The sequence below is a fragment of the Methylobacterium sp. D53M genome (assembly GCF_053345625.1).
Genome location: NZ_JBKFAL010000036.1, coordinates 1 through 41,083 on the forward strand (window position 1 = coordinate 1; position 41,083 = coordinate 41,083).

The 41,083-nt window shown below is 64.5% G+C and carries 51 protein-coding genes and 2 pseudogenes; 26 read left to right on the forward strand and 27 right to left on the reverse strand.

The genetic code is table 11. The annotated features are described in order from the left end of the window. The 7 genes and pseudogenes from ACLBYG_RS28685 to ACLBYG_RS28715 form a co-directional block, all read right to left on the reverse strand. A pseudogene (locus ACLBYG_RS28685) lies at positions 1-919 on the reverse strand (hypothetical protein); the annotation flags it as partial. After that, positions 919-2,451, reverse strand: coding sequence for a hypothetical protein (locus ACLBYG_RS28690; protein ID WP_447683713.1), 1,533 nt, complete (start codon positions 2,449-2,451; stop codon positions 919-921). The pseudogene ACLBYG_RS28685 and the gene ACLBYG_RS28690, both read right to left, overlap by 1 nt. 478 nt (positions 2,452-2,929) lie before the next feature. Beyond that, positions 2,930-3,217: a hypothetical protein gene (locus ACLBYG_RS28695; protein WP_447683714.1), complete on the reverse strand. Its 288-nt coding sequence runs from the start codon at positions 3,215-3,217 to the stop codon at positions 2,930-2,932. Between the two features lie 11 nt (positions 3,218-3,228). Next, positions 3,229-5,064, reverse strand: a complete 1,836-nt coding sequence (locus ACLBYG_RS28700; RefSeq protein ID WP_447683715.1) for a tail fiber domain-containing protein — start codon at positions 5,062-5,064, stop codon at positions 3,229-3,231. A 13-nt stretch (positions 5,065-5,077) separates the two neighbouring features. Continuing rightward, entirely contained in the window at positions 5,078-5,338 is a 261-nt protein-coding gene (locus ACLBYG_RS28705; RefSeq protein WP_447683716.1) for a hypothetical protein, read from the reverse strand. A gap of 471 nt (positions 5,339-5,809) precedes the next feature. After that, positions 5,810-6,013, reverse strand: a complete 204-nt coding sequence (locus ACLBYG_RS28710; RefSeq protein WP_447683717.1) for a hypothetical protein — start codon at positions 6,011-6,013, stop codon at positions 5,810-5,812. 71 nt (positions 6,014-6,084) lie between these two features. Beyond that, on the reverse strand, positions 6,085-6,621 hold the full coding sequence (locus ACLBYG_RS28715; protein WP_447683718.1) for a TraY domain-containing protein: 537 nt from the start codon (positions 6,619-6,621) through the stop codon (positions 6,085-6,087). 209 nt (positions 6,622-6,830) lie between these two features. On the opposite strand from ACLBYG_RS28715, the gene ACLBYG_RS28720 reads away from it, so the two are divergent. The 7 genes from ACLBYG_RS28720 (at position 6,831) to ACLBYG_RS28750 (ending at position 12,979) form a co-directional block, all read left to right on the forward strand. Further along, a complete protein-coding gene (locus ACLBYG_RS28720) occupies positions 6,831-6,998 on the forward strand; it encodes a helix-turn-helix domain-containing protein (protein ID WP_447683719.1) in 168 nt (55 codons plus the stop codon). A gap of 277 nt (positions 6,999-7,275) precedes the next feature. Then, on the forward strand, positions 7,276-7,704 hold the full coding sequence (locus ACLBYG_RS28725; RefSeq protein ID WP_447683720.1) for a hypothetical protein: 429 nt from the start codon (positions 7,276-7,278) through the stop codon (positions 7,702-7,704). Then, positions 7,701-8,156 (forward strand): hypothetical protein, encoded by a 456-nt coding sequence (locus ACLBYG_RS28730; RefSeq protein ID WP_447683721.1) that lies wholly within the window; start codon positions 7,701-7,703, stop codon positions 8,154-8,156. The genes ACLBYG_RS28725 and ACLBYG_RS28730 overlap by 4 nt, the downstream gene beginning before the upstream one ends. Beyond that, positions 8,153-8,584 carry a hypothetical protein gene (locus ACLBYG_RS28735; protein WP_447683722.1) on the forward strand — a complete coding sequence of 144 codons (432 nt, stop codon included), beginning with the start codon at positions 8,153-8,155 and terminating at the stop codon, positions 8,582-8,584. Before ACLBYG_RS28730 ends, ACLBYG_RS28735 begins: the two co-directional genes overlap by 4 nt. Beyond that, the gene (locus tag ACLBYG_RS28740) at positions 8,581-11,823 is read left to right on the forward strand and encodes a DNA-primase RepB domain-containing protein (RefSeq protein WP_447683723.1); all 3,243 of its coding nucleotides are present in this window, start codon (positions 8,581-8,583) and stop codon (positions 11,821-11,823) included. The genes ACLBYG_RS28735 and ACLBYG_RS28740 overlap by 4 nt, the downstream gene beginning before the upstream one ends. A 249-nt stretch (positions 11,824-12,072) precedes the next feature. Further along, entirely contained in the window at positions 12,073-12,372 is a 300-nt protein-coding gene (locus ACLBYG_RS28745) for a trypco2 family protein (protein WP_447683724.1), read from the forward strand. A 289-nt stretch (positions 12,373-12,661) separates the two neighbouring features. Then, on the forward strand, positions 12,662-12,979 hold the full coding sequence (locus tag ACLBYG_RS28750; protein WP_447683725.1) for a retropepsin-like aspartic protease: 318 nt from the start codon (positions 12,662-12,664) through the stop codon (positions 12,977-12,979). A 64-nt stretch (positions 12,980-13,043) separates the two neighbouring features. Here the strand turns inward: ACLBYG_RS28750 and ACLBYG_RS28755 are convergent, their stop codons facing one another. The 12 genes and pseudogenes from ACLBYG_RS28755 to ACLBYG_RS28810 all read right to left on the reverse strand — a co-directional run bounded on the left by ACLBYG_RS28755 (position 13,044) and on the right by ACLBYG_RS28810 (position 22,208). Then, a complete protein-coding gene (locus tag ACLBYG_RS28755; protein ID WP_447683763.1) occupies positions 13,044-13,169 on the reverse strand; it encodes a hypothetical protein in 126 nt (41 codons plus the stop codon). A gap of 69 nt (positions 13,170-13,238) precedes the next feature. After that, positions 13,239-13,445 (reverse strand): annotated as a pseudogene (locus tag ACLBYG_RS28760) (HGGxSTG domain-containing protein); the annotation flags it as partial. Continuing rightward, positions 13,405-13,968: a hypothetical protein gene (locus ACLBYG_RS28765; protein WP_447683726.1), complete on the reverse strand. Its 564-nt coding sequence runs from the start codon at positions 13,966-13,968 to the stop codon at positions 13,405-13,407. The gene ACLBYG_RS28765 and the pseudogene ACLBYG_RS28760, both read right to left, overlap by 41 nt. 133 nt (positions 13,969-14,101) lie before the next feature. Then, on the reverse strand, positions 14,102-14,809 hold the full coding sequence (locus ACLBYG_RS28770) for a DUF4393 domain-containing protein (protein WP_447683727.1): 708 nt from the start codon (positions 14,807-14,809) through the stop codon (positions 14,102-14,104). Then, positions 14,806-15,942 (reverse strand): site-specific integrase, encoded by a 1,137-nt coding sequence (locus ACLBYG_RS28775; protein WP_447683728.1) that lies wholly within the window; start codon positions 15,940-15,942, stop codon positions 14,806-14,808. The genes ACLBYG_RS28770 and ACLBYG_RS28775 overlap by 4 nt, the downstream gene beginning before the upstream one ends. After that, positions 15,929-16,267: a hypothetical protein gene (locus tag ACLBYG_RS28780; RefSeq protein WP_447683729.1), complete on the reverse strand. Its 339-nt coding sequence runs from the start codon at positions 16,265-16,267 to the stop codon at positions 15,929-15,931. The genes ACLBYG_RS28775 and ACLBYG_RS28780 overlap by 14 nt, the downstream gene beginning before the upstream one ends. After that, positions 16,264-16,521: a hypothetical protein gene (locus tag ACLBYG_RS28785; protein WP_447683730.1), complete on the reverse strand. Its 258-nt coding sequence runs from the start codon at positions 16,519-16,521 to the stop codon at positions 16,264-16,266. The genes ACLBYG_RS28780 and ACLBYG_RS28785 overlap by 4 nt, the downstream gene beginning before the upstream one ends. A gap of 664 nt (positions 16,522-17,185) precedes the next feature. After that, complete coding sequence (locus ACLBYG_RS28790) at positions 17,186-19,408, reverse strand: TonB-dependent siderophore receptor (RefSeq protein ID WP_447683731.1); 2,223 nt, start codon at positions 19,406-19,408, stop codon at positions 17,186-17,188. Between the two features lie 258 nt (positions 19,409-19,666). Then, entirely contained in the window at positions 19,667-20,038 is a 372-nt protein-coding gene (locus ACLBYG_RS28795; RefSeq protein WP_447683732.1) for a hypothetical protein, read from the reverse strand. Next, entirely contained in the window at positions 20,035-20,682 is a 648-nt protein-coding gene (locus ACLBYG_RS28800) for a nucleotide-binding protein (RefSeq protein ID WP_447683733.1), read from the reverse strand. Before ACLBYG_RS28800 ends, ACLBYG_RS28795 begins: the two co-directional genes overlap by 4 nt. 418 nt (positions 20,683-21,100) lie before the next feature. Next, entirely contained in the window at positions 21,101-21,799 is a 699-nt protein-coding gene (locus ACLBYG_RS28805) for an invasion associated locus B family protein (protein ID WP_447683734.1), read from the reverse strand. A 178-nt stretch (positions 21,800-21,977) separates the two neighbouring features. Beyond that, on the reverse strand, positions 21,978-22,208 hold the full coding sequence (locus ACLBYG_RS28810; protein WP_447683735.1) for a DUF6894 family protein: 231 nt from the start codon (positions 22,206-22,208) through the stop codon (positions 21,978-21,980). Between the two features lie 159 nt (positions 22,209-22,367). Here ACLBYG_RS28810 and ACLBYG_RS28815 point away from each other — a divergent pair, with 159 nt between their 5' ends. Further along, positions 22,368-22,607 carry a hypothetical protein gene (locus tag ACLBYG_RS28815; protein WP_447683736.1) on the forward strand — a complete coding sequence of 80 codons (240 nt, stop codon included), beginning with the start codon at positions 22,368-22,370 and terminating at the stop codon, positions 22,605-22,607. Between the two features lie 58 nt (positions 22,608-22,665). Here the strand turns inward: ACLBYG_RS28815 and ACLBYG_RS28820 are convergent, their stop codons facing one another. Next, positions 22,666-23,052 (reverse strand): hypothetical protein, encoded by a 387-nt coding sequence (locus ACLBYG_RS28820; protein WP_447683737.1) that lies wholly within the window; start codon positions 23,050-23,052, stop codon positions 22,666-22,668. 510 nt (positions 23,053-23,562) lie between these two features. Here ACLBYG_RS28820 and ACLBYG_RS28825 point away from each other — a divergent pair. After that, positions 23,563-23,907, forward strand: a complete 345-nt coding sequence (locus tag ACLBYG_RS28825; RefSeq protein ID WP_447683738.1) for a response regulator — start codon at positions 23,563-23,565, stop codon at positions 23,905-23,907. Positions 23,908-23,975: 68 nt separating this feature from the next. On the opposite strand, the gene ACLBYG_RS28830 is transcribed toward ACLBYG_RS28825, so the two are convergent. Further along, positions 23,976-24,302: a hypothetical protein gene (locus tag ACLBYG_RS28830; RefSeq protein WP_447683739.1), complete on the reverse strand. Its 327-nt coding sequence runs from the start codon at positions 24,300-24,302 to the stop codon at positions 23,976-23,978. A 157-nt stretch (positions 24,303-24,459) separates the two neighbouring features. Continuing rightward, positions 24,460-24,777: a hypothetical protein gene (locus ACLBYG_RS28835; RefSeq protein WP_447683740.1), complete on the reverse strand. Its 318-nt coding sequence runs from the start codon at positions 24,775-24,777 to the stop codon at positions 24,460-24,462. Positions 24,778-25,260: 483 nt separating this feature from the next. On the opposite strand from ACLBYG_RS28835, the gene ACLBYG_RS28840 reads away from it, so the two are divergent. The 3 genes from ACLBYG_RS28840 (at position 25,261) to ACLBYG_RS28850 (ending at position 27,252) form a co-directional block, all read left to right on the forward strand. Continuing rightward, positions 25,261-25,518: a hypothetical protein gene (locus ACLBYG_RS28840; RefSeq protein WP_447683741.1), complete on the forward strand. Its 258-nt coding sequence runs from the start codon at positions 25,261-25,263 to the stop codon at positions 25,516-25,518. Positions 25,519-26,356: 838 nt separating this feature from the next. Then, positions 26,357-26,560, forward strand: coding sequence for a hypothetical protein (locus ACLBYG_RS28845; RefSeq protein ID WP_447683742.1), 204 nt, complete (start codon positions 26,357-26,359; stop codon positions 26,558-26,560). A gap of 299 nt (positions 26,561-26,859) precedes the next feature. After that, positions 26,860-27,252: a Panacea domain-containing protein gene (locus tag ACLBYG_RS28850; RefSeq protein ID WP_447683743.1), complete on the forward strand. Its 393-nt coding sequence runs from the start codon at positions 26,860-26,862 to the stop codon at positions 27,250-27,252. Between the two features lie 359 nt (positions 27,253-27,611). Here the strand turns inward: ACLBYG_RS28850 and ACLBYG_RS28855 are convergent, their stop codons facing one another. The 3 genes from ACLBYG_RS28855 to ACLBYG_RS28865 form a co-directional block, all read right to left on the reverse strand. Beyond that, complete coding sequence (locus tag ACLBYG_RS28855) at positions 27,612-27,974, reverse strand: excisionase (protein WP_447683744.1); 363 nt, start codon at positions 27,972-27,974, stop codon at positions 27,612-27,614. A gap of 147 nt (positions 27,975-28,121) precedes the next feature. Beyond that, a complete protein-coding gene (locus ACLBYG_RS28860; protein ID WP_447683745.1) occupies positions 28,122-28,511 on the reverse strand; it encodes a hypothetical protein in 390 nt (129 codons plus the stop codon). Beyond that, positions 28,508-28,759, reverse strand: coding sequence for a helix-turn-helix domain-containing protein (locus ACLBYG_RS28865; protein WP_447683746.1), 252 nt, complete (start codon positions 28,757-28,759; stop codon positions 28,508-28,510). The genes ACLBYG_RS28860 and ACLBYG_RS28865 overlap by 4 nt, the downstream gene beginning before the upstream one ends. Before the next feature lie 113 nt (positions 28,760-28,872). Between ACLBYG_RS28865 and ACLBYG_RS28870 the strand changes: the two genes are divergently transcribed. The 8 genes from ACLBYG_RS28870 to ACLBYG_RS28905 all read left to right on the forward strand — a co-directional run bounded on the left by ACLBYG_RS28870 (position 28,873) and on the right by ACLBYG_RS28905 (position 34,421). After that, a complete protein-coding gene (locus ACLBYG_RS28870; RefSeq protein ID WP_447683747.1) occupies positions 28,873-29,163 on the forward strand; it encodes a hypothetical protein in 291 nt (96 codons plus the stop codon). A gap of 10 nt (positions 29,164-29,173) precedes the next feature. Continuing rightward, on the forward strand, positions 29,174-29,599 hold the full coding sequence (locus ACLBYG_RS28875) for a hypothetical protein (RefSeq protein ID WP_447683748.1): 426 nt from the start codon (positions 29,174-29,176) through the stop codon (positions 29,597-29,599). After that, positions 29,596-30,030, forward strand: a complete 435-nt coding sequence (locus ACLBYG_RS28880; protein ID WP_447683749.1) for a penicillin-binding protein — start codon at positions 29,596-29,598, stop codon at positions 30,028-30,030. The genes ACLBYG_RS28875 and ACLBYG_RS28880 overlap by 4 nt, the downstream gene beginning before the upstream one ends. Before the next feature lie 83 nt (positions 30,031-30,113). Beyond that, a complete protein-coding gene (locus ACLBYG_RS28885) occupies positions 30,114-30,398 on the forward strand; it encodes a hypothetical protein (RefSeq protein WP_447683750.1) in 285 nt (94 codons plus the stop codon). A 57-nt stretch (positions 30,399-30,455) separates the two neighbouring features. Then, positions 30,456-31,634: a hypothetical protein gene (locus ACLBYG_RS28890; protein WP_447683751.1), complete on the forward strand. Its 1,179-nt coding sequence runs from the start codon at positions 30,456-30,458 to the stop codon at positions 31,632-31,634. Between the two features lie 84 nt (positions 31,635-31,718). Further along, positions 31,719-32,126, forward strand: coding sequence for a hypothetical protein (locus tag ACLBYG_RS28895; RefSeq protein ID WP_447683752.1), 408 nt, complete (start codon positions 31,719-31,721; stop codon positions 32,124-32,126). A 158-nt stretch (positions 32,127-32,284) separates the two neighbouring features. After that, positions 32,285-33,526: a Hint domain-containing protein gene (locus ACLBYG_RS28900; protein WP_447683753.1), complete on the forward strand. Its 1,242-nt coding sequence runs from the start codon at positions 32,285-32,287 to the stop codon at positions 33,524-33,526. 547 nt (positions 33,527-34,073) lie between these two features. After that, positions 34,074-34,421, forward strand: coding sequence for a hypothetical protein (locus ACLBYG_RS28905; protein ID WP_447683754.1), 348 nt, complete (start codon positions 34,074-34,076; stop codon positions 34,419-34,421). 531 nt (positions 34,422-34,952) lie between these two features. Here ACLBYG_RS28905 and ACLBYG_RS28910 read toward each other — a convergent pair. Further along, positions 34,953-35,300: an HU family DNA-binding protein gene (locus tag ACLBYG_RS28910; protein WP_447683755.1), complete on the reverse strand. Its 348-nt coding sequence runs from the start codon at positions 35,298-35,300 to the stop codon at positions 34,953-34,955. 427 nt (positions 35,301-35,727) lie between these two features. On the opposite strand from ACLBYG_RS28910, the gene ACLBYG_RS28915 reads away from it, so the two are divergent. From ACLBYG_RS28915 to ACLBYG_RS28925, 3 genes are all read left to right on the forward strand, one after another. Next, the gene (locus ACLBYG_RS28915; protein WP_447683756.1) at positions 35,728-36,291 is read left to right on the forward strand and encodes a MucR family transcriptional regulator; all 564 of its coding nucleotides are present in this window, start codon (positions 35,728-35,730) and stop codon (positions 36,289-36,291) included. 233 nt (positions 36,292-36,524) lie between these two features. Next, positions 36,525-36,755, forward strand: coding sequence for a DUF6894 family protein (locus ACLBYG_RS28920; protein ID WP_447683757.1), 231 nt, complete (start codon positions 36,525-36,527; stop codon positions 36,753-36,755). A gap of 61 nt (positions 36,756-36,816) precedes the next feature. Beyond that, entirely contained in the window at positions 36,817-37,068 is a 252-nt protein-coding gene (locus ACLBYG_RS28925) for a hypothetical protein (protein ID WP_447683758.1), read from the forward strand. A 125-nt stretch (positions 37,069-37,193) separates the two neighbouring features. On the opposite strand, the gene ACLBYG_RS28930 is transcribed toward ACLBYG_RS28925, so the two are convergent. Further along, on the reverse strand, positions 37,194-37,472 hold the full coding sequence (locus ACLBYG_RS28930) for a hypothetical protein (RefSeq protein WP_447683759.1): 279 nt from the start codon (positions 37,470-37,472) through the stop codon (positions 37,194-37,196). A 236-nt stretch (positions 37,473-37,708) separates the two neighbouring features. Here ACLBYG_RS28930 and ACLBYG_RS28935 point away from each other — a divergent pair, with 236 nt between their 5' ends. From ACLBYG_RS28935 to ACLBYG_RS28945, 3 genes are all read left to right on the forward strand, one after another. Further along, complete coding sequence (locus tag ACLBYG_RS28935) at positions 37,709-38,029, forward strand: hypothetical protein (protein ID WP_447683760.1); 321 nt, start codon at positions 37,709-37,711, stop codon at positions 38,027-38,029. Between the two features lie 329 nt (positions 38,030-38,358). After that, entirely contained in the window at positions 38,359-39,120 is a 762-nt protein-coding gene (locus ACLBYG_RS28940; RefSeq protein ID WP_447683761.1) for a hypothetical protein, read from the forward strand. Positions 39,121-39,192: 72 nt separating this feature from the next. Further along, a complete protein-coding gene (locus ACLBYG_RS28945) occupies positions 39,193-39,945 on the forward strand; it encodes a sigma-70 family RNA polymerase sigma factor (RefSeq protein WP_447683762.1) in 753 nt (250 codons plus the stop codon). The last annotated feature ends 1,138 nt before the right edge of the window (positions 39,946-41,083 follow it).

Sequence of the window (41,083 nt, forward strand, 5' to 3'; positions counted from 1 at the left end):
TCGCGGTCTGCGGGCTGACGGCCGGGCCGAACGCCCCGTTGATGTCGGTGGCGAGCCGGTCTGTCATGCCGGCGGCACGCGACACGATCGGTGCCGTCACGGCCTCCCGGGTCTCCGGCCGGACCGCGAGGCCCTGCGCCTGTCCCTGGAACGAGGGCGAGGCGTCGAGCAACATGGCGTCGGATCCAAGTTCACCCATGCGGGAGCGGATCTGCGGGACGCCGCCCGAGTTGGCCGCATCCTCCGCCAGGACGCGCGTCGCGGCCGGGCCGAAACCGCTCGAAGGCCCCATGCGGGAGCCGATCATCTCGTAGAAATTTCGGATCCCGGCGCCGAGAGCCGAGCCAGCGGAAGGGGCTGCACCACCGAACGCGCCACCGATCGCAGCCCCCTTCCCGATTTCGCGCAAATCCCCACTGCTGCGCACGGCGGCATCAGATCCACCTAGAGCCAGCCCAGACGCTAGAGATGCAGCCGAACGCGCCGCAAGGCCTCCCGTCCCTGCCCCGAATGCAGCGGGAGCCGCCGCGATAAGGGGCGCGGTCCCGGCGATGCCGCCTGCAATCTCGCCGGCGGTGTTGGCGTAGGGGTGTGCGGCCTTCACGTCGGCACTGTACCGCTGCGCCTTCGCCACTTCGGTCCCGTAATCCGTACCGCCCTGGTAGGACCGCAGGGCCGCGTCGGCGCGATCGATGCCGCCGAGGATGTACGGGCCCGCCACCGGGATCCCGTCGACAAAGCCGCGAGCGGCGGCGTTCATGGCGCCCGCCTCGCGTCCCGTGTCGATGCCGATCTGCGAGGCTTTGTAGGCTGCGAATTCGGCCGGATCGAAGCCGCCCGACGCTGGTGCGGCCGGCGCCCCGGCAGCCTGCTTGAACGCCTCGAACTCGGCCGGATCGAAGGTGATGCCGCCCGCCATTACAGGCCCTCCTTGCGCATCTGCGCGAAGGCGTCCGCCTTCGACATGCCGCTGTTCATCAGCGCCTGGAAGCGGGCCGCGGCACCGCCGCCGGGCTGGCTCTGCTGCCCGATCTTCGGAGGGGTCGGCGCATCCGGCAGGTAGACCGACCGGCCGGGGTCGACCCCGTAGGACGTGGCGAGGTTACGATAGCGGTCGGCCACGCCCTCGGCGGTCTTGCGGGCGGTGCCGTACAGCTCGGACGCTTGGTTGAGGAAATCGCGCCGCTGGGTGTCTGTCAGGAATTCGCCGTTCAGGGCCTTGTTGTAGGCGTTCGTCACTCGCTCAGGGATGCCGGCCGCGTTCTTGGCCGTCGCATACTCGCCCTCGCGGACCACGGAGCCGGGATCCAGCATCTTCATGTAGCCGAAGATCAGCGAGATGTCGGAGGCCGGGGAGACCGAGCCCGGGTTCTCCTGCCGCTGCTTCGTGGCAGCGATCAGCCGGCCGTAGCCGTCATGCACGTCCGCGAAGCTGCCGAGCTGCTTGGAGAACTCGCCCCGTAGCTTCGTCTCCGTGTCGTAGCCATCGGGCTTGGCCGCCGGCACCGTCAGGAGCGGCCGGAGGGAGCCGCGCTCGTAGACGGTCTGTCCCGGACGCCCCTGGATCAGCGGCGGCCCGTCGTTGAACGTGACCTTTCCGTTCGGGTCGGCCCAGGCAGCCCGCGTGTCGTTGTCGGGGATACCGACCTTGCGGCGGGCCTCGATGTCGAGGAGCGGGGTCTGCTCCTTGTCGGTGGCGACGGCCTTCGCGTTCCGCTCCTTCACCGCCGGGTCGGCCTCGCCGCCGGGGATGAACTCCAGGCTCTGGCCGTCGGCCGCAAGGCGATAGCCGCTCGGCGGCCCGGAGCTCGGACCGAGCTTCTGCCAGGTAGACGGATCCTGGTCGGGGCGCCCGAGGAACACGTTGCCGCCGACCGTGAACTGCTGCGGGTCCTTGTTGATCTGCGCCAGGAGCGACGGGTTGAGCGTGCCGGCCTCGACGGCAGCCGGGGATAGGCCCTTGCTCCGTAGGAAGGCGCGCGTGGCCTGCTGGCCCTGGATCTCCTGCTGCAGCTTGTACTGCTCGAGGAGCGACTTCACCGATCCCGTCTGACTCTGCTGATAGCCCTGCAGGCCTGCTGCGATGCCCGGCCCGAAGCCGCGGTTCGACATGAGGCCGATCCCGACGTTCAGCAGCAGGTTGCCGACAGCCGGATTGTTCAGGCCCTGGGCGAACCGCTCGAGGAAGCTCCCGCTCTGCGAGGCACCGCTCGCTGTAGGGATCTGTCCGCCGCCAGCCGTCGGGCCACCCATGCCAGGCGCCTGCAGCATCTTCGGCGAGCCCGAGACCGGCTGACCTGTCAGAGGGTCGAAGCTGTTGACCGGCTGCAGGTTGCTCGATGCCGGATTGCCGGTGTCGGCCGCCGTCACCCCTGGCGCCGGAGCGACGTTCGAGCTGCCGGTCGGCCGGCGCGGGGACGACAGGGAGCCCGTCGCCGCCGGCGCGGACATCAGATCGGCATCCGACGGCCGAGAGGACGGCAGCGGCACGTTGCGCGAGCCGTAAGGGTCGGCCGACCCGGTGAACCCGCTGGCACCGCCGCCGAACCCAGAGCGGTCATAGAGCAGCCGGTCGAGGAGAGAGCCTCCGCCGAGCGCTGCCGCGTCCGCAGGGCCAGCCTGTGCGCGTTCGAGTGTCTGTGTCTGGTCCTCGTTCATGGCGATGGACGGCTGCCGCTTGTCGACCGAGCCGACGCCGTGGCCGGACGTGTCGTCGCCAGCGCCGCGGATCGGAAGCGGCTGCGGCGGGGACGGGTTGAACCCCGTCGTCCTGGTTGGCGCGGCAACCTGCGGGTCGAACCCCTGCGGAGACATCCGCAACTGCTCGAGGAGGCTTCCCAGATCGAAGCCGCCCAGGTCGCCGAGAAAGGAAGGACCGCCGCTCATCCGCGTGCCCCTGTATTCGAGAGAAGGGTGAGGGCGCCGAGCATCAGGCCGAGCCCGCGGTGGAGATCAGGACGCCGTAGCGGCCGGCGAGGTCGGTCGCCTTCGCGTCGAGCTGCCCGAGGGCGCTGAACAGGCCGCAGAGGTCCTGCACCGAGCCGCCGGTTTCGAGGTTACAGGCAGCCAGGCCGGCGACGCCCTGGATGCCGCGGAACAGGGTCGCCAATTCGGTCCGACAGGCGAGCGTCTGCATCTCGAGCTCGGACAGCCCCGACAGGTCGGTAGGGGCATCCTGTGCGGCTTCGTGGGCTTCGGGCGCGTCGAGGTGTTCCATCGGTCTGTCCGTCAGGCTGCGGCGCGGCGCTTGCCGCGGGTCGGGGTCTGCGAGGAGCCGGTACGGACAGGCGGAAGCTCCGACGGCATCACCGCGCGCAGGGCGTCGCCCACGAGGCCGTCACCGGCGGTACTCCCGGGGAGCATCATGGCGAGGGCGCTACCGAGCCCTGCGGGCAGATCCGACGGCACTCCGGACTGGTCCGACATGACGATGGTCATGCGGGGCGGCTCGGCCGGGGGCGCAGCGGGCGACGACCCACCCAACTGGCTGCCCCTGCCCTTCCGCTTGCCCTTGGCGGCGAGCCGGGCTGCCTCGGCAGTCGCCTTGCCGTAGTCGACGCCCATGAGATCGCCGAGGCCGATGGGGCCGACGGCATCCGGGTTCTTCTCAGCCACCTCGTGAGCCAGAAGGCCGATCTGCACCCGCGGATCGCCCTTGTAGCGGTAGGCGTAGACTGGCTGGCCGTCCTTCAGCTCGCCGACCGGATGGATGTCCTCTTTCAGGCGCTCATCCGAGCCGAGGAGGCCCATAGCCAGCGAGCCCCCGAGGGTAGCGCCACCGCCAGTGCCTAACCCGAGGAGCGACGTGCCCAGGCCGAGGATGGACTGCAGGCCGCTCGGCCCGCTGGTGCGCGTCTGCTGCGTACCCCGCGAGACGGTCTGACCGCCCATCGAACCGATGGCGGTCGGGAAGGACGCATATTCCGAGAGGGCCTGCCACGGCGTCTGCTGGGTTTCCTGAAACCTCTGCATGTCGGCGTTGATGAGGTTCTGCGCCTGGCTCTGCTGGAGCCCGCCGACCTGCAGGAGGTTCGAGGCGGGGGCGTACCTGAGCGCATCGACACCCGGCAGGGCGCCGGCCGCCGCCAAGCCCGCATTCGTCCCCTGCTGCCCCGCCCCGATGAAGCCGTTGGCCTTCGTCACCCCCAGGTTGCTGTTGAACTGATCGCCGCCGAGCACCTGACCAAGAACACCGGCAAGGGCGGACTGCTGCGCCTGTCCGAGACCGGCACCGGCAAGCCGCTGCTGGTTGTTCGTGCTTTCGACGCTGCCGATCTGGCCGAGGACGTTGGACCCGAGGCCGAGCCGCCCCTGCATCGCCGCGTCCATCTGGGAATTGGCCGACGCCTGATTGGCTCGCTCCTGATTGTACTGCGAGGCGTAGAGCTGGCTCTGCGTGTCGTTCACCGCCTTGTTGGCCGCGCCGGCAAAGGCGCCGGAACCGTACCGACCGGATGCGGCGAACGCCTCCTTCTGCGCCTGGAGGGCGTTGTGCGAGGAGGTGTCTACGAGGTTCTGGAAGATCTTGTTCTGGGTCGGGTCGAGGTAGTCCCCGCGTGCCACCCCAGCGAGGTTCTGCTCGGCGTAGCTCGGCGTCTGCGTCTGCGCGAACAGACCCTGCAACTGCGGGATCGTCGTGAGGTCGCGAGCCCCCGACATGAAGGCATTGGCGGTCTGATTGATCGGGTTCGAGGCCGAGCCGATCCGATCCGCGAGGGCTGACAGCCTCGCTGTGCTCGCCTCGGGGACGGCGGCCAGCATGTTGAGGCCCTGCTGGGTCGTGGGCGAGATCCCGCCCGACGCCATCAGGTTCTGGAGGTAACTGACACCCTGCGCTCCGGCGTTGTCGGACGCAGCTTGATCGATGGTACCCTGGATGCCGTTCTGCTGCGCATCGGACAGGCCGGCGACCCGGTTCCCCCCGTAGATGCCATTGCCGATCCCAGCGTCATAGAGCGTGCCGGCATCCGTCAGGGCCTTCATGAGGCCGGGCTGCGCCGGGTTCCACGGAGACTGCTCCGTGGTCTGGATCGAGTTCTGCGTTGAGGTCTGTCCGCCACCCATGGGCCGGGTCCTTTCAGGCGGCCCCGGCCGGGTGCTCGTCGCCGTACAAGGCGAGGGCGAGCGGCCCGACAGGCGCAAGCTGGGCGTCGAGGCGCCCGATCAGGGGGAAGATGTCGGCCGATGGGGCGCTAGCCTCGATAGCGGCGATGGCCTCGCCCATGGTCGCGTGAGCCGCCTGCAGGCCGGTCAGCAGCACGTCCCAGGTCTCAGCCGAGGAGAGAGTGCGCGCGGCCGGAGCATCCTGACGGGGCTTGAGGGTGCGGACCTCGCCCATCACGCGGGCCTCGCAATGGCGACGCTCGGCCGACCGTCGGCGGCAACAGCCAGCGAGCGCGCTACATCGGCGGTGCCAACCGAACCGATGGAGCTAAAAGTGAGCGGGAAGCCGCCAAGCATCGAAGAGTCGACGGGCGAAGCGCTCCGTGCCGTGAATGCGGCTATCGATAGAGCTGCACGCCGCGACGCCCGCGATCTGGCAGACGCGCTGGACCGCGAACGTGCGCTGCGCATGGTACTGGAGGCCGTCATGACGAGCCTCCGACCAAAGGGACTTCGGCGGCGCCGGTTTCGCGAGCAAATCGCCAAACTGGAGCGAGGCAGCTTTGGAGACGCGCCTCCGGAATACCTGCGCGACGCGCTTCTACGAGAAGCTGAGCGAGTGCTTCGTGCAGAGCGCTGACGCCGCCGGTTACGAAGTCAGGGTTTGGGTCGCCACCGTCCTGTGGCCGCATGTCGTGCGCGCACATCATGCGGCCATTGGCAAAACCACCGCCGGCGCAGCGGGGGTGGGCGAACGAGGCGGGCCGTCTGTTCTGACGATGGAGCCCAGCGCGCGGCGCACCCACTCAGAGGCAGAAGCGCCTTCGCGCTCGGCCGCAGCGTCGATCGCGCGGCGCAGGTCCGCGTCGGTACGGACCGTGATCGTGTCAGAATAGACGAGCGGGCGCATGAACTGCCTCCATGGCGTTATAATACTATAACGCGCGAAGGCATAACGAGTAAGACGTCGACTAGTAGCTTCTAGTTGCTCCCGTCTCCCGGATTTCGTTGCGTATCTTTAGGGGCGAGAGGCGAAGATTTTTTTTCTGATCGAGAGCGTTTTTCACTGAAGGCTTTGATTGCCGACTCTCGCAGTCCTGCCGTCCTAGTTGGGATCGAGAGTCCGAGATCGCGTAGGATCCCTTCAGCGATCAGGTCGCCTCGCTGCAAGAGCGCCATGTGCTCCTCGTCAGACCGCCCAGCTGGCTGATCTGGGGGGAGTGCATCCATACCGAGCAAGTTCCGGCTCAGACGTTCAAGGCTTTGTTTTATGCACCAGAGCGTTTCATAATCATCAACCCATCTTTTTCCGGATGCGAGCTGATTGAATTTAAAAGACGCAGCGAATGCTCGCATGACATTATGTGAGCTTAGATCTTCTCCAATAAATGCATCCAAAAGCTGATCAGTCTGAAAGCTTTTTTCCAGCCGAAGCTCAACCTCCTGCGCGAGGGATCGCCCGCTCTCACCTGCAGCTTCTTCAAGCGCCTGCCGAAGACCGATCGTCGTCCGCGCCATAAGCGGAACCCGCTTCCCCTCACCGTCTGGTGTCGCTCGCTTCGGCATAGCGTGCCGTCTCTCCAATGAATGAGCGATACGCCTATCATTCACTGGGTTGACAGACAAGCGAGGTCTGTCCGATAACCTCTGAGCGCATGATCCGCGCATCGCTCAGAGGTGTCGGGATGAATGAAGCTCTACGAAAGGCGCTGGCAGAGGAGCGCGGCGTGGACGTTCCCGACCTCGCGATCGCTCTCGGTGTGTCGAAGCACCTGCTCTATCGGGCGATCAAAGCTGGAGAGATCCGTGCGTCCCGCATCGGTCAGCGCGTGACGGTGCCTCCGCACGTCGCCCGCGAACTGCTCTGCCTGCCGGCGACCCACGTCGCAGCCTGACCCCGCAATCGGCGGGGCGCTCCCCCGCTGGCCGGATCCATCCGCGCCGAGGCGGCCGGCGCACAAACAGGACCCCAGAAATGAGAAACCCCGCGCATCGCGGGGCGACGGCAGGGCTCTCGAATGCAGCTGTGGCGGCTTGCGAAGAGAGATCTACGGCGCTTCGCCCCCTTCGGCAAGACCTGTTTCTTGCCAGACGCTTCGGCCTTCCGCCGGCTACGGCCGCGGTGATTGCCGAGCTGGCGTTCCCGGCCCGCGACGACTGGAGGGTGCGGGCATGACCGCGCTCCTTCCCCTCGACCTCACCAGCCGTGTCGCCAAGCTGCTCCCGCGGCTCGCCAGCGACCAGAACGGGGAGGTGGCAGCTACGGCTGCCGCCATCTCCCGAACCCTGAAGGCCGCGGGCCACGACTTGCACGACCTTGCGGCACATATCGCCGCCGAGCCGCGCACCATCGTGGTCTATCGCGAGCGACCAGCCGAGCCTCAGCACCCACCAAGCTGGAGCTCCGCCTACGGGGCCGCCAGCCCGCGCGGCCGCGACCGGGAACAGGTCGCTCGCTGCCGGGAGTCTAAGCGCCTCTCGACCTGGGAAATCGGGTTCCTTGCCTCCCTCGCCCAGCAGCTTGCGAACGGCCGAAACTTGACCCCGCGGCAGCGCGAGACCCTGAACGGCATCAGCGCCAAGGTCGGAGGCGCCGCATGACCACGGACATCGCTGGCGACATCACGCGCGCCCGGATCGACCGCTATCTTGCGACGGCGCCGGCTCACCTGCGCCCCATCCTCCTGGCCGTACGCGACCAGGGATGCGCCTGGGCGAACATCCCGCAAAAAGCCGGGCGGTTCGAGGTGCCGACGGGCAAGCCGCTCATCAGCATCATTGGCGACGACCTAGACGTCGCCATGGGCCCGGCCGGCTTCCACCTGAAGAGCGTCCGCCGCCTTCTCGCAGCATCCCGGTTCATCTCGATCGTCGCGGCCGAGCCGCAGGTGCTGGCCTACGCCACGCCTGCCCTCGGTGCGGCGGGCCTCGGCGTGAACGGCACGATCATCGAGACCCGGCCCGAGTTCGAGCTGCAGTGGCACGCCCTGGCGATGGCCGAGGCCCCCAAGGCGCAGATGATCCTCGTCTCCGTGAAGGAGACCGCGCAGTGACGAAGCCCATCACCCGCCAGCAGCGGCGCGCGATGGCGCGCCACATCGCTGACAACGAGACGACGGTGGAGGCCGATCGCCGGTTCTTCGAGCGCCGCCCTGATCGGACCTACCGCGTCCGGCGCATGAGCCGCGCCGAGCTGGGGCAGTGGGAGACCGCCTGCGACGACCGTCTCGAAATCACAGGCGAGTTTTCGGTCTTCACGGTGGTCAAGAACTACGCTCCCGGCGTCCGGATGCGGATCTTCGTTCCCGGGCCGCCCGACGAGGACGGCAATGAGGCGTCCGACGAGCTCGGCCGCTTCCTGTGGGCGCGCTACTCCGATGCGCGCCCGTGGTTCGCCGAGCGCGAAGCCCGCTTTGAAGCTGCCCTGCGCATGCCAGGCGGACCGCTCGCCGGGGACGGCCGAGGGGCCGACGCCGCGTGAATGCGCATGCGCCCCTGACCGCCGACCCGGTCGTGATCCGCGCCTTCGCAGAGCGGCTACACACCCACGTGGCGCACGCCTTCGAGGGCGTGCACCAGCCCGGAATGATGCAGCTCGTCAGCATCCATCCCGCCCGCGCGGACACGCTGGCCTTCCCGTTCGAAATCGGGGAGGTCAACTACATGGTCGAGGAGGCCGTGCGGCAGTCGAACGCCGGGTTCAACGTCTACGTGGAAGCCCGGACTGTCCGGAAGAACGCGGGCCGCGGGACGATCGCCGACACCGTGGGGGTGTTCGCGCTCGTCAACGATGCCGACCACGACAAGGGCAAGGGCAGCGAGCTCGACATCCAGCCGTCCTTCGTCATCGAGACCAGCCCTGGCAATTTTCACCACTGGCTGCTGTTCGATCGCCCCGTTGCGGCCGAACACGCCCGGTCCCTCGGCCAGGCGATCAAGGCCAAGGTGAAGACGGATGCGGTGACGGGCGTCATCACCCAGCCGTACCGGATCCCAGGCACCCCGAACTACCCCGACAAGCGCAAGCTCGCCCGTGGGCGAGTCGTGACGCAGACCGGCATCGTCAGCCTCGACGGGCGGACTTGGTCGCTGGACGAGCTGCGCGCCGCATTCCCCGAAGTGAAGAGGAAGGCCGCCGCCAGTAGCACCGGCGGGACTGGCCCGAGCGGCCGGACGAGCGACACCGTCGAGGCGATCTGCGCCGAGACCGACGCTCCCGACCGGTCCGAGCGCTTCTTCGAGGCGATCCAGGCCGGCTTCGCTGACGGCCTGACCCCCGGCGACATCGAGGACGTGATGCGCCGGCACCCCGAAGGGTGCGCCGGCAAGTACCTCGAACCCTACGACCGCCTGCGCCGCGAGATTGACCGCGCCTGGGAGAAAGTTGCGGAAAAAGCCGAGGCGATCCGGAAGGCCGCTGAAAGCGCGACCTATGAGGATGTCTCAGGCACGGTGCTGGAGGCCCGTGCAGCGGTCGAGGCGGCCGTGCTGCGGTTCCTCGACGCCGCCACGGCCTACCGCCTGTCTGAGGAGGAGGATGTCGAGCCGCCGGTGCATGCCCTCGCGGTGACGACCGGCGTGGGCAAGACCTGGGCGACTGCTAGGGCCATTGCACGGCACGTCCTCGGCCGCCGCGGGACTGTCCGGACGCCGAAGGCGATCCTGTACGCGGTCCCAACCCACCGGCTCGGCGTCGAGATCGAGCGCCTGTTCGCTGCTCACGGCCTTGAGGCCCGCGTGTTCCGTGGCCGGCAGGCGCCCGACCCGAGCTGGCCCGGGCAGACCATGTGCGGCGACATCGAAGCCGTGGAGATCGCTAGCAACCTTGGCGAGCCGATCGAGAGCAGCTGCTGCAAGCTCAAGGAAGGGGTCGTCACCGTCCACCAGTGCCAGTTCTATAACTCCTGCTCGTACCAGGCCCAGAAGGAAAGCCGGCCGGACGTCTGGATCGTCGCCCACCAGATGCTCTACCGGGCGCAATCGGCATTCGGGGACGTCGAGCTCGTCGTGATCGACGAGGGGTTCTGGCAATCCGGGCTGCGCATCCCGAAGCGCGGCCTCACCCTCAACGAGATCCAGGCGCCCCTGCCCCTGGGCAAGGCCCGCGACGACTTCCTGCAGAACGACATCGAGGTCAACCGCGCGCTGCTGGCGAAGGGGCTGCATCGCCAGGACCAGCGCGGCGACGCTGGCGGGGTACGCCGGGAGGACCTGCTAGCGGCGGGCCTGAACGGCGAGATCTGCACGGCCGCCATCGCGGCGGAATGGCGGCTGAAGGAGAAGACAGCGATCTTCCCAGGCATGCCCCGGGCGGACCGTCGGCGCGCGGCTCAGGCTGCCGTCCATGCCAAGCACGTCCGCGCCTACGTGGCGATCTGGAGCGCTGCCCGTGGCCTTCTCTACGACGAGGGGACCGAGGTCTCGGGCCGGCTCTACACCGAGCACCGGGACGGAGACGAGGAAGGCCGGGTCGTGGTCGTGAAGGCCCGCAGCCTGAAGGGCATCGCCAAGTCCTGGCAGGTGCCGACGCTGCTCCTCGACGCGACCCTGCCCAGCCCCGACATCCTCCGGGCCTTCTTCCCGCAGGTCGAGATCCCGCCCCCGGTCGATGCCGCCATGCCCCACGTCCAGGTGCGCCAAGTGCTGGCCGCACCGGTGGCGGCCCGCAAGCTCCGGCTGGAGGAAGGCGAGACCGAGAACCGGAACCTGCGGGCGATCCGCCGCGAGGTTCTACGCCGGTTCGTGGGACTCGGACGCGCCCCGCTCCTCGTCATCGCCCAGAAGGCGGCAGCGGACTGGCTGCGCGGCTCCAGCCTGCCCGAAGGCGTCGCAGTCGAGCATTTCAACAACGTGGCGGGCCTCGACCAGTACAAGGCTGTGCGCGGGCTGATGGTGATCGGCCGGACCATCCCGTCGCCAGCGGCCGTCGAGGCGCTGGCCGGGGCGATCTCGGGAAAAGAGCCGGCCCTGATCGAGAAGGGCGGTTGGTACGAGAAGGCCGTGCGCGGCATTCGCACCCGCGCCGGCCGCCCTGTCGGCATGGAGACGGATGCGCACCCCGACCCCATCGCCGAAGCCTGCCGCTGGCAGATCTGCGAGGGCGAGCTCGTCCAGGCGATCGGCCGCGCCCGTGGGGTCAACCGCACACCGGAGACGCCCCTGCAGATCGACGTGCTGGCCAACGTCTGTCTGCCCCTGACGGTCGACGAGGTGGTGCAGTGGTCCCCGCCAGGAGAGGAGGTCGAGATGCTGACCGACGGTGTGGTGCTCGACAGCGGAGACGACATGGCGGCGGCTTGGCCCGCCGTCTGGAGCACCGGACAAGCCGCCAGAAACTGGGCCCACCGCCGCGCGACCACAGAAGGTCACAGCGTTGCGAACCCCTATAAGAACTCTTCTTCTATAGGGATCCGCAACGCTGTGACGTTCCGCTACCAGCGGCCGGGCCCCCGCCAGAAGTGGCGCACCGGCGCCTATGACCCCGCAGTAGTGCCGGACATCCGGGGCTGGTTGACCAGCCGTCTCGGGGAGTTGGCCGGCTTCAATCTTGTTGAGACTGCCGCGCAGACCGACGCGGCGGCGCAGGCGGCCCGGCCGGAAGCCCGTCGCCCGTCAGCACCGCAGCCTGGCCGCCATGCGCCCCGCCCGCGTCCCGGCTTCTGGCCTCGCGGCCTGCACTTCCGGGCACCTCTGTCGCCAGTCGCCCGCGCCTTCTTCTGAGCGGCCTGCAGTAACGCCATCACGACGAGATCAGAGTTCTGGACGGCTGGAATGCAGGCCCTAGTTGATGGCACCCGAGATCGGGTCCACCGGAATGGGATTAGGCGTGCTAGGCGCGTGGCCTGGGAGGGGGCGATACTCACGATCTGTGGCTGCTACAGCGAAGCGGCGACTTATCGAATGATCTGCGGTCGGCGCCGCTTTCAGCGGGCAAAAGCTGAAACTTAACAGTTTGTCAGAGGGCATACTATGAGTGACAAAATCCCATTGGCCAACATACTTGATCAAATCGCGTCTGAATTGATTGCCGCAGACGCTCGCGCAAAATCGCGTGGGCAGGCGGTGATGAGTTTCGAGGAATGCGAAGTCGAATTTGACGTAGCCATCGAGCATCACGGGGAGGCGGGTTTAAAAGTTTATGTTGTCAATATAGGTGCTGGCGCAAAACAAACAGATACCAATAAAATCAAAATCAAATTCAAAGCTCTGCCCGGTCACGCGACTCAAGCTGGGCAAGTAACTGAAGGACCTGCTCCAGATATTAAATAAATTAAATAAGGGTTGTTCATATGTCAGTACATCCGGGCTCCGAATGGATAGATGTTAATTGGAATGCCTTAATGCAAAGCTATGTAAAATGGGTAGCTGCAAGTAAGGATGGCTTCGTCACTGAGGCCGCTAGCTATCCAGAATTGATGTATAAGCTCGATAATCTTAGAGTTGAGCTTTCTAAAGTCGCCATAGCTTGTATAGATCCTAACGTGATCCAATGACTACTATATCATTTCCCATTGGACTTTCATTTGTAGGCAATCGGCCGTATGCCGATGTGAAAATAATGAATAACAACGTTAGCTCGCCGACGTATAAATGCTTGGTCGACACGGGCGCTGATTATCTTCAGTTACCAGCCCATGCCGCAGCAAGTATAGGAATTAATTTGAACGGGCGTCCACTCTTGACGGTATCAACTGCCGCTGGGTCGACTGCTATGATATTGTATTCTGGTGTCGATGTTCAAGTGGAAGGTGCTTTAATCCCAAATCATGATGTTCTGTTTGATACAACTAATACAATGAAATGTCTGTGCGGTAGAACTGCGCTGCTTACAGCATTTAAGATTGGCTTTGATAAAAAGAACTGGTACCATACTTAGTGCCATCGTTTGTATCATATATGTCGATGAAATTGACAAGATTACTTCAGCATTGTGCTGATTATCAATCATAAATTCCTATCCGCCGGAGCATCGCCCGGCGCAGCGCTTCGATCTCCCGCAACTCGGCATTCGTTGCTTTCACCATGTCGCGGAGGTGGACGAAAGCCGCTCGCATCTCCTGCTTCATAGTGATGTGCGCCGCTGAGCGCCGGCCATGGGTCAGGGGCGCCTTCCTGGCTCGCTCCCGTCCTTCCGGTGTCCGGGCGCCCGTGCTGGCTCCGCCGTGCTTGTGGCAGCGCCCGTTCGGCATGGCCGGGCTCTGACAGCAACCGCCCGCCCGGGTCTTGGCCCCGCATCGCGCCGCCTCTCGCGCCCTGATTAAAGCGGCCCGCCAGTCGGGTTCATGGGGTGCTTCGTCGAAATCAGGAGGCACCCCGTCCCCCTCTCTTCCGCCGCGGAGCACCCCCTCCCCCGACCTGCTGCTGCCCGCCGATCACGGCCTGGCCGCCGTCGCCGACGTAGTTGTGCTGCACCACGACCGTCTGCTGCCCGCCTGCGCGAACCCGCTGCAAGGTCTGCATCCCAGCCTGGAAGGACCCATTCAGTCGCGCCACGGCACCCGCCATCCGGGCCGCCTCGACGCACGCCGCCTGCTTGGCCGTGCCCAGCGTCCGGTCCGCGATGTCGAGCTGCTGGCCCATGACAGCCGCGGCCTTCATCGCCAGGACGTGGGTGGTGGCCATCTGGTGGGCGAGCATCCGCTCCAGGGCATCGCCGGCCTGGATCGTGTCGGCTGTGTCCAAGGCCAGTTCGAGGGCCCCGGCATTCTTGGCGAGGTCGAGCCGGTCACGGCTGGCGTCGGCCGCTACGGCGTCGGGGTTCACCAGCGTGTCGAGGATCGCCGGCAGGGTCTTGGTGGCGAAGTCCTCCGCCGGGACGAGTTCACCGCCGACAGCCCGCACCGGGGCCTCAACCGAAGCTCGCACAGTCGCTTCCTGCCGGTCCGCGAACCCTGACGGGCCGCCGCGCTCCTCTGCCCTCACCCGGGAGACCCCGAGGAGCGTATCGCCGGCCCGTGCCCGCTGCTGCTTCATCATCCGTGCTCCTAAATCAGCATCTTCAATTCTGATAACAAGCCTTCATCAAGTGCGCCCCCATCGTCTGAATACTGATAGTGAGCGTAATCACATGCAATTTGGGGTCAGTTTGATCGCTATGTGTATGGCAATGGCATAAATTCAAACTTTGAAGGTGATTGAGGTATAGGGAGTACTTCTCGCGGTTATCCAGTAAATCTGAAAATTCTCCAAGGTCTTTAGGCATTGCCTCATCCGAAACTACGTCATTGCCTGGTATTTCCAGCCATTCTATTTTTAACTCAGACTGATGCACTCGTTTCAAAATGCGCGCTTCGACTGGCGAAAGCGATTTGACTATCTGTATAAACGCCGGATGAGCTTCTTCCGCGCGCTCATTATCCATAGCTCTCGCTAATAGTCCTTCAAACATCTCAGTTATCGGCGTATCGTCTACGTGGTAACGGATGCCCTCCAAGATCGGGCCCAACACTTCTGGAGCAGGCAACATCAGCCGTTCTGGCGGTACTTGCGACTTGGCCCGCTCAAGCCTCTCGCGAAACTTATCTTGCTGGATCGCAAGCCATTGGATCGGGAAGCCGAGAAGGCGAACGCATTTCACCACATCTTCAAGCGTCGCGCCGACCTGCCGCGCGGCTGGCGATCCGACGTCTTCATAGGCTTGTTTGACCGGCACCTGCTTGCCGATCTCGGTTGCGATCGCAACTGCCATATCGTGTTCGGTAGTCATAGGAACCCGCTCCCCGAATGGCCTTTGAACGCATTGGCCCGTCGGATGTAGCCGACGACCGTCCGCGGGTCCCGGTGGCCACTTTGGTCCATAATCCGTGCGAGATCCGCCCCGCGTTCGGCCGCAGTGGTGATGTAGCCGGCCCGGAGCGAGTGCGCTCCGAACGTCGAGGCGTCGAGGCCGGCAGCCGCGCAGTACCGCTTGATGATGTCGGCCACGGCCTGTGTCGTGAGGCGAGGCGCTTTTGAGGTCCCCGGATTGGGGGAGCGCAACGGCTTTACGTCAGACTGACGTAAAGGTGCGGAATAGTCCGCACCTTCTACGGGGTGCTGATCTTGCACCCCATCCTCAAAGGGGTGGGTATTCGACACCCCCTCGTTGCCCCCCTGCGCAGATTTGCGCACCCTCCCCGACCGAGACACTGGCCGGAACACCGGGCCCGACGTGATCCCGGCCGCGTCCAGCCATTCGCGCACCAGGGCGACCGGGCGGATGAACCTGCCGTGCGGGATGGCCTTCTCGAACCCCCTACCCTCTTGGTCGACCTTGGACCGGCGGACCATGACGCGAAGGCCTTCGGGATCCTCGCGCAGGTCCTCAACGTCGAGAGCCACCAACTCGGACCGGCGAAAGGCTCCGGCGAAGCCGAGGGCGAGCAATGCCCGATCGCGCTTGCCCGTCAGCGTGTCGGGTGTCCGCATCAGGAGCGCAGCCAGGATCTCGGCGGTTGCTGCAGCCTTCTGTGTCGGGGCGACGCCGACCTTGCGCCGGGCACCCTTCATGGCGGCGTGCACACCTTCGTCGTCGGTCGGGTCCGGCGACTTGGCGAGCTTGTGGCCGTACCGGATCGCGGCCAGCCGTCGGCCGAGCGTAGAGGCCGCCCGCCCCTCCTCGGCCTCGTGGACGATAAAGGCAACCACGGTCTCCGGGCTCGCCGGCATCGACCGAAACCCGAACCGCTGGCACCACGTCTCGAACACCCGCACGTCCGACCGGTAGGCCCGCACGGTGGCGTCGGCCTTCGAGGCCCGCTGGTAGGCCCGGACGAGCGCCTGTGTCTCGGCCGGCAGATTTCCCCCCGATCCGGGGAGAACCTGGCTGACGGGCGCATTATCAGACTTAGATCTCGGCATCGCAGCCCTGGCCGGCGCCAAGGGCGTCCGCGATCATGCCGCCAAGTACGCTATCCGCCCAGTCGTTCGGTAGCCGCATGTAGTGGCTCGGCCGGCGGATCATGCCGCAGGAGAACCGGCCCGCTTCCCACTCGAGGGCGAGGCACGGCCCCTCCTCCGGATGATTGGGGATGAACTCGCGGGCGACGCCACAGGGCTCCATGGCGCAGCAGAGCCCGCAGCCGTTGCACGGACTGCCGTGGGCGGGCTTGATCGGCAGCCGAGCGCCGGCCGTGCCGTCTATGAGGGCGATGGCGCCAGAGCTGTCGTGCACATCACCACTCACGGCTCGCTCTCCGGTTCAGCGAAGGCGTCGGCTTCCGTGCGCCCCATCTGCACGGCCAGCTCGTCCCGCCAGCCGAACGGCAGGACGTGCCCCCGCATCCTGGCCCGCGCTTCGACCGCGACGAGCACGCGCTGCCAGTGCTCGGGCGAGAGCTGACACGGCGCGCACATCAGGCCGAGATTGCGGACGGCGCTCGACGCAGCATCGCGGAGCGGCGCGAACAGGTCGGCGGGCGAAGATAGCCAAGGCTTCATTTCATCCCGCCCCTTCCATCCCTCTCGCGCGTAACTTTCGGGAACGACCGTTATCGCAAGTTACACCAAAGCGGCGGCCAAGACAATGAGTGGGTGCGTCAGTCCGCAGCTACGTGCTTACGTCAGTACGTATGTAGGGGCGCACTTAGGTGCGGATGTAAGGGGGTCTTTCAGATGAACGAGTTGGGTTGGCCGCTCGATGCCGATTGCCCTCGGACATCCGGAGGGGTTGCCCCCGGCGGTATGGTCGGCCCTGTTTAGGGCCGCTTATCCTCATCTCAGCCGTTCAACCGATCTCGGCATCGAAGGCGGTGTCTGATCCGCCATCACAGACAGGATCCTCCCGGCGGACGTGAGATCAAGACTGTAACCGTCGCCCGCAATGATCCCGTCTTGGTCATCGAGAAGGACCAATCCGCCACGGTTCAAAACATAAGGCTGATGCCAGCGCGATTTCGACAGTTTCAGGCCCAAGCGCCTTGCCTGTCTACGGAGTTGAGCAAGTCTGCGGGTGTCCCGGTAGGTCGGAGCCAAATCAATTTCGTGCAAAACGACCTCGTACGCCCAGTCGTTTCGACCGTAGCCTACCATACGATAAGCTACGGTCGTCATGTCTGTGTGAAAGTATGGTGCACGAACACTCAGCCGCCAGGGATAAGACCTCTCACCACCGGTAAATCAGGCTGCCAATAACCCTCGCCGGCTGATTGAAATTGCAGAAGCCGAACGAGCACGTCGTGTAATTCCGATCGAATATATTGTAGGCGTTGATCTGTGCGCGGAAGCCCTTGTACTTCGGGTCGAGCGCAGCGAAGTCGTAGGCGACCAGTGCGTCGTAGAGCGTGACGGCGGTGTTGCGAACCGTGTTCTGGTCGTCAGCGAAGCTGGAGCCGATGAAGCGGATGCCGCCGCCAATCTGCAGGCCGCGCAGCGGCGAGGACGGCGGGAATGCGTAGGTCAGGAACGACGCGTAGGTGTCGCTGGGAATGCCGGACACGCGGTTCCCGGCGAGCGACTGGCCGGTGGCCGAGACCGAGTTCACGAACCGGATGTCGACGTGTGTGTAGGCGATCGTCAGGTTCGTGCCTGGCGCAAGGTTGGCCGTGGCCTCGGCCTCGAAGCCTGTCGAGCGCACGGCGCCGCCAGCGGTCTGAAATGCAAGGTTGCCAGCGTCAGGGATAAGGATGTTCGACTGGTCGATGTCGAAGCCGGCGAATGCTGTCTGGATGTTGGTGCCGGGGATCAGGTACTTAACTCCGGCTTCGAGCTGGTCGCCCGTGGCAGGCTTGAACGCTTGCCCGTTCCGGTCGAGGCCGACCTGCGGCGTGAAGGTTGTGGCGTAGCTGGCGTAGGGTATCAGCCCGGGCGCCAGTTCGTAGCCCAGGCCGACGCGACCGGTGAAGGCGCTGTTATCCTGACGCGAAACCGCACTGTCGGGCGTGGCATAGCTGTTCTGAAAGACCCAATCGTGCCGCCCGTTGAGCGTCAGGATGAAGTTGCCGAACTTGGCCTGATCCTGCAGATAGACGCCGATCTGATCCTGGCTCTGCCGCGATGCGGGCGCTAGGGCCGGCGTCGCGATGAACTGCTGGCCATAGTTTCGCGTGACGAGGTTGAGGTCCGGAGCCAGCCCGAACCCGAAGCGCGCGCTCAGGCTATACCGGGCGTAGTCGACACCGCCGACCACGGTGTGCGCGACCGGGCCGGTCGCAAAGCGCGCCTCCAGCTGATTATCCAGCGTCTGCTGCACGAGGCCCTCGCGGATGTAGCCGGTATCGCGTGTGCCTATGGTGCGTGCTTCATTGATGTTGTTGATGTCGACGTACTTGGCGCTCAGGAACAGCCCGTAGTGTCGGAAGTTCTGGCGAAACACGAGGTCCGGTGTGATGAAGTGCTCGAAGGCGTAGCCGACCCGGTATTGCGTTTGGTCCAGGCCGATGAAGCGCGGGTCACCCTGGTAGAAGTTGGACACCCGGAAGCCCGGGTCATTGTAGAAGAACGTGGCCGCTGGCGTCTTGGTGACCTGATACTCGCTCAGGAACGTGAATGTGGTGTCCGCTGACGGCTTCCAGGTGAAGGCGGGTGCGAGGTAGAGCTGATCATCGGTGGTGCCGAGGCCGATGAAGGTTCCCGCCTCGCGGCGCACGCCGGTCAGGCGGTAGGCCATGGTGCCGCCCGAACCCTCGATCGGGCCGCCAACGTCGAAGTTGCCTTGGAAGCGATCGAAGTTGCCCGCCTGGAACTGGACCTCGCCGAACGGCACGAAGACGGGGCGCTTGGTCGTGATATCGAGGATGCCGCCGGGTGAGCCGAGTCCGTAGAGGCCTGCGGCAGGGCCGCGCAGGATGGTGAGCGCCTCTGCGCCGTAAGGCTCGCTCTTCGGATACGCGAAGCCGGTGCCGATCACGCGCAGCCCGTCGCGATAGATGCCCTGGTTGGTCAGCACATCGAAGCCGCGGATGAAGATCTGATCGAAGCGGGGATCAAAGCCGGACCGGGCGGATACGGCACCGGGGACGTAGTTGATCGCGTCCGTGAGGGTCTGAACGTTGCGGTCGTTGAGCTGCTCGCGGGTGACGACCGAAACCGACTGGGGCACCTCGATCAGCGGGGTGTTGGTCTTCGTTGCGGTCGTAGCGACCCGAGCCGTGTAGCCGGTGATGCCAGACGGGCCGCCGCCGCCTCCACTGGTGGCCGCCGTATTCCCGTCGCCGCCGCTTAGATTGTATCCGCCAGAACCGGCGGAGGGCGCGGGAGCAGAGTTGCCCGGCGAGGCCGCCTCGACCGAGATCTCGTTGAGCCGGACGGATCCATCCTGGGCTGTTGCGGGACCGGCGACAGCAGTGGTGGCAAGAAGGATGGAGAGGAGCGAGGAGCGATAGGACATAGATCACGCTGACGAGCGCCTTCGGCGCAATGCCTACGTGTTCCCCGTTCATGGATCGTTGAGCAAGCCGAAAACGTGTTATTTATCACACGCTTACAACAGTTCAAAACTGAAGAGCTTCTAAGCTGGGATGGCCGAGCAGGCCTTGTTCGTGCGGAGTGACCCGCATTCAAGGCCGAAGGAGTGGAGCGCCCTCGACACGCCGGGATGCGTTCACGAACTGGGTCTGCTGACCGGTGAAAATGGGCGTCGCTTGAGTCAGCCTCCCTCTTTGTCCAAGTGTTCCATCAGCGCCACCTCGATCACGTCCTGATGGCTCGCCCCTCGGTCGAACGCGAACCGGCGCAGGCGCTGGTACTGGCTTTCCGAAAGCCGAAGGGTCAGCGACTTGGTCCGAGGCTCGGCCGCAGTAGCTGTGCGCTTCACCGTCGAAGGCTGCGCAGATGGCTGGTTCTCTGCCGATGCCGAGGTCGGCGCCGGTGCTGACTGCTCAACCGCAGGGATTGGAATAGGCGTATCAGCCGGAGCCGGCGTCGACGCCCCGCCTCCCCGCTGTGGGATATCCGACGGCCGAGGCGCCCCCTTGGTTTGGATAAGATCGCCGAGGTCTGGTGTCTGCTTCGCGCTCATGCCTGCCGCTCTGCCTTGCTGGCTTCCTTACGTAGCTGCGTAAGCACGTAGTCAAGCACTTCCTTAATTTCCCTTGCGGCGGTCGTTTCAGGTTCGATTTCGGTGACGGCCTTGCCGGAGATGGCAGCGGTCGGGAAATCCTGGCGGTCGTGGACCACGGTCGGGGCCAGCTTCCCATGCTTGGCCAGCGCCATCACGGCCTGCATCTGAAGCCGCGTCCGGGGCTTGGCCTGGGTCAGGACGAACACGAACGGGCATCCGGCTTCCTCGATCAGGGCGAGGGTGTCGCCGACCGCATCGAGGTCGTCGGGGGAGGGGCGCACCGGCACGATGGCGAGGCTGGCGTGTGCGAGTAGCGTCCGCAGTTCGGGCCGAACGGACGGCGGTGTATCGACGAACAGGTACTCGATGCCCGCGGCTTCCAGGCGCTCGACGCCCGCGGCAAAATCGGAAAGTTCAAGCTTCACCAGCGGTGGCTGCGCGTCCTCGCGACGGTTCCACCAGCTCGTGAGGGAGCCTTGCGGATCCGTGTCGAGGATGACCGTCGACCCGTGCATTTGGTGGGTAGCCACTGCGAGATTGCGCAGCAGCGACGTCTTGCCAGCCCCGCCTTTCTGGCTCGCAACCAAGATGACGTGCATCATTGCCTCATTACGTGCTTACGTAAGGACGTAGGTCCGTCCGTCCGCAGCTCCTTAGTCAAGCTTCACGAGGTTGGTTAAGCTCGGGTGAGCGGATCATCAACCCCATACCGTGGACGCGGTCAGGGTGTGCGCAGGCCCGGCCGAGCTGTCATAGTACGGCCGCCCGGCCAGTCCGCCAGCGGCAGCGCATGCTCAAGACAATTCGTTTCTCTCGCGCCATTGCAGCTCGCGCGTGACCTGATCGCGAACTTCCGGACGCAACGAAGAGCTGGCGAGCTTGCGCTGGAGGCTTTCCGCGGTGTGTCCGGCGAAGGGTCTATCGGACGCTCGAAGCCGGTCGATCAGAGCAGTGAAGGAGCTTGCCGGCATCCGACGTGTCTGCCGCGCCTATCATTCAAGCTTGGCCTAGCGCTGCCTTTCAGCCGCTCAGAGCCATAGCTCGGTCGAACGCCTGAGAGAAGCCTACCAAGGGCACCGTAATGCTGGCGGGTTCGCCCGCATCGATCCCCGTCGCTCCAGTCGTCTTCCGGCCGGTCACCGTAAGGGTTTTTGCGCTCCGCATCGCATCAGTGGCCAGCGTTGGAAGGCTGATCGATACGAGGCAGCCTTCCCCGGTGCAACTGGAGTAGGGCGCCCCCTTGCCGAGCGCCTGGTCGTCGAGCTTGAACGTGATGCCGGGCTCGATTGCCAACCCGAACGGCATCACAACCACACCCTGTGCCTGCCCATCCTGAGGCGATTTCAGTTCGATGCCGAACTTACGTCGTCCCGTTCTCGAGTCGCCTTGCGATTGCGCGACGACACAGGCGGTCTTATCGGCCGGGCGGACGCACGTCATCGTCCAGTCGCCGTAGCTTTCGCTGACACTGGTTGCCCCGACCGGCCAGAGCGAAGTGGAGGCGGCCGCCGCCGTTGGCGTCCGAGGCGATGCCGCGGCGGGTGTTGCTTTGGTATGAGACGGCTTCGGTTTGGGTTTGGGCTTCGCCCGCACCTTCTCCTCAGCCACAGGTGCCTCTGCGCCGGACTCGGTATCCTGAGCGCGAACCGTTCCGGTGTAGACCGCGAGCATCAGGGCTGCGGCGAGAACGGATCGGGCAGACAGGTGGGTCGTCGGCATAAGATTGGCCTCTGGTGCCGGGTCAGAGGACAGCGCCTACCGGTGGGCCGAAAGCGGAGCAATTGCCAGTTGTGCCCTAGGCACGGAGCCAGGGGAGCCCTCAGCGTCGGACGGGGCAGGGGTGGCACGGTGGCTACCTGCTATGTCCAAAGAGATCCCCAGCGTGCGAGCCGAGGGCCTACTGATCTGTGATGTAGAAGCTGGCTCGCGCCTGCATGACAAGGCGGCCGCGCTCGTCGAAGGCCTTAGCCGTGAACTCATTGACCCCGGTCATCTCGCCCTCGTCGCGGAGGATCGCCGTCAACGTTTGGCGAAGGAGATCTCGCAGGGCGCCAAGGTCTGGCACCTCGACCCCCTCTTCATCCATCACCTCGATATGGTCGTCCGTGCTGATGAAGTAGCGTGACAATCACGCCTCCGAACTCAGAGCCCCCTTTGCCGCAAACCCAAGCCGGCAGAGAGGGTTCGGTGGGTGACACAATGGGGATTGCGGCTAACCTTCCGCCAGTGGCAGATGCTTCGCCGCCCTCCCTGACGTCCGAGCCGGCACCCGATACACTGGCTGGCGATGTACAAGCTCCCACCTGGCAGCCTCTACCGGCTCCGCACGCTCGCTCAGACTGGAGCCCGCTTCTATCAGGTGAGCGGCTACATGCGCCGCATGGAGGTGCTTGGGCTAGTCATCGCCACCGGGCGGACGGATCCGGATACGAAGAACGTCGAGTACCGCATCACCGATGCCGGCCGAGCCGAGCTTGAGGAGCGTCACGGTCTATCGTCGTCCGGCTTGTCCGACGGCGAGGCGTGAGGGAACCCTGGGCCTAATCGCCTGTGTCGAGGTCGCCGGGGGCTCCGCAACGCTCGCGTCAGCGAGCCTTCCTGGCGAACTCCCATACCGGGATGCCCCATTGCTGTCCGACCTTGTTCCGGTAGCCGGTCAGCCGCTCGAACAGGATCCGCTGCACCTCAACGCCCTTCGCCGGCTCGCTCACCACCATCAGGACCCCGCAGTAGTCCACGCGGAGGGTGCCGTGCTCCGGATGTACCGCGAACAGCTCCGGCGCCGTCCAGCCGTGCCGGTGGGCCTCGGCTCCGAACTTCTCGCAGAAGGCGATGGCGTTCGTCCGGAGCGCCGCCCATCGAGCTGGGAGGAGATACCTGCAGGGGGAGGCGTGCTCTGACAGATCCTCGAGCGCGCTGCGCCATAGGGCGGCGGCATCGGGGAGCATGGTGGGTGCGAAACTAGAAGCCATCCCACGGGCTACGGCAGGCGTGGCCGTTGGACCATGCGGCCAGAAGCGGGGTTGCCCATCATGGGTTGGGACGGATCAGGCGCGCTCCTTGCCCTCGGATCGCTCCGCTTCCTGACGCGCTACACTGAGGACCCGGCGACGCCCCTGCGTGTCCGGTATCGCTGACCAAAGGCGCACGAGAGTGAGCAGGTCACCTGCCTCGCCTTCCGCGGGCGCCCCGAGGAACGCCTCAACCGGAACGTTGAGTTCACGGGCGAGCTGTTCCAGTGTCGCGAGAGTCCGAGAGGAGCGATCGTGAATGTTCATGCATGGTAACGTTATGAACCATAAGTGAAATACTGATTGCATGCGAGGTTGGAAATTGGCAACGCCCTCCGCTACTGGCCAACCGTGAGCTTACGTTGCTAAAGGCCGCCATAGCGGCAACCTGGAAGAAAATTTGCGGCAAAGCTGAAACGCGGTCTGACAATTCGCATTTGTCGATCTATGTCAGGATTGCGCCCCCTCGCCGTGCTCGCCGACGATGACGAATTCACTCGTCTCGTCACCGCCGACATGTTGACGGCGATGGGCTTCGAGGTGCTGGAGGCCGACCATGCCCAGGGTGCTCTCCAGCACTTGGAGGCGCACGCAGATGTCGCCCTCCTCTACACCGACGTGAACATGCCCGGTGTGATGGATGGCTGTGATCTTGCCCATGCTGCTGGCAAGCGCTGGCCTGAGACAAAGATAATCGTCTGCTCAGGTTGCAGTCGCGAGGAAGCAGCGCTCTTGCCGAACGCTGCCCATTTCATTGCGAAACCGTGCGGAGAAAGGCTGGTGCGTAGGGCGCTGCAAGCTCTGCGATTACATTGAGAGGAGGTCCCTAGCCAAGCGCGACTATTCGTTCGGCGCGGCAAGAACCGCCTCCTGAATGCAGGTCTTTACGGCCGCTGGTCTGCAATATGTCGTTCAACGAAAGCGCCGCCGAAAATGGCGAGCATGCCTTGCACCTCCAAGACCCGGATGCGCTGGCCCCGTGCAGCCGCCAATAGGTCCTGTCGCGCGATGGGGTCATTCGCACACGATGCGCAGCGGACTATCTCGTCGGCCAGTTGGTCGAGGGACTTCGCGCAAATGGACAAGGCGACGATCAGGTCCGTCACAGCGTCAGGCGTGGGAACCGGAAGCATCTCACCATCACCGTTCGCGTCAGGAAATTCGCGCTGATCCACGTCGAAGCCTTTGAAAACCAAGCCGGCTTGAAGCACGCTCAGCGTCAGTCGCGTGCAACTTAGATCAATTGCGCGCAATTTTGACGGGAGCCATCGCGAACGTGATGACGTGTGCAAGCGCGCGGTCCTCAGGCGGTTCGACCGTCTCAGTCCGTCCTGGCTGAAATCGGACGGACCGGCACTCCCCATCGCTCTACATCCTGGCAGGTCGGTCGGGATCCGCAGCATTCTGCTTGAGCAGCCGAGGGATGGAGTGCTCAGAGGCGAGGGGCGGTAGCGGCCCATCGTCCAGCCGCACCTGGTCGTGCCTCCGCTGCCAGTCCACGCAGTGGGTTATGCCGCTGATCTCGATAGCTCCCATCGAGAATGCGAGAGCCCCGGTGCCAACGGTGGCGGCGACGGCACCGAGCATGAGCCCTTCGATGACCGCCTCTCTTCGCACGGAGGCGCGCTCCCACTGCGCGGGCACGAACGCCTGTTCGGCGATGAGGATCAGGCAGGACCAAAGCATGGCAGTGACCTAAACGCCCGTCGTGGAGCCCGGCCCTCCATATCGCTCGCTCGTGAATGCCCTGCCCATATCCGGCAACATGCTCGCCACAACCGGACGGTATGGTCGCCGGTATGACCTTGCCAACCGCTCAAGCCCTCGGCGTCATGGCCTGCGCCGTGATCGCGTCCGCCATCTACCTGGCGAGCCTCGTGCACGGTGTCAGATCCGAGAGTAGCGGCCCACGCTAGGAGCGCGCGACTGCGACGGCGAGGCCGCACTGAGGCCAGGGGGTAGGCCATAGAGCTGCTCTGCCGTCGCTCGGCCCCCTCGACCGATCGCTACCGGCAGCGTGACCCAGCATAGTTAACGGGCCGTCAACGGGTGCTGCTCTGTTCGCGTCTGCCCATGACACATGGCCGGTTGCTGCCGGCGTTCTCGGCCATCCGCCTCGCTGTGTTCTGCGCCCGTTCTAGATCCTGTCCCGGGATCACAGGATGGGCTATGGCAAGGCGAGGGGGCTTCGTGCGGGCCGAGGAGGTCGCCTTCCTGGAGGACGTTCGGCGGTTGCGGCAGCAGTGCGTCCTGGTCCTCACCAGGGCCAAGCCGCAGGGGCCGCTCTACAACGCGACCTTGAAGGTGATCGAGGCCATCGACGATATCGCCGAGGTGGTGACCGGCGATCGGCGAACCTTCTACCAACGGGATGCGACGACGCCCGGTGAGGCCCTGCCGCCCGTGAAGTGGCGCACGGTGGAGTAGGCCATCTTCGGCCGGTTCAAGCGACAGGAACTTGCCAGGCCTAGCCGGCATCGCGCGCGGATCGCGCGGGATAGGGCAGGGCACCTCATAGCCCATCGCTGAACCGCGCCGCCAAGCTTCATGGCTAAAGACTAAGGCGCCCACTATGCTGGGTTGAGCGTCACTGGGATTGCGAACACACATTATCCGTCGAGTCAGCCCTGGAGATCTGACAATGACGGCGTGTTATGAATGCGGTTCGAAATTCATTCATCATAGTTATCGCAGAATGTATTGTTCTGAAGTTTGTCAAAATCGGAGAAATGCCAGGAGAAAATCGGAACAACGTCATAACGGTGTTCTGTCGCCGAGGCCGCTACATGAGAAGCGTTGCGAAAACTGTCAATCAGTTATGATAACGAAGGACCAATTTAAGAAATATTGTTCTCTGAAATGCAAGATAGTTTTGCGGGAGATGCGAGCAACTGCAGTCCGCTTAGAGAAGAATGCCGCTAACGGGACAATAAATCTTGACCGGCTACATCGCTGGCGGGGGCGCTGGACGCCCGAGGAATTAGCTGCCCTCCGCGCCGACCCCTTCTGCGTTCTCCCTAACCGCACCCTGCGAGCACAATGGAGGAAGTGCCACACCCTTGGCATTCCCCGCGATGACAGTCTGATCGCTAGGTACCGCCCATCGAAGGAGACTGAGCGCCGCTTGGCAGCCCGCAGAACCCCTGAGTTCAATCGAAAGGCATGGCACCGCGGGGCCTTCCGCCGACGCGTCCGGGCAGACCCAGAGCCAGCCCTAGCTGAGCTGCGTCAGCTCGCACGCGGCCACCAGCACGCCGAGGACCTGGTGATCGAGGGCTTCGCCACCATGCTCCGCCTCGCGATCCCTGCAGCCGAGGCGTTCAAGCTGGCCAAGGCCGAGGTCAATCGCACGTCGGCCCAGCCCTTCCGTGAGCAATCGTTCAACCCCGACATCGACTATGCGGCTCGGGAGACTGGGCGCCAGGTGGCCCGGGCCTCCGACATCAGGGCCGCGCGCGGGGAGGGATGATGGCGGCCCGAAACTCTATCGAAGCGCAGCCTCACCCAAAGGCGTCGAGGCCACGCAAGATAGGGCACCGCAGACGCGATGCGACATATCGCCCTTGCATCAGAACAAAACAAGAATATAACCATGAAAAACACCATATTGGGTTGACACGCTATGCGGCCACCTCGGCCAGTATGGCTGGAACAGGAGGGGCGCAGCGACGTAAAAGTTCTGCGCCTTGTCGCAAAATGGCAGCACGTCTTGACTCAGTCAGCAAATTCATTTGCGAGAGAGGCGGCTGGAATGTAACGAATTTACAGTTGCAGAAGCTGCTTTACTTGGCGCAGATGATCCATATGGGGCGCAACGAAGGTGAGCGTCTGGTAGACGCGAGCTTCGAAGCCTGGGATTATGGTCCGGTTGAGCCAGAACTATACGGCAAAGTTCGTATGTTTGGCTCAAAGCCAATTAGCAATGTCTTCTTTGAGGCTAGGCGCTTTAAAGAAGATGATGAGCGCCGCATTTTCCTTGAGGAAATATGCCGCGATCTTCTTCCAAAGAGGGCTGGTGAGTTAGTAGAGATCACTCACTGGGAAGGCGGAGCGTGGGCTAAGCATTATGTCCCGGGAGCCAGAGGCGTCACAATCCCAGACCGAGACATTGCCCGAGAGTACGGCGACCGTATCAGGGACGGGCACCTCAAGGACAACTAGCATAGTTCTTTCGAGGCGGGACCAAGGCCCCGCTTCGACAACCTCAGCGGTTTTAGAGTCGCAACTTCAGAATGAGCGCGCGGAAAGAAGGATCGAGAGATTTTTCTGGATCTTTGGACTTACTATTTCATTTGATGTTATTTTGGGAAAAACCATAGATAGTTCAGCTGGGATTGCTTTTATCAATATCTTGTTCCTGATATTTTTACTCGGTCTTGCCAATTGGCTAGAGGTTCCGTGGGTTGTTAGGCCCTTAGAAGCCCTTTTTGCAAGAATGTCTGCTTCATCAACGCAAGATAAAGAGACGGAGTAACTGGATAAAAACTTATTGATCTGATGTTATTTTAGGTCTCAAAACCTCACTTTTTTCGTTTGGCTGCGGCTCCAGTCTTGAGGCGCTCTATGGTCAGCATCAGGGCCGCCGAAGCGATCCGTGACTTCTCCTCATTGCTGGCTGCCGACGATCGCAGTGCTTGAGCTGAGGGCTTGGGCTCGACCTTCCGTCTGCAAAGCTCGCGCATGCGCTCGATCTCTGCGAGGGTGGTGAACTCCTTCCCCGCCGTGAGTTCTGTTACCAGGCGCCCGGCGTCGCGCTCTCTCCGAAGGCCGCTCGCCGTCATAGAGCCGTCAGGATAGGCGAGGGCGGCCGCTACAGCGAGGCGCAGCGGCGTGTCGTCGGTGACCTCCGATCGATCGGGGATGTGGAGGGGACGCTTCGCCATGCGCCTTTATAGCGCCGGCAAGGATCAACCCTCGCGCTTCGGGAAGCGCTTATCGTACGCGCGCGAGGCCAGCGCGAGGTAGCTGAGGCCGCTGCCGATCACGAGGCCAGCCATCAGCAGGAGTTGAGCGGTCGCGGTCATCGCATATCACTCGCTCTTCATGAACCGTAGCCCGACGTGGCCCGCGAGGGGCAGCGCCAGACCGACTCCGACCCACCAGACCTTATCTGGATCTGGGATCGTATGCTGCCCAATGTAAGGCACGATGAACGCTGCGCCAATGATTGCGGCCCCAACCGTGTTGCAGAAGGAGCCGAGGAGCTTGATGTGCTCGTTCAGCTTCTTCGCTTCCAGCTTCCGGAACGCCTCATCGCTCGCGAGCCGCTGGCGTCGGACACGCACCAACCGACCAGCGTTGTAGAACGCTACGGATGCGAGAGAGCCGATCAGACTGCCGGCAACCGCGAAGAGGATGTTCCAGTAGTACGGCGAAGCCTCTGCCACCGCGCCTACGCTGCTCGCAGCAAGCCCCGTCACGCCTTCCGCTCCCGGAACCGGATCCCGGCCCCGCCCCCGTTCTCTGGGATGAACTCCAGGCCGGCAGCCTCAAACGCCTCGACCAATGCGCGGTTGTTCATCGTCGTGAGGCGGGCGCTTTCCTCCCGGCGCTCGAACGCTCCGATGGTGGATTTCGATACGCCAGACGCCTCTGCGAGGTTTGCCTGCTCCCAGCCAAGGAACGAGCGCCCGGCGCGGCACAGGCGGGGAGACAGCGAAGCGACCACGGATCCAACCTCATTCAGCAACCAGATTGTATCTGAGGCACAAGGCTGTTGACAAGAAACATCCTTGTCTTCTAGATTGCGTCTCAGGCACAAGGTTGCCTCTGAGGCCGCAAATGCCCCACCGCACCGTCTCCTGGAACCGCATCTCCCGCTCGCTGTACGACAGCCGGCCTGCCATCCCCGCCGGCATGCTTGGCGCCCGCGCGCTGATCCAGCTCGGCGCCCGCACCCGCCCCCTCGTCGTCGCCGGCCGCTACGACCGCGCCGCCATCATGGCAGCCGCCTGCAAGGCTGCCTCCGGCATCCAGGAGCGCTGCGGCGTCTCCCGCGCCGAGGCCATGTCGTCCGCCCTTAAGGCCACATGGCAGGTCGCCAAGGCCGCCCACCGCGCCGCCGTCCACTGAGGCTCCGCTGATGTCCGCACGCATCAACCGCCGCGCGCTGGCCGCCGGTCTCCTTGTCGCCACGACTGCTCCCGCGGCCGCCGTTGCTCCCGCCCTTCGCGGCGACGACACCGCCCGGCTGCCCAACCACGCCGCGTTCTGGTCCCGCCTGCCGCTCCCGTTCTCCCTGACGGATGCGTGGCACATGCTGTCGCCCGCCACACAGGCCGAGATCGGCGGCGCGGTGCTCGGCATGGCCCTGGCGAACTACGTCTATGGCGACGGGCGCGCTGACGCCGACCAGTTCAAGGACGAGGGTCTGCGGTCCGTCGCGTCCGACGTGGCCGATGACCTCCTCAATCGGATTGATGACCGGCTTTGGGTGCTGCTGCCCGACCTGTACGGCCCCGACGGCGATCATCCGCGCTGGGCTCTCGACAGCGGGCTCGCGTCGTGACCGCGCCTCTCACCCGCCGCTCCGCGCTTGCCGCGACCATGGCGCTCGCCGCCTACCGCGCGATCCCCGCTGCCGCCGATCCGTTCCCGGCCGCGATCCGCCGGGCTCAGGCCGCAGACGCCGCCTGCCGCGAGGCCGGACGCTTCGCTCGCGAGATACAGGCTGCTGGCTTGGCGTGCCCCGCAGGCTGGCCCGCCTACCGGATCTGCCTGCGCGAGGCCCGCACCACCGCGCGGTTCGAGCTTCACGCCCTGACGCCCTCAACGCCTGAGGCCGCCGCCGCGCTCGTCACCTACTACCGCGACCGCGCCGAGGTGTCCGGCGATCCCGCCGCCTTCCGAGCGGCCCGCCGGCGGCTCCGCAAGGTCTCTCAGCGCCCCGGCGCTGCGGCCCTCGACATCACGCTGCTAGCCCGCGCCGCGCCCAGCTAGCCGCCTGACCAACCCGACGCCTCGCGTCGGCTTCCCTCGCCACCACCGACCCACCGCCACGAGCCCCACCGGGAGCCCGAACGATGACGCACGCCCGCATCCCGAATTTCTCGCAGCCCGTCCCGGTCCGCAGCGCTGCTGCGGTTCCTGCAGCGCGCCGCCGCCTCCCGGTCGACGGCCGGTTCATGAACATCCCGAACGAGCCCCTGCCGGGCGAGCTAGACGCCCGGGTGATCGTCGAGGCGATCCGCCCCGAGACCCCGCGCGCCCGCGGCTTCCGCTTCCTCGACGTCGCCGGCGAGTTGCTGGCCGCGATCGCCATCATCGGCGGCGGCATGGTCCTCACCGGCCTCGCCTCCCTGCTCTGAACCCAACCCGGACCGAGCGGGCCGGTCGCCCGCGCCCTCACCCTCGAGGATCCCGCGATGTCCCTGAGCACGTCCCTCAAGAAGCTGATCCGTCGCGATCCTGCCGCCAGCCTGCGCGAGCGTGCCGCCGAGCTGCAGGCCCGCATCTCGGTCATGAAGCCGGCGGCCGAACCTCAGGCCGAGGCGCTGCCGTCTCACGCCGAGCAAGTCGCCCAGGCCGGCGGCACTGGTGATGTGCTGGCCGCCTGCGGCATCGACCACCGCGACGGTACGGTCTCCTATGCCGATGCCACCGGCAAGGTCGTGCGCCGGCCCATGGCACACTGGATCGCGTTCACCGCCCTGCAGATGCACACCCATGTGCAGCAGGAGATTGGCCGGCGCCGCATAATCGAGGCTGGCGACCTGACGGCCGAGGAGCACGCCGCGTGGGAGGCTCGGATCCGGCGCGAGCTGCGCAGCGACGCAGTGCATGCTCTCACATTCCGGTCTGACCGCGCGTTCGAGGCTGCCCAGGCTCTCCGGACGAGCGCCGAGCCCGCCACGCAGGCGCTGCGCGAGCAGAGCGATGCCGAACTGGTGGCTCTCGCCCCCGCTTGGGAAGCCGCCGCGGACCTTCTGGAGCAGCAGACGGACGAGGAGGCTTGGGCCGAGGTCGGAGCGGCCCTATTCCGGATCGAAGAGCAGATCGCGGATCTGCCGGCCGCATCGCTGGCCGGGCTGAAGCTCAAGGCCCGCGTCGCCCAGCGCAGCGACGACATCGGCCAAGAGTGGGTTGTCGGGCTCGGCGAAGGCCTCGTGCGGGACATCCTGGCGTTCACAGCCGCCGCGGCGCGACAGCCTGCTGCGGCCACCCCCAGCCTCGTCGGCATGCTCGACCTCGCGTCTGCCACGATGAAGGAGCTGCGGGACATACAGGACATCGCCGAGCACGTCGGCGCCGCGGCCTACGCCTACACCTGGGGGCCTCGATGCCGTCGGCGCGAGAACCACTACGGAGCAACGGAGCACAACGACCTCGGCAGACTGATGCTCTGGCTCGGCGATGCCCTGACGAGCGTAGAGAGCGCGGTCGACAAGGAGGCGGCACGCCGAAGGCCGGCTAGTCCGGTCGACCGCGAGATCCGGCTGATGCTGCGCGCCCGCCCGATCATCGACAACGGCGACCCGGACGAGATCGCGGTGTTCGCTGGCGAGCTGCTGGCCCACGCCTCGGCCGAGTTGGCGGGCCGCTGACCGCCCCTTCCTTCCGTAGCCGTGCGTACCGCCCCGGCCGGATCCTGCCGGGCCTTTTCGCTTCACACCCCGAGACCTGACCCCATGGGCGACGTGCTCCAGTTCACCCCGCGTCCGAAACAGGCCGCTCCCGAGGCCCTGCCACCGCTAGCCGGCGCCGACCTACGTGCCAGCCTGGAGGAGGCGGCACAGACCGCCCTGGACGCCGCGGACCGCATCATCGCTGTGCTCGACCGCCTCGACAGGGATCCTGATCTTGAGGACGGGGCCGACGCGGAGCCCTCACTGGCGGCTCCTGAGAACCATGAGGGCAGCCAGGTCGTCTACATGCGAGGCGGGGACCATGACCGCGAGCACGAGTCGGCCGAGAAGGTGCTGCCGGAGGTGCCGGTCGATCCGCAGTCGGCGGCCGAAATCCTGCCCTGGCGCGGTCGTGGCAATGTCATCGCCGCCGCAGGCTTGGTGCTCCTCGACATGCTTGAGCGCGCATAATGCCAATTAGGCCACACTGCCGAACATTATCTATGTATGGTTGGACGAAGCGGACAAATCTATAGACTCGCTTCGTTGGTAAAGCGATCATGGCTTGGAGTGTATCAGCTGTATGTTTTATCTCGAAACTGACAAAAAATTAGCTTTGGGGGTAGGATATGGACTATCTCAATCTATACAACGCAACAAATTCGAATTTGTTTTTTGAAGTAAAACGAAGTGGGGAGCTAATCGCGCAAATTAATCTACGGTCAGACGGTGTGGCTCGTTTCCGACCGCCCAGTGCCGACGCCGGCCCTATACCCCCTCAAGATTATCAAATTGATGTTCTATTGCCCGCGGCAAATGGGATCAACCCAGGACAAAATATCGGTAGCGTTGAGCTGGGCTCTATAAGTAACAGGCTATTGACAGTTGAACAAGTTTTACCTGGGAGGTATTCCCTTTCAGTAACTACGGTAGCCGATACTACATTAGCCGCCAGCTCTAATGCTGGAGTCCCTTGCTACGTCAGTGGCACGCGCATTCTCACCGTTTTAGGTGTCGTTGCTGTAGAGGCCTTGGCTATCGGCGATGTGATTGTGACTGCTTCCGGTCAGTGCCGTCCGATCCGCTGGATTGGCAGCCGGAGCTATCGCGGTCTCGCCGCCCCGCAGGCCGACCGACCAGTGCGCATCAAGGCAGGTGCGCTCAGCGATGGCGTGCCCTCCCGAGACTTGCTCGTCTCACCCGATCACGCCCTGATGGTCGACGGCCTGTTCGTGGCGGCTGGCCATCTGGTCAACGGCACCTCGATCACTCGCGGCGAGGCCGTAGCGGATCTTACCTACTGGCACGTCGAACTCGATAGTCACGACCTCCTGGTCGCCGAGAACACTCCGGCCGAGAGCTTCCTAGCTGCCCCGGGCGTGCGCGTGGGCTTTGATGGTGTCCAAGCCCTTGATGCGGGCACAGCACCCGGGCCCTACGCTCCGCGCACCGAACTCGGCTCGGAACTCGCCGCGCTGCGCGGGCGCTTGGCCCGTCGCGCCATCTCATCGAGCGACTCTGCCGACCTGGGCCCCGTGCGGGCGTGGCTGGACCGATGCGTGGTCGGAGCTGACGGTCTGCTGCATGTGGGGGGCTGGGCGCAGAACACGGCGCAGCCCGATGTTCCGGTTTGCCTGGACGTGATGGTGGATGGGGCTGTGGTGGCGTTCACCGTGGCCAGCGAGTACCGCGCGGACCTTGCCACGGCCGGCATCGGTGACGGCCGGATCGGCTTCGATCTCGGACTGGGCGTACCGCTGGCCTCTGGCGTGCCGCACATCGTCGAGGTGCGCCGCTCGGCCGACGGCATTCTAGTGTGCGCCAAGCAGATCGACGCGGCGGGGGCGTGGACGGCTTTGCTGGCGGCGTAAGCCACCTCCCCGACACATGGCATCCACGCCCGCCCTTCGGTAAGGGGGACGAACGTCGGGGCGGCCGTGGCGGTCGAGAGGAGGCTCGACGTCGAGCCGACGCAAGAATTATGCATCCACGCCCGCTCGCTAGAGAATTGAGGGGGTCACCAGGTCACGGGCGTGGAGGTCGATTACAGTCGACTTCCGCACTCTGGCACCACTCAGGCAAGCTGAATGTAACGTTTTGTAACATCGGATGCCGCTCGCGACTTTGTGAGGACGGCAGCGGGCGATATTGAGCAATCCGGCGAGATTGAAATGTGCCAGACCGTAAAGCGTGGTGCGTGCTGCCATGCATGTACTCAAGCGCGGCGGCCCTCTGCCCGTCTTGATGCAGGCCGACCGGTCCTCTTGCTGACCGCCCGACGGTGGGTAGGGCCCATGAGGTGATAAGCGGCCTACTCGGCACACTAAATTTGCCAGAAATTGCACAGGTTCGGGGCATGATGCGAAGGTCGGATCGCCGCTTAACTGATGCTGAAAATTCGATTTCCGAGGGTGAGGGATGCCCGATCGCGATGACCAATCCGCTGAATACAAACTTGAGACTCTGGCGCTGATCACGTCCCAGCAAGCTGCTATTATGAGAAAAATGTCGGATCAGCTTCGTGTATTGTTCGCCGTCAATACTGTTCTGGTCGGCGCACTCCGCGGTCAGGTCGATATCGAAAGAGTTCGAGCGCGGACGCTGGAGGCTTTCACTGATCAGGAAGCGGATGGTGACGTCATAACATTGATCAATGCAATGCTCGGACCGGTTAGTGTGGCGGCGGTGCCGCCGTCCGAGAGTATGCTACGCGACCAAATCAAAGACGTGATGCGCGCGCGGTGGACCGTGATTAAAGGTGGATAGCCGGGCGAACGATAGGCGTCGGCGAGTTGGTCAAGGATTTACAGATACCCATTGACCTGAAAGCTGCAGGCTCGGTAACCTAACTACCGCGGAGTACTAGCTCGCGTTGGACTTCCTCCTTAGTGTGCTTGGTGAGAGCACGGCACACGGCCTTTCGGTGCAGACTGTCATCTGTATGGCCGGCGAAAGGGCGGGCGGATTGCCAACGGTCGCGAATTGCTGCGTGGACTACGCCGCCGAATGCGAGCACCGGCTTTATCAATGGCTCGTCCAAGACCTCCTTCGGCTTCTCCCTGCGCCGCTTTGAGGCGCGTTGCCGGAAGACCTGCTCCAAACGAGCAGTCTTTCCGCTTGTCGATGTTCGATTGGACAACGAGCGCTCCAGGATGCTTATCAGACGCCTGTGCAATCGCAGGCGTCTAAACCGTTGGCCTCCCTGGTCGGCTCCGTTTGAAAGAGCTCGCAGCGCTCGATATACGCAAAATTTCTGGCCGTCTATTTTCAGAGTGACATATTGCACAGATATGTTTCTTAGTATTGCTTTATGGAAACTTCCGTAGCGATACGGTCATTTATGCCCTCCGGTACCGTCGGTCGGGCATTAGATTTGAGCCGAGCCGTCATTGCCTTGCTTGGCTTAAACCGAACAGCAGTCCGGGGAGGCACCTCTACCGCAGCCTGGTTGCGCGGGTTGCGGACGATCCGGCCCGGTTGCTGGCGAACTTCGAACACGCCGAAGCCACGCAACTCCAAACGGTCGCCGCGGGCCATAGCGGTGGCCATCGTGTCGAGGATTGCATCGATCACCTGCTCGGCCTCCCATAAGTAGAGATGCGGGTTTTGCGCTGCGATGCGGGCGATGAGCTCGGAACGGATCATGCGCTAGGATTGTAGCCTCATTTATCGGACCGCAATCAGGCGACAGTAGTGGCCGGCTGAGCCGCGTTGCGTATCGGCTCGCGCTGGTGGGGTCGGTGGCTTCTCTGTCCTGACAGCGGATAGGGGCGGGGTCGCGCGGACGGTTCAGACCAGCGATAGCGTCTGCTCAGTCTTCGGCTCCCGCCAGCGATGGCACGAACGAGAGCGGCGACAGCTGTGCGTCCGGCGATCCCGCATTCTTAGCCCAGTCTTCTCCGAGCGCCTGGCTGGCTGCTCTCGCCCACTTCAACTGCGCGGGAAAACCAGCGCAGCAACTAGCTACCAAGCTACCAGATATCCAGTGTTGTCGGTGAATTTCACATAGATACGTCTTGACTAGGAATTGATGTTGCTGCGTGGGTCTCAGCCACATACGCAGGAGGCATCATTGGACGACGCTACATCAACCTCGGCTCTGGATCTGAGCAACCTTATCGAGCTAACGGCCGACATCGTGGCCGCTTACGTGTCGAACAATTCCGTGCCTGTCTCCGAGATGCCGGCGCTTCTGTCCGCGATCCACGGCGCGCTGAACGGGTTGAGCAGCCCTGCTGCTCCGGTTGAGGCGAAGGTCGACCGTGCCACCCCGGCCCAGATCCGGAGGTCGATCACGCACGACGCGCTGATAAGCTTCGAAGACGGCCGGCCGTACAAGACCCTGAAGCGCCACCTCAAAGGTGTGGGTCTCACCCCGGACGAGTACCGGGCGAAGTGGGGCCTGCCGGTCGACTACCCGATGACCGCCCCGAGCTACTCCGAGATGCGCTCGGCCTTGGCGAAGAACACTGGCCTCGGCAACCTGCGCCGGAACGCAGCCCCGAAGGCCGCCGCCGACGAGACGGTTGCGGAGGTGCCCAAGGCCACTGGCCGGAAAAAGGCGACCGAGACTGCCGGGGCGTCAGCGAAGAAGCCCACCCGCGCCCGCAAGTCGAAGGCTGCAGCGGCGGAGTGAGAGTGGCGGGCATTAGTTCATAGCCCGCGTGCTATCCCTCTACCTGGGCACCCGTCTCAACAGCCGGCGCCAAGCTGGAGGCTCCGCGTTGACTCTACGACCTCTGGCGAAAAGCCCGCTCGGTTCGCCGGCGCGGGCTTTTTCGTGCGCGCATCGCCCCTTCGGCAGCCGAGAACCATCATCGGGGGGGGGGCGTCGTTATCGCATGGGGAACCCGCAGCGTGGAGGCGGGCGTGTCACGCTATTTCATTAGCACGGCCAACGGTACCGAAGTCGAGGACGACGAGGGCGTCGAGCTGTCTAGCCGCGGGGCATTACGCACCATGCTTCGGCAGACGCTTACCGCGATGCTCCACGACGAAGGCGCGATCGATGGAGCGACCGAATGCAGTGCCCGGGCCTACGACGCGGAAGGCAAGCTCGTGATGCAGGCGCGGGCCAGCATCGACATCACGGATCAGTAGGGCGCTCAGCTCACACGCTGTCGAGGTCGACAGGATTTATGGTTCGGCGACCTTCTCGCACATGGCGTTGCCTTGCTTCGTTGCCAAGGCGGGTCCAGCCGGCATCGAAGCGTTCGTAGAGTCGAGCGACGACGCCGAGTATGAAGTCCAGCGACGCTCCGAACAGCGCTACGGTACCTACAAAAGCCGAGATGCACAGACGGCCGACCCAAGCGATAACGCGGCCAATCCAACGGAACATGCGCATGAAGCCTGCAGGCTAGAAACGCGGCCGCAAGCCGCCCAGCCGATGACGCAGGAGCTGGAGTTTTGATCCTAGGGCTGGGTGCGACCGAATGGCGACATAGCCTTGCCGTTTCGATAGCAAGACGTCAGCAGTGAGATCAGGCGCTACCCCGCCCCGTGAGCAGGTCAGGGCCGGACCGAGTCGCCGACGGATTACGGCGGGGTCGGGCAGGCGGCCATGATCGCGACGGCCAGCGCATTGCGGAACGTCTTCTCCTGCGGGCCGGCGCGCTCAACCCGCACCAAGGCAGGCGTCGCATCCACGATGCCCGCTAGGTCCAAGCTGTGGCCGCTCGGGAAGAGGTAGGGGCCGGCGTCTGGATCCAGCATGTAGGCGTCGATCGCGGCGACGATTTCCCGGCTGCCGATGACGCCTGCTTTGCGCAGGTCCGCGAGGGTCGAGGGTCCGGACGGCATGGTGGCGCTAATCATCCCCGCAGTTGCCTCTCACCGGATCTGCTCACCCCGTGAGTCCACCCGGCCAACCCCTATAAGATACCAAGACCGAAACCGGACGTGCTCACCGGGTTTTCGAGAACGGGCAACGGACCCCGCGCGGCACCTATAGCTTGGCTGTGGCGGAGTACGTACCCACACGATTTTCTATTTCGGCTTGCATCGTTCGGGTGATGATCCCTCAGCACAGGCGAACAGAGGAGCCCTGTGCGATGGACTGGCACGATCAGCAGGACCTGGCGAAGTACCGGCGCCGGAAGCGAAAGCAGCGGGAGTACCAGCAGGGCTACCGGGAGCGGCTGAAGGAGGCCAAGACGCCCGAACGCGACGACATCGCGGCCGAGCTGATGCGGGCCTACCTTGCCACCGTGGCTGTCGATCACGGCAAGGTCGCAGAGCTGAGCCGGGCGCTTTTCAATGGCCTCGAGGGCCGCGGCTACGACCGGGTCGCTTCGGTCCAGCAGGTGAAAGCGATGGCCCGGCGGGTCCAGGCGAAACTCCGTAGTCAAGGCGGAGCGGCAGCCGCGGGCTAGGCGCGGCGTTGGCACTTGCTGCCCGCCACACCTCTCAACGTTGACTTAACCGTGCGCCCCGGCCGACATGGGCGGTCACGGCCGTGCTCGCCTCGGCGAGTCGTGAGCCGGCCATTCAGGAGACCATCGCCGCGAGATAGACCCTGAAAAGCCAACGGCCCCCCAGTCGCCAAACTGGAGGGCCGTCGAAAACCTGGGGCCTTGTGAGGCCGGAAGCGGTTCCCCTCACAAGCCATGATCTCCCGCTGGGAGTCAAGCGAAAGCGCCAACTTTCGCACCGGGGAAGCTTTGCCTGGACCCTAGCCGCGGCCCGTGAGGGACCGGGACCGATGTTTCACGCCACCATGCGGTCGGCCATCGACGGCGCGCGCACGCTTGCGCAGCTCGACAGCCTGTCGCGCACCATCTGGCAGGCCCACACCGCCGAGACCGTCACCGACTCAGAGGCGCAGGGGCTCGCCGAGGTGCTGCACAACCGCAGGGCCGCGATCCGCGAGGCCGTGGTGCCTGTCGGCATTCCGCTCGGCCGTGTGACGCTGTTCCCGCCGAAGCGCCTCCAGCGGGCTCCTGAGCGGTCCGTGGCGATCGAGCGCCGTCGCCGTCTCGCCTGCTCCGGCCCGATGCCGCCAGCTCTCGCCAGCAGGTTCACCACCGGGCAGCTCGCGGTGCTGCGCGTCGTAGGGGACGAGATGGCCCGGCAGGGCGCCTGCGGGCTCTGCATCGATGCCATCGCGGCGCGGGCGGGCGTCTGCCGACGGCTGGCTCAGGCGGCGATCCGCCTGGCCGAGGGCGACGGCCTGCTGACCATCCAGGAGCGCCGGCATCAAGGCCGGAAATCCGATCCGAACGTGCTCCGGATCATCAGCCGGGAGTGGCTGCAGTGGCTCCGGAGGGGAGGTCGATCCGCGGCCCCAGCGCTGCTGGGCAGCATAGGGTGCAAAACGGTGCACCCCACGGATAAGGGAGATCCACAAAGGCAGGTTGTGGATACGACACCGAAGAAGGGCTGCCGAGGGGCAGCGGTCGACCTCGACGGATCAGCCACACCGAGAATTCGCGCGGTTGGTCGCACTGACCGAGCTATGCGGTAAGGGTATGTAGGCGGCCGATCTATCGAACGGACGGCGCAGGTCGATGATGTATGCCTTCCCTTGGCGCCTACGATGAGCACGAGTCCGGAAGCACCATCGCAGCTGGCTGCGGATCCCGAGGAAGCCGTCCAGGTCGTACTCCCTGAACAGATCCGGAGACGGCTGGGCAGCCTGCTAGCGGCGGCCTACGCGCAGGAGGATGCCGAACTGGATGCGGCGGCACACTTCGCCGACGTCCTGGCCAAGCTCGATATGGCGCTCGGAAAGGCGCGCAGCCGCGACGAAGCTGACTTCCAGAAGCAGCTTCTCGCGGTGGGGCCAAGCCTGCGCAGGTTCGCCATATCCCTCACACACGATGTGACGGAGGCCGATGATCTCGTGCAGGAGACGCTTCTGCGGGGCTGGAGGAACCGAGCGCACTTCCAGCACGGTACGAACTTGGAGGCCTGGACCTTCACGATCCTCCGCAACCACTTCTACTCCGAACGTCGCAAGCGCCGGGAGGTGCAGGACGACGACGGTAGCTACGCTGCCCGCCTAGTCACGCTTCCTGATCAAGGAGGTCGTCTGGAATTACAGGACGTCCAGGCCGCCCTCGGCCGGATCCCCGAAGTCATGCGCGAAGCACTGATGCTCGTGACGGTGTCGGACCTGCCCTACGAGAAGGTTGCGGAAATCATGGGATGCCAGATCGGCACCGTGAAGAGCCGCGTCTGGCGTGCCCGAGATCTGCTCGCGCGTGCCCTCGGCTACGCCGGTGCCGAAATCGGAACTGACAGCGTGATGCTGTCAGCGCTCGCCGGAACGAGCGAGGCCCGTAAGTGAGTCTGGGTCGGTGCCGCGCGTGCGCGGCAGAGCCAAGGACCTCGCACACTGAGATCCAGGAGCGCACAGCAAAGCCCAGCATCAAACCCGCAATTGGGACCAAGTCGTTCGAAACGTCAGTAGCTTCATCCGTAGCCGCGTCGTGACGACGAGAAGGAAGGATCACCAAGATCTGGCGCACGATGTGACCAAATCGGTGCGCCAATCTCGTCGAGTAGCACGGCTACACTCAGAGTCATGCCTGGCGTCGCGCAGCGGTACATCTTAGCCAACTTGATCGCCTCGTCGGGATTGTCTGCCGCGAGGGCTACCTCGTCGAAGGCGGCTCCCGCGTGCCCTGTCTTGAAGCGCAGGACGCATTTGAGGCGGTAGATCGGCACGGCCTCGCTGCCAGATGCACAAATTACGGGCGGTACCGTCCAGGAGGGTTGACAATCTCGTTAGCCCAGACAGGTTCTGGACAACAACCTGTGTATCAATCAGGGAGCAAAGATGCCCGCTGATCCTCCTCAGGGGCGCGTAACCTTTCGAGGCCGCGGCCTTGCCTTTGCGCACGGCTCGAAGCTAGTACTAAAAATCTGTCCGGAGTGCTCCCAATGGAACGCGCCTAGGGCTGCTGATCTAGGTCAATGTGGGTGGTGCTCTTACACTCCATCCTGCGATGAAATTGAACCAGTACTATGCGATAGGTCTTTGGAGACTGTCGGGTAGCCATCAGCGGCGATAGATGTAAGCCCCACCTAGCGCTCGCGCTCATCGGTCGGCAGACCGAGTAACCGACACCCACGACAGCGGGCCAAGAACGCGGTACCCTATTGAGAGCGCTACCTGGCAGAGGAGGGCCTGAATGCCGGCCCGCTTCTATACCGTGTTCCGCCGCCGCTTTGAGCCTGCGATCCGATGCGCAATCGTTCATGGCAGACCTGTGCCGTCCTTTATCCAAGCCGCTGATTGGGAGTTCGTCGGAACCGTGCGACCCACGGAGCCGCCGCCAGCCGGCTTCCGCCATGCGCGTGCGGAGGACGCAACGCGGTTCATCGGCTACTTCGTGTTTTACGCCGAGAGTCCTGTAAGGCAGTAGGTGACGGAACGCCCAGATGGGCACGCACGGGCCGATAGGGTCCTCCGATCGCCCGGC

Coding starts and splice junctions, on each gene's coding strand:
- ACLBYG_RS28790 (WP_447683731.1), bottom strand. CDS start 19,408: ATGTCCTATCGCTCCTCGCTCCTCTCCATCCTTCTTGCCACCACTGCT.
- ACLBYG_RS28770 (WP_447683727.1), bottom strand. CDS start 14,809: ATGACTACCGAACACGATATGGCAGTTGCGATCGCAACCGAGATCGGC.
- ACLBYG_RS28725 (WP_447683720.1), top strand. CDS start 7,276: ATGACCGCGCTCCTTCCCCTCGACCTCACCAGCCGTGTCGCCAAGCTG.
- ACLBYG_RS28690 (WP_447683713.1), bottom strand. CDS start 2,451: ATGTCCGCGCCGGCGGCGACGGGCTCCCTGTCGTCCCCGCGCCGGCCG.
- ACLBYG_RS28895 (WP_447683752.1), top strand. CDS start 31,719: ATGGGCGACGTGCTCCAGTTCACCCCGCGTCCGAAACAGGCCGCTCCC.
- ACLBYG_RS28890 (WP_447683751.1), top strand. CDS start 30,456: ATGTCCCTGAGCACGTCCCTCAAGAAGCTGATCCGTCGCGATCCTGCC.
- ACLBYG_RS28885 (WP_447683750.1), top strand. CDS start 30,114: ATGACGCACGCCCGCATCCCGAATTTCTCGCAGCCCGTCCCGGTCCGC.
- ACLBYG_RS28900 (WP_447683753.1), top strand. CDS start 32,285: ATGGACTATCTCAATCTATACAACGCAACAAATTCGAATTTGTTTTTT.
- ACLBYG_RS28800 (WP_447683733.1), bottom strand. CDS start 20,682: ATGATGCACGTCATCTTGGTTGCGAGCCAGAAAGGCGGGGCTGGCAAG.
- ACLBYG_RS28805 (WP_447683734.1), bottom strand. CDS start 21,799: ATGCCGACGACCCACCTGTCTGCCCGATCCGTTCTCGCCGCAGCCCTG.
- ACLBYG_RS28940 (WP_447683761.1), top strand. CDS start 38,359: ATGTTTCACGCCACCATGCGGTCGGCCATCGACGGCGCGCGCACGCTT.
- ACLBYG_RS28835 (WP_447683740.1), bottom strand. CDS start 24,777: ATGCTTTGGTCCTGCCTGATCCTCATCGCCGAACAGGCGTTCGTGCCC.
- ACLBYG_RS28795 (WP_447683732.1), bottom strand. CDS start 20,038: ATGAGCGCGAAGCAGACACCAGACCTCGGCGATCTTATCCAAACCAAG.
- ACLBYG_RS28730 (WP_447683721.1), top strand. CDS start 7,701: ATGACCACGGACATCGCTGGCGACATCACGCGCGCCCGGATCGACCGC.
- ACLBYG_RS28700 (WP_447683715.1), bottom strand. CDS start 5,064: ATGGGTGGCGGACAGACCTCAACGCAGAACTCGATCCAGACCACGGAG.
- ACLBYG_RS28695 (WP_447683714.1), bottom strand. CDS start 3,217: ATGGAACACCTCGACGCGCCCGAAGCCCACGAAGCCGCACAGGATGCC.
- ACLBYG_RS28750 (WP_447683725.1), top strand. CDS start 12,662: ATGAATAACAACGTTAGCTCGCCGACGTATAAATGCTTGGTCGACACG.
- ACLBYG_RS28945 (WP_447683762.1), top strand. CDS start 39,193: ATGAGCACGAGTCCGGAAGCACCATCGCAGCTGGCTGCGGATCCCGAG.
- ACLBYG_RS28715 (WP_447683718.1), bottom strand. CDS start 6,621: ATGGCGCGGACGACGATCGGTCTTCGGCAGGCGCTTGAAGAAGCTGCA.
- ACLBYG_RS28705 (WP_447683716.1), bottom strand. CDS start 5,338: ATGGGCGAGGTCCGCACCCTCAAGCCCCGTCAGGATGCTCCGGCCGCG.
- ACLBYG_RS28755 (WP_447683763.1), bottom strand. CDS start 13,169: ATGAAGCAGGAGATGCGAGCGGCTTTCGTCCACCTCCGCGACATGGTG.
- ACLBYG_RS28855 (WP_447683744.1), bottom strand. CDS start 27,974: ATGGCGAAGCGTCCCCTCCACATCCCCGATCGATCGGAGGTCACCGAC.
- ACLBYG_RS28925 (WP_447683758.1), top strand. CDS start 36,817: ATGGCGTTGCCTTGCTTCGTTGCCAAGGCGGGTCCAGCCGGCATCGAA.
- ACLBYG_RS28745 (WP_447683724.1), top strand. CDS start 12,073: ATGAGTGACAAAATCCCATTGGCCAACATACTTGATCAAATCGCGTCT.
- ACLBYG_RS28775 (WP_447683728.1), bottom strand. CDS start 15,942: ATGCCGAGATCTAAGTCTGATAATGCGCCCGTCAGCCAGGTTCTCCCC.
- ACLBYG_RS28870 (WP_447683747.1), top strand. CDS start 28,873: ATGCCCCACCGCACCGTCTCCTGGAACCGCATCTCCCGCTCGCTGTAC.
- ACLBYG_RS28840 (WP_447683741.1), top strand. CDS start 25,261: ATGGCAAGGCGAGGGGGCTTCGTGCGGGCCGAGGAGGTCGCCTTCCTG.
- ACLBYG_RS28905 (WP_447683754.1), top strand. CDS start 34,074: ATGCCCGATCGCGATGACCAATCCGCTGAATACAAACTTGAGACTCTG.
- ACLBYG_RS28910 (WP_447683755.1), bottom strand. CDS start 35,300: ATGATCCGTTCCGAGCTCATCGCCCGCATCGCAGCGCAAAACCCGCAT.
- ACLBYG_RS28820 (WP_447683737.1), bottom strand. CDS start 23,052: ATGGCTTCTAGTTTCGCACCCACCATGCTCCCCGATGCCGCCGCCCTA.
- ACLBYG_RS28785 (WP_447683730.1), bottom strand. CDS start 16,521: ATGAAGCCTTGGCTATCTTCGCCCGCCGACCTGTTCGCGCCGCTCCGC.
- ACLBYG_RS28935 (WP_447683760.1), top strand. CDS start 37,709: ATGGACTGGCACGATCAGCAGGACCTGGCGAAGTACCGGCGCCGGAAG.
- ACLBYG_RS28875 (WP_447683748.1), top strand. CDS start 29,174: ATGTCCGCACGCATCAACCGCCGCGCGCTGGCCGCCGGTCTCCTTGTC.
- ACLBYG_RS28930 (WP_447683759.1), bottom strand. CDS start 37,472: ATGATTAGCGCCACCATGCCGTCCGGACCCTCGACCCTCGCGGACCTG.
- ACLBYG_RS28815 (WP_447683736.1), top strand. CDS start 22,368: ATGTACAAGCTCCCACCTGGCAGCCTCTACCGGCTCCGCACGCTCGCT.
- ACLBYG_RS28710 (WP_447683717.1), bottom strand. CDS start 6,013: ATGCGCCCGCTCGTCTATTCTGACACGATCACGGTCCGTACCGACGCG.